The 56,703-nt window shown below is 71.0% G+C and carries 50 protein-coding genes (2 of these 50 running past the window's edge); 32 read left to right on the forward strand and 18 right to left on the reverse strand.

Annotation, left to right across the window (positions count from 1 at the left end; genetic code table 11):
- The 5 genes in view from AABA78_RS17015 to AABA78_RS17035 are tightly spaced (at most 13 nt apart) and all read right to left on the reverse strand, a layout consistent with a single transcriptional unit that may run on beyond the window.
- Nucleotides 1-1,209: the 5' portion of a GMC oxidoreductase gene (locus AABA78_RS17015; RefSeq protein WP_171413331.1), read on the reverse strand. 591 nt of this gene lie to the left of the window's left edge; only the first 1,209 of its 1,800 coding nucleotides appear in the window; it begins with the start codon at nt 1,207-1,209; its stop codon lies off the left edge, out of view.
- Entirely contained in the window at nt 1,193-3,337 is a 2,145-nt protein-coding gene (locus AABA78_RS17020) for a patatin-like phospholipase family protein (protein WP_338264090.1), read from the reverse strand. The genes AABA78_RS17015 and AABA78_RS17020 overlap by 17 nt, the downstream gene beginning before the upstream one ends.
- On the reverse strand, nt 3,334-3,876 hold the full coding sequence (locus AABA78_RS17025) for a hypothetical protein (RefSeq protein ID WP_338264091.1): 543 nt from the start codon (nt 3,874-3,876) through the stop codon (nt 3,334-3,336). The genes AABA78_RS17020 and AABA78_RS17025 overlap by 4 nt, the downstream gene beginning before the upstream one ends.
- Nucleotides 3,873-4,814, reverse strand: a complete 942-nt coding sequence (locus tag AABA78_RS17030) for an acetoacetate decarboxylase family protein (protein WP_338264092.1) — start codon at nt 4,812-4,814, stop codon at nt 3,873-3,875. Before AABA78_RS17030 ends, AABA78_RS17025 begins: the two co-directional genes overlap by 4 nt.
- Nucleotides 4,815-4,827: 13 nt before the next feature.
- A complete protein-coding gene (locus AABA78_RS17035; protein WP_338264093.1) occupies nt 4,828-5,886 on the reverse strand; it encodes an esterase/lipase family protein in 1,059 nt (352 codons plus the stop codon).
- Nucleotides 5,887-6,035: 149 nt separating this feature from the next.
- Here AABA78_RS17035 and AABA78_RS17040 point away from each other — a divergent pair, with 149 nt between their 5' ends.
- The 4 genes from AABA78_RS17040 (at nt 6,036) to AABA78_RS17055 (ending at nt 9,777) form a co-directional block, all read left to right on the forward strand.
- A complete protein-coding gene (locus AABA78_RS17040; protein WP_338264094.1) occupies nt 6,036-6,383 on the forward strand; it encodes a hypothetical protein in 348 nt (115 codons plus the stop codon).
- A gap of 133 nt (nt 6,384-6,516) precedes the next feature.
- Nucleotides 6,517-7,494, forward strand: coding sequence for a dioxygenase family protein (locus AABA78_RS17045; RefSeq protein ID WP_338264095.1), 978 nt, complete (start codon nt 6,517-6,519; stop codon nt 7,492-7,494).
- 64 nt (nt 7,495-7,558) lie between these two features.
- Nucleotides 7,559-8,233: a response regulator transcription factor gene (locus AABA78_RS17050; protein WP_338264096.1), complete on the forward strand. Its 675-nt coding sequence runs from the start codon at nt 7,559-7,561 to the stop codon at nt 8,231-8,233.
- Complete coding sequence (locus tag AABA78_RS17055) at nt 8,230-9,777, forward strand: ATP-binding protein (protein WP_338264097.1); 1,548 nt, start codon at nt 8,230-8,232, stop codon at nt 9,775-9,777. Before AABA78_RS17050 ends, AABA78_RS17055 begins: the two co-directional genes overlap by 4 nt.
- On the opposite strand, the gene AABA78_RS17060 is transcribed toward AABA78_RS17055, so the two are convergent.
- Nucleotides 9,746-10,555: a hypothetical protein gene (locus tag AABA78_RS17060; RefSeq protein ID WP_338264098.1), complete on the reverse strand. Its 810-nt coding sequence runs from the start codon at nt 10,553-10,555 to the stop codon at nt 9,746-9,748. The genes AABA78_RS17055 and AABA78_RS17060 overlap by 32 nt on opposite strands.
- 306 nt (nt 10,556-10,861) lie before the next feature.
- On the opposite strand from AABA78_RS17060, the gene AABA78_RS17065 reads away from it, so the two are divergent.
- Nucleotides 10,862-12,034 (forward strand): FadR/GntR family transcriptional regulator, encoded by a 1,173-nt coding sequence (locus AABA78_RS17065; protein ID WP_338264301.1) that lies wholly within the window; start codon nt 10,862-10,864, stop codon nt 12,032-12,034.
- A 16-nt stretch (nt 12,035-12,050) separates the two neighbouring features.
- Here the strand turns inward: AABA78_RS17065 and AABA78_RS17070 are convergent, their stop codons facing one another.
- The 3 genes from AABA78_RS17070 to AABA78_RS17080 form a co-directional block, all read right to left on the reverse strand.
- The gene (locus tag AABA78_RS17070) at nt 12,051-13,328 is read right to left on the reverse strand and encodes an APC family permease (protein WP_338264099.1); all 1,278 of its coding nucleotides are present in this window, start codon (nt 13,326-13,328) and stop codon (nt 12,051-12,053) included.
- A gap of 207 nt (nt 13,329-13,535) precedes the next feature.
- Complete coding sequence (locus AABA78_RS17075; protein ID WP_171418879.1) at nt 13,536-14,150, reverse strand: hypothetical protein; 615 nt, start codon at nt 14,148-14,150, stop codon at nt 13,536-13,538.
- Between the two features lie 127 nt (nt 14,151-14,277).
- Entirely contained in the window at nt 14,278-14,883 is a 606-nt protein-coding gene (locus AABA78_RS17080) for a sigma-70 family RNA polymerase sigma factor (RefSeq protein ID WP_338264100.1), read from the reverse strand.
- A 212-nt stretch (nt 14,884-15,095) separates the two neighbouring features.
- Here AABA78_RS17080 and AABA78_RS17085 point away from each other — a divergent pair, with 212 nt between their 5' ends.
- Genes AABA78_RS17085 through AABA78_RS17105 form a run of 5 tightly spaced genes read left to right on the forward strand, consistent with a single transcriptional unit; the run spans nt 15,096 to nt 23,288 of the window.
- Nucleotides 15,096-17,090: an alpha-1,4-glucan--maltose-1-phosphate maltosyltransferase gene (locus AABA78_RS17085; protein WP_338264101.1), complete on the forward strand. Its 1,995-nt coding sequence runs from the start codon at nt 15,096-15,098 to the stop codon at nt 17,088-17,090.
- A 17-nt stretch (nt 17,091-17,107) separates the two neighbouring features.
- Entirely contained in the window at nt 17,108-18,757 is a 1,650-nt protein-coding gene (gene treS, locus AABA78_RS17090; RefSeq protein ID WP_338264102.1) for a maltose alpha-D-glucosyltransferase, read from the forward strand.
- 5 nt (nt 18,758-18,762) lie between these two features.
- Nucleotides 18,763-20,097: a phosphotransferase gene (locus AABA78_RS17095; RefSeq protein WP_338264103.1), complete on the forward strand. Its 1,335-nt coding sequence runs from the start codon at nt 18,763-18,765 to the stop codon at nt 20,095-20,097.
- Nucleotides 20,094-22,298, forward strand: coding sequence for a 1,4-alpha-glucan branching protein GlgB (gene glgB, locus AABA78_RS17100; RefSeq protein WP_171418890.1), 2,205 nt, complete (start codon nt 20,094-20,096; stop codon nt 22,296-22,298). The genes AABA78_RS17095 and glgB overlap by 4 nt, the downstream gene beginning before the upstream one ends.
- A gap of 30 nt (nt 22,299-22,328) precedes the next feature.
- A complete protein-coding gene (locus AABA78_RS17105) occupies nt 22,329-23,288 on the forward strand; it encodes an aldo/keto reductase (RefSeq protein WP_338264104.1) in 960 nt (319 codons plus the stop codon).
- Here AABA78_RS17105 and AABA78_RS17110 read toward each other — a convergent pair.
- From AABA78_RS17110 to AABA78_RS17120, 3 genes are all read right to left on the reverse strand, one after another.
- Nucleotides 23,272-23,610 (reverse strand): PilZ domain-containing protein, encoded by a 339-nt coding sequence (locus tag AABA78_RS17110; RefSeq protein ID WP_338264302.1) that lies wholly within the window; start codon nt 23,608-23,610, stop codon nt 23,272-23,274. The genes AABA78_RS17105 and AABA78_RS17110 overlap by 17 nt on opposite strands.
- 116 nt (nt 23,611-23,726) lie before the next feature.
- Entirely contained in the window at nt 23,727-24,509 is a 783-nt protein-coding gene (locus AABA78_RS17115; RefSeq protein WP_338264105.1) for a biliverdin-producing heme oxygenase, read from the reverse strand.
- Nucleotides 24,506-24,766, reverse strand: a complete 261-nt coding sequence (locus AABA78_RS17120) for a hypothetical protein (RefSeq protein WP_338264106.1) — start codon at nt 24,764-24,766, stop codon at nt 24,506-24,508. The genes AABA78_RS17115 and AABA78_RS17120 overlap by 4 nt, the downstream gene beginning before the upstream one ends.
- A gap of 389 nt (nt 24,767-25,155) precedes the next feature.
- On the opposite strand from AABA78_RS17120, the gene AABA78_RS17125 reads away from it, so the two are divergent.
- Nucleotides 25,156-26,553 (forward strand): PQQ-dependent sugar dehydrogenase, encoded by a 1,398-nt coding sequence (locus AABA78_RS17125; RefSeq protein ID WP_338264107.1) that lies wholly within the window; start codon nt 25,156-25,158, stop codon nt 26,551-26,553.
- 4 nt (nt 26,554-26,557) lie between these two features.
- On the opposite strand, the gene AABA78_RS17130 is transcribed toward AABA78_RS17125, so the two are convergent.
- Genes AABA78_RS17130 through AABA78_RS17140 form a run of 3 tightly spaced genes read right to left on the reverse strand, consistent with a single transcriptional unit; the run spans nt 26,558 to nt 28,696 of the window.
- Nucleotides 26,558-27,085 carry a gamma-glutamylcyclotransferase family protein gene (locus tag AABA78_RS17130; RefSeq protein WP_338264108.1) on the reverse strand — a complete coding sequence of 176 codons (528 nt, stop codon included), beginning with the start codon at nt 27,083-27,085 and terminating at the stop codon, nt 26,558-26,560.
- A 19-nt stretch (nt 27,086-27,104) separates the two neighbouring features.
- Entirely contained in the window at nt 27,105-27,701 is a 597-nt protein-coding gene (locus AABA78_RS17135; protein WP_171418905.1) for a GbsR/MarR family transcriptional regulator, read from the reverse strand.
- Entirely contained in the window at nt 27,698-28,696 is a 999-nt protein-coding gene (locus AABA78_RS17140) for a polyprenyl synthetase family protein (protein WP_171418907.1), read from the reverse strand. The genes AABA78_RS17135 and AABA78_RS17140 overlap by 4 nt, the downstream gene beginning before the upstream one ends.
- A gap of 166 nt (nt 28,697-28,862) precedes the next feature.
- Between AABA78_RS17140 and AABA78_RS17145 the strand changes: the two genes are divergently transcribed.
- Nucleotides 28,863-30,389, forward strand: coding sequence for an MFS transporter (locus AABA78_RS17145; RefSeq protein WP_338264109.1), 1,527 nt, complete (start codon nt 28,863-28,865; stop codon nt 30,387-30,389).
- Here AABA78_RS17145 and AABA78_RS17150 read toward each other — a convergent pair.
- The 3 genes from AABA78_RS17150 to AABA78_RS17160 all read right to left on the reverse strand — a co-directional run bounded on the left by AABA78_RS17150 (nt 30,337) and on the right by AABA78_RS17160 (nt 34,709).
- Nucleotides 30,337-31,869, reverse strand: coding sequence for a methyl-accepting chemotaxis protein (locus AABA78_RS17150; RefSeq protein WP_338264110.1), 1,533 nt, complete (start codon nt 31,867-31,869; stop codon nt 30,337-30,339). The two genes, AABA78_RS17145 and AABA78_RS17150, sit on opposite strands and share 53 nt — an antisense overlap.
- 188 nt (nt 31,870-32,057) lie before the next feature.
- A complete protein-coding gene (locus tag AABA78_RS17155; RefSeq protein ID WP_253895113.1) occupies nt 32,058-33,242 on the reverse strand; it encodes an alpha/beta fold hydrolase in 1,185 nt (394 codons plus the stop codon).
- Between the two features lie 201 nt (nt 33,243-33,443).
- A complete protein-coding gene (locus AABA78_RS17160; RefSeq protein ID WP_338264111.1) occupies nt 33,444-34,709 on the reverse strand; it encodes a hybrid sensor histidine kinase/response regulator in 1,266 nt (421 codons plus the stop codon).
- A 214-nt stretch (nt 34,710-34,923) separates the two neighbouring features.
- Between AABA78_RS17160 and AABA78_RS17165 the strand changes: the two genes are divergently transcribed.
- The 20 genes from AABA78_RS17165 to AABA78_RS17260 form a co-directional block, all read left to right on the forward strand.
- On the forward strand, nt 34,924-36,027 hold the full coding sequence (locus AABA78_RS17165; protein WP_338264112.1) for an ornithine cyclodeaminase family protein: 1,104 nt from the start codon (nt 34,924-34,926) through the stop codon (nt 36,025-36,027).
- Between the two features lie 73 nt (nt 36,028-36,100).
- Complete coding sequence (locus AABA78_RS17170; RefSeq protein ID WP_338264113.1) at nt 36,101-37,321, forward strand: tetratricopeptide repeat protein; 1,221 nt, start codon at nt 36,101-36,103, stop codon at nt 37,319-37,321.
- Entirely contained in the window at nt 37,318-38,445 is a 1,128-nt protein-coding gene (locus tag AABA78_RS17175; protein ID WP_338264114.1) for a HupE/UreJ family protein, read from the forward strand. Before AABA78_RS17170 ends, AABA78_RS17175 begins: the two co-directional genes overlap by 4 nt.
- Before the next feature lie 148 nt (nt 38,446-38,593).
- Nucleotides 38,594-40,111 carry a DUF4331 domain-containing protein gene (locus tag AABA78_RS17180; protein ID WP_338264115.1) on the forward strand — a complete coding sequence of 506 codons (1,518 nt, stop codon included), beginning with the start codon at nt 38,594-38,596 and terminating at the stop codon, nt 40,109-40,111.
- Between the two features lie 4 nt (nt 40,112-40,115).
- Nucleotides 40,116-40,412, forward strand: a complete 297-nt coding sequence (locus AABA78_RS17185; protein WP_171414083.1) for a hypothetical protein — start codon at nt 40,116-40,118, stop codon at nt 40,410-40,412.
- A gap of 148 nt (nt 40,413-40,560) precedes the next feature.
- Nucleotides 40,561-41,430, forward strand: coding sequence for a peptidoglycan recognition protein family protein (locus tag AABA78_RS17190; RefSeq protein ID WP_338264116.1), 870 nt, complete (start codon nt 40,561-40,563; stop codon nt 41,428-41,430).
- Between the two features lie 75 nt (nt 41,431-41,505).
- Nucleotides 41,506-41,823, forward strand: a complete 318-nt coding sequence (locus AABA78_RS17195) for a hypothetical protein (RefSeq protein ID WP_171414092.1) — start codon at nt 41,506-41,508, stop codon at nt 41,821-41,823.
- A 105-nt stretch (nt 41,824-41,928) separates the two neighbouring features.
- Nucleotides 41,929-43,158: a TolC family protein gene (locus AABA78_RS17200; RefSeq protein WP_338264117.1), complete on the forward strand. Its 1,230-nt coding sequence runs from the start codon at nt 41,929-41,931 to the stop codon at nt 43,156-43,158.
- Entirely contained in the window at nt 43,155-44,345 is a 1,191-nt protein-coding gene (locus AABA78_RS17205; RefSeq protein ID WP_338264118.1) for an efflux RND transporter periplasmic adaptor subunit, read from the forward strand. Before AABA78_RS17200 ends, AABA78_RS17205 begins: the two co-directional genes overlap by 4 nt.
- A complete protein-coding gene (locus AABA78_RS17210) occupies nt 44,335-47,463 on the forward strand; it encodes an efflux RND transporter permease subunit (protein ID WP_338264119.1) in 3,129 nt (1,042 codons plus the stop codon). Before AABA78_RS17205 ends, AABA78_RS17210 begins: the two co-directional genes overlap by 11 nt.
- Nucleotides 47,460-48,005: an RNA polymerase sigma factor gene (locus AABA78_RS17215; protein WP_338264120.1), complete on the forward strand. Its 546-nt coding sequence runs from the start codon at nt 47,460-47,462 to the stop codon at nt 48,003-48,005. Before AABA78_RS17210 ends, AABA78_RS17215 begins: the two co-directional genes overlap by 4 nt.
- A 65-nt stretch (nt 48,006-48,070) precedes the next feature.
- Nucleotides 48,071-48,724 carry a methyltransferase family protein gene (locus tag AABA78_RS17220; RefSeq protein WP_338264121.1) on the forward strand — a complete coding sequence of 218 codons (654 nt, stop codon included), beginning with the start codon at nt 48,071-48,073 and terminating at the stop codon, nt 48,722-48,724.
- Nucleotides 48,725-48,884: 160 nt separating this feature from the next.
- Nucleotides 48,885-50,321 (forward strand): TolC family protein, encoded by a 1,437-nt coding sequence (locus tag AABA78_RS17225; RefSeq protein ID WP_338264122.1) that lies wholly within the window; start codon nt 48,885-48,887, stop codon nt 50,319-50,321.
- A complete protein-coding gene (locus AABA78_RS17230; protein ID WP_338264123.1) occupies nt 50,299-51,729 on the forward strand; it encodes a multicopper oxidase family protein in 1,431 nt (476 codons plus the stop codon). The genes AABA78_RS17225 and AABA78_RS17230 overlap by 23 nt, the downstream gene beginning before the upstream one ends.
- 198 nt (nt 51,730-51,927) lie before the next feature.
- A complete protein-coding gene (locus tag AABA78_RS17235; protein WP_338264124.1) occupies nt 51,928-53,619 on the forward strand; it encodes a sensor histidine kinase in 1,692 nt (563 codons plus the stop codon).
- A 33-nt stretch (nt 53,620-53,652) separates the two neighbouring features.
- On the forward strand, nt 53,653-54,459 hold the full coding sequence (locus tag AABA78_RS17240) for an acyl-CoA desaturase (RefSeq protein WP_338264125.1): 807 nt from the start codon (nt 53,653-53,655) through the stop codon (nt 54,457-54,459).
- Nucleotides 54,460-54,479: 20 nt separating this feature from the next.
- The gene (locus AABA78_RS17245; RefSeq protein WP_338264126.1) at nt 54,480-54,779 is read left to right on the forward strand and encodes a PRC-barrel domain containing protein; all 300 of its coding nucleotides are present in this window, start codon (nt 54,480-54,482) and stop codon (nt 54,777-54,779) included.
- Nucleotides 54,780-54,822: 43 nt separating this feature from the next.
- Nucleotides 54,823-55,515, forward strand: coding sequence for a VOC family protein (locus AABA78_RS17250; protein ID WP_338264127.1), 693 nt, complete (start codon nt 54,823-54,825; stop codon nt 55,513-55,515).
- Nucleotides 55,516-55,569: 54 nt separating this feature from the next.
- Nucleotides 55,570-56,055, forward strand: coding sequence for a PH domain-containing protein (locus AABA78_RS17255; protein WP_338264128.1), 486 nt, complete (start codon nt 55,570-55,572; stop codon nt 56,053-56,055).
- On the forward strand, nt 56,045-56,703 hold the 5' portion of the coding sequence (locus AABA78_RS17260) for a PH domain-containing protein (protein ID WP_338264129.1). 916 nt of this gene lie beyond the right edge of the window; the window shows 659 of its 1,575 coding nt (coding positions 1-659); the start codon lies at nt 56,045-56,047; its stop codon lies off the right edge, out of view. Before AABA78_RS17255 ends, AABA78_RS17260 begins: the two co-directional genes overlap by 11 nt.

The following is a 56,703-nucleotide window of genomic DNA, read 5'->3' on the forward strand; positions in this document are numbered from 1 at the left end:
CGCCAGCTTGAGGCCGCGCTCCAGCAGCGGCACCTGGTGCGCGCCCTCGTAGAGCCAGTTGACGAACTCCGGGTAGCCCGCGTCCTCCAGGTAGTAGCCCCGGCCCGTGCCGCCCTCCTCCTGGCTCCGGAAGTGCAGCGCGCTGGTGATGACCGGGCCGTGCCCGCCCTCCAGGATGCGCGGCAGCTGCTTGCCGGTGCTCGAGTCGTGGCACTGGCGCATGAAGCCCAGCAGGTCGCCGTTGCCGCAGAAGCGCGTGCCCAGCTGTCCGCTCAGCCCGGGGAAGTGCCGCCGGTTCTTCAGGAGCAGGAACGGGGTGCCGAACGTGCCCGCCGCCAGCACCAGCCGGTCCGCCGTCACCGTGGTGCGCGGCTGCATGGACTTGGGGCCCTCACGCGGCACGTCCTCCGGCGTGTCCGTGTGGTCCAGGTACTGCACCACGTAGCCGCCGCCCTCCGCGGGCCACAGCTCCGTCACCTCCGCGAGCGTGCGCAGCTCCGCCCCGGCGCGCTTCGCCGCGGACAGGTACGTGTAATCGAGCGTGTTCTTGCTGCCCGTGTTGCAGCCGATGTCGCACTCCCCACACAGGTGACAGGTGGTGCGCGTGCGGCCGTGGAGGTTGGGGTGCTCCTCGCGGATGGGCTCGCCGGGCACGGGCACTTCGCCCGGGTTGCCGAACGTCACCGCCAATGGCGGCAGCTGCCAGTCTCCCGCGCGGCCCAGGCGCTCGGCCGCCAGCTTCATGGCCAGCGTCTTCGCCGTCGTCGAGTAGGGCGCGTGCTCCAGCGGGTAGCGCTGCGCGTGCATCATCCGCTCCACGGCGTCGTAGTGCGCTTCCAGATCCGCGCGGGTGACGGGCCAGTCCTCGTAGCCGCCGCCGTGGAGGTCCTCGTGGATGAAGGTCTTCGCGTCCTTGCGCAACAGCACGTTGGCGTAGATGAGCGACCCGCCGCCCAGCCCCGCGGACACCACGCCGCCCAGCCCCTGGAAGGACCAGAGGTTGAAGAGGCCGTGCATCCCCTTGCTCGGGTCCCAGAAGTTGCGGCGCATGTCGTGCGGGCTGCGCGGGAAGGAGCCCGGCGGATACGCCTTGCCGCGCTCCAGCACGCACACCCGCAGGCCCGCGTCCGCCAGCCGCCACGCCATCACCGAACCGCCGAAGCCCGAACCCACGATGACGACGTCGAAGTGCTCAGCCCTCGTGGCCATGCGTGGCCTCCCCTTCCCGCTCACGCACCGGCGCCTCCGGCGCGTAGAGGTCCCAGAGCGCGCCCAGGAACAGGCGGCCGAAGCGGGCCACCATGCCCGCGCCCTCCACGCCCCCGCGCGTCGAGTGCATGCTGGCGACCAGGTGGAGCAGCTCCCGCATGCCCAGCACCAGCACGCCCGCGCCCACCACCGGGCCGCGCGCGTCCGGGCCTTCGTGCAGGTAGCTGTAGAGGCGCGTGGTGTCGCGCCAGAGGTCGGGCCCCGGGTCGTCGTGCAGCGTCTTCGTGCCGTCCAGGTAGTAGTCCTGGCCGTGGGCCTGGAAGCGCAGGCCGTAGGTCATGATCTTCGTGCGCGGATCATCCGTGGCGCGGAAGAGGTTGAAGCTCCCGTCGCGCACGGGCAGGTCCATGCCCAGTGGCTTGAACTGCACGTGCGCCACCAGCCGCGCCGCGTGGTTGGCGTCGCGGATGAACGCCTCCATGTCGTCGATGGTGATGGTGCAGTGCATGGTGAAGGGCGTGGAGCGCCCGTCATGGGCGCCGGCCTCGGGGTCGGTGGTGCCCATCGCGAGGGGGCCGGACATCGTCTCTCGGAAGGACAGGTCATAGGAGGGTTCGGTCATCTGCGTGATCTCCGGGGTGAGGGGCAGCCCCTGGGCGAGCGCCACGGACAGGTAGCGCCAGGCGTCCGAGTAGCCCTGGTCGATGAGGGTCGCGGCCGTGACGTGGCCCGCGTAGAAGTCCGGGTCCAGCGGCAGCGGGTGCTCCGGCTTGATGAGGTGCACGGTGATGGGCCGCGCGTGTCCCGCCACGTGCTCGCCCGCGAGGATGCGCGCGTTGAGCTCGCGCACCTGCTCCAGCTCCGCGAAGAGCGCGCCGTTCGCGCTCAGCTCGATCATGTGGACGTACTGTCGGAAGAAGCCGTCGTGGTACTGGGGCGTGTTGCCGATGCACCAGACGACCCACACCTCGTCCGCGCCCCGGCGCACGGCCTCCATCACGTTGGCGTCCTGGATCCACACCGAGTCCAGGTAGAGGTGGCCGTCCCTGGCCACGGGGGGCATGAAGAGCGGCAGGGAGATGCCCGCCACCAGCAGGTCGCGGTCCACGTCCGTGTGCGGGATGGCCTCGTTCGTCTTCCGGGCGAAGTCACAGACGTTGAAGGTGCCCGTGCGGTCGCGGTTCGCGCGGATGGCGTCCACGTCCACGCCCAGGTGCGGGAAGACGCGCTGGATGATGCCGTCCGCGTCCCCCAGCGCGTGCAGCTTCCAGGGCCGCGCGTAGTCGTCCAGCGGCATCAGCGACACGAAGTCCTTCACGTCCAGCGTCCGCCACCGCTCGCACATCTCCGCGGGGGTCTGGCCGGACAGCCACATCGCCAGGGTGATGATGCCGCCCGACGTGCCGTCCGCGTGGTTGAAGGACAGCCGCGCGTCCGTCAGCGCGCGCAGCACGCCGGCCTGCCATGCGACGCGCATGCCGCCGCCCGCGAGCACCAGCGAGCGCCGGGGCGCCTCCGCCGACGACGCCTGGACGCCCGGATCATCCCCGAGCGCCCGCAGAGGCCTCCCCAGCGGTCTGGGCTCGCGGGTCGCATCCGCCACGCGCAGCGTGCTGACGGAGGGGCTGGTCGCCTCCCGGGTGGGCTCCGGCTCCGGCGCCTCCTCCTCCTCCGCCACCTGGGGCTTGAGCACGGAGATGATCTGCTCGCGCTGGCGCAGTGACGCGTAGAACCCCAGCACCAGCACGGCGCTCAGCGCGTCGAACGCCGCCACCCCCAGCGCCAGCGGCGACAGCAGGCCGCGCCCCACGCCAATCGCCACCATCCCGCAGGCCCCCACCTTCTGGAGGCCCGTCCACAGGAAGGCGGCCGGGTTCGCGCGGGGCTCGTGCAGGCCGTGCAGCAGCAGGCCGCCGAACAGCACCATGAACATGCCCACGATGCGGAAGAAGTGCGCGGGCGCTGCGGACGCATCCGCGCGCAGCACGCGCAGCTCCACCCCCGGCAGGAGCATCTGCGCCGCGCCGGTCACCAGGGTGATCCACCCGATGGCCGCCAGGGCCCAGCGCCACGGACGCCCGTTGACGCGGGCCTGGCGCTCCAGCCATCGCGACGCGGCCGGGCTCATGCGTGGACCTCCTGGCGCGGTGGCACGGGCAGCCCGAAGCCCCATCGCGCCCTGGCCGGGTGCTCCGCGCGCAGCACCCGGTGCACGAAGTAGCCCAGCGTCAACAGCCACTGCAGCGACCACAACCCCACGCGGATGCGGTTCATCCGCATCCACGCGCCCAGCACCTCCTTCAGCCGTTCAGGCGACGTGATGCCGGCCGCCATCTCGTCGTTGTACGGGAAGATGAAGATGCGCGTGAGCAGCGTGGCCACCACCACCGCCAGCAGCACGCCCAGCGGGTACCAGCGCAGGGCCGTCCTGCGCTCGCGCCACGCCAGCCCCCCGGACGACAGCAGCATCACCGCCGTCATCCAGGTGAAGAACCGCGTGGCCGCCTGCACCTGCGGCACGAACTGCAGGTAGTAGTTGTCCACCGTGAGCCGGGGCGCGATGGGGAACGTGAAGAGGATCAGCGACCAGCCCGTGCCCAGGTACATGGACGTGCACAGGAACAGCAGGCACGCGTTCGCCAGGTCGAAGGGGCCGCCGCGCTTCATCGCCGCGCTTCCTCGCGCGAACGCGCGTCGTGGAGCGGCACGACCTCCTGGAGCACCCGCGGCGGCTCCCCGTCCGGCTCCGGAGGCGGCATCGGCGTCTGGTCCTGGCCCAGGTCCACCACGCTCTCCAGGCCCTCCGGGTACGTCGCGTCGGGGAGCGTGGGCTGCGTGAGGAACCACGCCTCGGAGTGGTCATCCAGCACGCCGCTGGACGACGGGAAGAACCCGGTGAAGAAGGCGCGCGGGGAGATGCCCAGGTCGCGCAGCGCCTTGACGCGCGGATGATCTCCCAGCTCCAGCGTCCCCCACGCGTGCTTTCCCAACCGGAAGCCGAACCGGCCCCGGAAGTAGATGGTGGACTTCATCAACATGCCCCGGAAGGCGCAGTAGTTCACCGCCGCCATCCGCACCGGCAGCCACGGGAACCTCGGGCGCTCGATGCGCACGCGCACCGCCTGCCGGCCGCCCTCCTCGTAGCGGCTGCTCACGGAGCCGTCCTCCATCCGGAAGTCCAGCCGGGCCAGGTGCTTGGGCATGCCCCAGATGCCCTTGCCGCCCTTCACGGACACCTCCGTGTTCACCGGCAGGTCCACCACGTACTGCCCCACGCCGAAGTGCTTCTGGAACAGCAGCGGCAACAGCGGCGGCGCGGGCCTGCGCCCGTGCGTGCAGCCCAGCGCGATGCTGAACTCGATGTACGCGCCGATGTCCGTCTGCTTGTAGTCGATGACGGAGATGAGCAGCACGGCCCGGTCGCGCGACACGCGCAGCGGGTGCAGTTCGTTGCCGGGCAGCAGGCTGGCCGCGCGGCGTGCGTCCACCGTGAAGGCGGCCATCAGCGCCGGTGCGCCCTTCGAATCCACGGGCAGCGCGTACGGGATGTCGTCCACGCGCGAGTAGCGGCCGGACTGTCTCTGGATGCGTCGGGGGAGGAACATGGCGGACCTTTCGTCAGTGGCTCAGGGAGCGGTCCAGCTCGGAGAGGATGAGGGGGAAGACGTCCTGGGACGCGCGCTTGCCCATGAAGACGTCCAGGTGGCCGTAGCCCGGCAGCAGGTGCAGCGCGTGCCGGCCCGGGTGGAAGTGCTCCAGGTGTTCGAAGCTGCGGCGCTGGCTCTCCGCGAGGAAGCAGCGGTTCTCCTCGCCCGCGAAGAAGACGAAACGCGCGTCCGTCTGGGGCTCGCGCTCGCCCAGGTCCTCCGGCAGCGCGCGGAAGCCCTCCACCGGCACCAGGTGGCCCGCGCGCACGCACTCCTCCATCTGGCGGAAGAAGCTGAAGGGCACCGGGCCGAACTCGTGCTGGAGCCAGTCGTGCGTCTGGGCGTTGAGGTTCTCGTGCCGCCACAGCACCGGGAAGCCCGTGCCGTAGGTGAAGCTCGTCCAGCGGCAGACCAGATTCTCGCACTCGTGATGCGTCGCCTGCACCACGCGCGTCAGCACGCGCGCCGTGCGCGTGGGGCCGCCGTAGGCCCACTGCGGATCCAGGTACGGCGTGAAGCTCGAGACGAGCGGGACGGCGTAGCGCAGCTTCAGCTTCGCGGTCGCCGGCACCACGGGGTGCAGGGACACGGCGTTGGTGAGGATGAGGTCCACCTGCGGCAGCAGCCCCGCCACCGCGGCCATGGTGAAGCTGGTGGAGCCCTGGCAGTGGATGAGGGCCTTGACCTTGTCCGCCCCCGTCCTCTCCACCACGGTGCGGATGGCGTGCGGGTGGTCCAGGACGGCGGCCTGGTCCAACGTCCACTCGCCCGGCTCCACGTCGATGCTGGCGCGCCAGTTCTCCAGCCACACGTCGTAGCCGTCGTCGATCAGCGCATCCACCACCGTCTGCCGCACCGGCGCGCGGAAGATGTTCCCGCGCACGCCAGCGCCGTGCACCAGCACCACCGGCCCCTTGTCCGGCTTCTCGACGCCGCGCAGGTGCACCAGGTGCAGCGCGCGGCCGTCGCCCGCGAGGAAGGGCACGATCTCCTCGGAGTAGCGCGGCGCATGGATGGTTTCCGCGGACATGACGACGTCCCCCCACACGGCAAACGTTGGTCGGTGTGGAAGGGGCGACAACCGGCGTGCCGCCCCGCCTGACAGGGGCAGCGGGCAACGGCGCGGCGCCTCCCTGTCACTCCGCCCGCGTCAGCCCCTGGGGTGCTATGCGTGAGCGCATGGACGCGAACACGGGCTGGAGCGACTACGAGGGCGGCGCGACGCTCGGGGGCATGGGCAGCCAGGGCGGGACCGTCGTACGGGACGAGGGCATCCGCGACCTCTTGCGCCTCACCTACGAAGCGGACGACTCGCGCTCCTTCCACGTCGTCACCTGCGGCGTGTCCGGCTGGCTGTCGCATCCGCGCTTCTTCGACAACGCGGCGGAGGCGCTCCACGCCTTCGAGTCCATGAAGCCCGCGCTGGAGGAACTGGGCGCGGCGCTCCCGGAGGGCGGACCGAGGTCCACCGCGGACGGCCGGGCAGCGGGTCCACTGCTCGCCGCCTTCCGCGTGCGCTTCTCCTGAGTCGCGGCCCGTCCGCGCAAGGATTGCTTAAGGTTCGCCCGCGATAACCCGGTTCACCGTCCGGTCAGCCCCGGACGGTCCTCGAGCGGCCCCCCCGCCACTCCTGGCTCCCGAGCTCCCGGAGGAACCCCGGATGAAGAGCGAATCCCCCCAGGACCCGTCCCCCAAGGTCATCACGCGCCGGAGCATCCTGCGCGGCATTGGCCTGTCGCTGGCCGCGGTTCCCGTGGCGAAGCTGCTCGTCGCCTGCGGTGGCGACGACACGACCGGCGGCGACACCCACACCGGCGCGGATGCAGGCACGGACGCGGACTCCGGCGTGGTGGACCCGAGCGTCTGGGCCACGGGGGGCACCGCGGCGATGACGGCCGCCGCCGCGTACCCGGATCCGTTCGCCTCCGGCATCGGCACCGTGTGCAACCTCACCTGCGAGGCCACGCTGGGCCCCTGCTACGCGACCACGGTGGACCGCAAGGACATCAGCGAGGGCCATGACGGCCTGCCGGTGCGCCTGGCCTTCCTCATCGTCAACGAGTCCTGCGCGCCCATCCCGAACGCCACGGTGGACATCTGGCACGCCGCGCCGGAAGGCCTGTACTCCGGCGAGGACGCGAGCGACTTCTGCACCTCCGGTGACGCGACGGCGCGCGCGGCGCGGTGGTTCCGGGGCGTGCAGACCACGGACGCCAACGGGCGCGTGGACTTCGACACGTGCTTCCCCGGTTGGTACAGCAGCCGCACCATCCACATCCACTTCACGGTGCGGGTGAACGGCCAGGGGTTCGTCACGTCGCAGCTGTTCTTCGACGACACGACGAGCGACGACATCGTCAACAACCAGCCGCTCTACAACGCGCGCGGCGCACGCGACACGACCAACTCCAACGACACGGTCATCTCCGCGGACTCCGTGGGGGACTACCTCTTCGCCACCCAGCGCATGGCGGACGGCGCGATGCTGGCATCCAAGACGCTGGTCATCCGCTCCTCGCTGGACAGCGCGTCGTGCGCGGTGCCGGAAGGCAGCGGTGGTGGCGGCGGGGGTCCCCCGCCCGGCTGGGATGGTGGCATGGGGCCTCCGCCGCCTGGCTTCGACGGGGGCATGCCCTGAACTAGGGTGGGCCGGGCCCTCCCGGAGTCCTCCGGGGCGGCGTGTCCGAAGGGAGGCATGGCGCATGGGCGACCGCATCCTGCTGGTGGAGGATGACGACCCGCTCGGGTCCCAGATTGTCGGGCACCTGCGGGGCGCGGGCTTCGAGCCCGTGTGGTGGCGCGAGGGCCGCCTGCTGGTGTCCGGCGAGCTGCCGGACGTGAGCCTCGTGGTGCTGGACCTGATGCTGCCCGGCACCTACGGCCTGGACATGCTCAAGGCGCTGCGGACCTTCTCGGAGGTCCCGGTGCTCATCCTGAGCGCGCGCAACGACACGCTGGACAAGGTCCGCGCGCTGAAGCTGGGCGCGGACGACTACATGACCAAGCCCTTCTGGCCGGAGGAGCTGGTGGAGCGAGTGCGCGCGCGCCTGCGCCGCCCCACCCTGCAGAAGGAGCAGGCGGTGGTGGAGGTGGGCCCGCTGCGCATCGACCTGCAGGGGCACACCGTGCAGGTGCGGAGCCGCCCGGTGGAGCTCACGCGGGTGGAGTTCGAACTGCTCGCGGCGCTGGCGCGCAGGCCGCAAGAGGCGGTGACACGGCAGTGGCTGGTGGAGCACGTGTTGGATCCGGAGCGTGAGGGCACGGAGCGCACGCTGGACGTCCACGTGTCGCGGCTGCGGCGCAAGCTGGGGCCGGTGAAGTGCGTGGAGACGGTCTGGGGTGTGGGCTACCGGCTGGTGCCCGGGGAGGATGCGTGAAGCTGCGGCTGCGTCTGGCGCTCACTGCGGTGGCGGTGACGGTGCCCGCGGTGTTCGCGCTGGTGCAGGTGGAGCACTCGGTGCGCCGCCGCACGACAGACGAAGTCATCATCGAGTCCACGCTGTCGCAGATGCAGTCCGGGGGCCGCGAGCGATGCGAGGCCGCGCCCGAGACCTGGATGGTCCGCTCCCGTTCCCAACGTCCGCCGTGGGAGCGGGAGGGCCTGCCCGACGGCAGCAGCGGTCCGCCCTCGGGCAGCGTCGCGCCGGACGGGCCACCGGAAAGAGGCCCCGCTTCGGGAGGCCCGAGCCCCGGGAACGAGGGCCCACCCCGCTCCGGAGGCCGGGGGCCCCTGGGCCGGCGGCTGCCGCCGGTGAGCCTCTACCCCTTCGACGGACGGTTCGTTTCGCGCAACCCGCAGGCCCCCGCGCTGGACGACGGGCTGCGCCAGGGCGTGCGGGATGACGGCGTGGGCGTGCGCCGCTACTCCAAGGACGACGGCGCGCTGGTGCAGGACCTGCTGTTGCGCATGCCCTGGGAGGGAGGGCCCTGCGAGTACGTGCTCGCGCGCCGCGTGGAGCCCGCGGAGTCGCCGGAGGTGGGCCTGCCGCCGCTGTCCATCTGGGGCGTGCCCACGCTGATCCTCCTGTCCGCGATGGTGGTGGCGCTGGGCCCCGTGGTGCAGCGCCTGCGCCGGCTGACGGAGGAGGTGCGCGCGTCGTCGGGAAGCGGCTACGAGCAACCCGTCACGGTGAACGGCAGCGACGAGATCGCGGAGCTGGCCAGGGCCTTCCAGCAGGCGCGAGCGGAGATTCAAGCGCGGATGGCGCACCAGCAAGCGCGCGAGCAGACGCTGCGGGACTTCCTGGCGAACACGACGCACGACGTGATGACGCCGCTCACGGTGTTGCAGGGCCACCTGGCCGCGATGCAGCAGCGGATGCGAGCGGGAGAGCCGCTGGAGTCGGGCCTGATGTTGTCCGCGATGAGCGAGGCGCACTACATGGCCTCGCTGGTCCACAACCTGGGAGCGGCCGCGAGGCTGGAGGCCGGAGCGCCGCAGGTGCAGCACGCGCCCGTGGACCTGAACGCGCTGGTGTCACGGGTGCTGGGCCGGCACCAGCCCATCGCGAGGCCGCAGCGCATCGCCCTGGAGAGCGGAGTACCGGCGACGCCCACCTGGGTGAGGGGCGACGAGACGCTGCTGGAGCAGGCGGTGAGCAACGTGGTGCTCAACGGCATCCGCTACGGCCGCGAGGACGGCCACGTGGCCGTGGTGCTGGAGACGACGCGCCAGCAGTCCTTCAACCTGCGAGTCATCGACGACGGGCCGGGCATCTCCGAAGAGGAGCGGTCGAGGATCCTGGAGCGCCGCTTCCGGGGCAACGCGGCCCGGACCCGGGAGCCGCAAGGCCAGGGCCTGGGCCTGCACATCGTGCACAACGTGGTGGAGCTGCACGGTTGGAAGATGACCCTGGCGCCGTCGGAATACGGAGGCCTGGAGGTCGCCTTCACCGGCCCACTGACGCCTCCTCCGGAGTGACGGCGGACAGCGAAAGAGGTGCTGCGGCGTGCTTCACCACATGGTCCACGAACTCCGGCCACGCAGCCTGAAGTGAGTCCTGTGACGCCTCACCGAACAACGCGATGGCATCCACCGGCCTCCGCTCTCCCGTGAGCTGCTCGACGCACCAGGCCTCCAGCGCGTTCCGCAGACCGCGCAGCGGGCCGGTGAGATTCTCCAGTGAGGCATCTCCGAGCAGCGCGCGAGCCTCCGCCCAGCGCCCCTCCCGGCACGCCACCACCGCCGAAGCGAGCGGTGCGAGCCCCAGGGGAAAGTCCACCTGGGACTTCGCCTCCGCCAGCCGGGACTCCACCCGCGCCAGCCGCCCCTCGAGCGCGTCCACCAGCGCGAGCGCCGTGGACAACACCGCGCGGAACTGCGGCGTGAGGTCCTTGCGCGACTCCAGGCTCGACAGCTCCCGCCCCGCCGTCGGCAACCGCCAGAGCTGGAGCTGGGTGATGCCGATGTTGTACGTGGGAACAACCTGGACCTTCGCCAACGGACGCGCGGCCTCGAACCGATCGAGCGCGGCGGCCACCCTCCCCTCCGACAGCAGCTGAAGTCCCTCGTCCGTCAGCTTCTTGCTCCGGCGGTATCGCGGAAGGAAGTAGAGGGCCGCCGGTACCAGCAGGACGAGCAGGACGACGGGAAACATCATCTGCACCTGCCGCGGGTCGGGAATGAAGTGGTGCAGAACCCTGGGCACGCCCAAGAGCACCAGCATCATCACCACCGCGTACGGCCAGGATTTCCGCATGGGGCGGCTTCTAACCGGGTCGTCAGACGCTCGTCAGCAAATCCCGCGCCCTGAAGCTCTCCGCCAGGACGCGCGTCACGCGGAGCGCAGTAGTGGGCCGCGACGTCGTGCAAGCGCGGGCGGCACCGCGGAGTCATGGGCAGGGGCGCCCGTCGGGTGCCGTCTTCCGTAAACCTGTCCGACAGTCGGACAGGTTCGCGGCGCGGGGCTCGCCGGGCTGGAAGGCCCCGAGGACAGCGGGCCCACCAGTCCATGTCAGACCCCTCTGGTTGGATGGGCGTGGCTTGGGCGAGGAGGGCGACGGTGATGGTGCGGGTGGGACTCGTGGCGTACGTGGAGGAGCAACTCGAGCGCGCGATTGCGCTGGGGATGCTGCCGAGGGGGCAGTTCGGCTCGGAAGAGAAGCTGGCGCGTGAGTTCGGGTGCTGCCGGGGCACCGTGCGGGAGGCGCTGCGGCGGCTGGCGGCGCGAGGCCTGGTGGTGCAGCGCTCCGGACGCAAGACCCGCGCGGTGGCGCTCGATGAGTCGTTGACGCTGGAGAACCTGGGCCTGGCTCTGCATGACGAGCGCTCGGAGGAGTGCCGGCGGCTCCTGGAGGGCTACTTCAGCCTCAAGCGGCAGGTGCTGGTGGACCTGCTGGCCGACTGCTGCACAAGTGCCTCCGAGGCGCAGGTGAGCCAGTTGGAGGCCACCTGCTACGCGCTCTGGGAAGCGGCGCGCTGGGAGCCGGGGGCACGCTGCGCGCAGTTGGAATTCGAGTTGCTACGATTGGCGGCCCAAGCGGCGGCCCGTCCCGGACACCTGCTCCTCATCCAGTCGCTACAGCGGGCCATGAGGGGCAACGCGGCCCGACTGCAGTTCCTCATGGGCGGCGAGTCGCTGCGCGAATGGGCCATCTACGCGATGCACGCCCTGGGCGATCGCGACGTACGGGCGCTGACGCACGAACTGCCGGCGCTGCTGAAGGCATACGATGAGGGCGTGCTCGAACGGTTCGCGCCTGCCCTCCAGGAGCATGCTTCACACGAAGCCCCTCACGCAGAGGAGCGCCTCCTCGACCTTTCCACACCCGCTATCGGGCAGGACTCCGCGCTGGATGCACGCAGCTGCATGGAGGAGCAGGGCCTCGGCGCCCTCGCACCCACTGGCGCGGAACACCCAGCGGTTGGGGTTGCCCCCCTTCCTCATGCGGAGGCCTTCTCCGTGGAGTCGGGCAGCAATGCTCTGTTGATTCCAGCCGCCTTGAGCGCATCCCCTGACGAAGCCGGCGGTGAGTGCGCCGCAGGGAACGTGCCGGACGCGACCTTGAGTAGCCAGCTCGACTGTCGGACTGATCAGAGCGGCTTGTCAGCGAAGGAAGACCTTAAGCCCGAACATCCACCCTCCGGAGCCCGCGGGTCCCCCCGCGAAGTGGTGCGCGAAGAGGACGAGCCGCCTCATGGTCCCCCGGGCACTCTCACCACCTCGCCATTGGACTGATCATCGTCCCGCTGCGCTATCCGAGCGCCGCCTTCCCGTCCGGCTTGCGCTGGAACCTGTAGAGCACGAAGCCCACCGCGAGCGCGACGGCCCCGGCGATGAGGTTCTCGCGCTCCGCGCTCAGCGCGAAGACGACGCACAGCGCCGCGGCGGCCAGGGGAATCACGGGCCCACCCGGGATGCGGAACGCGTTCTCGGGCGCCTGGAGCTTGCGGCGCAGCACGGGCACCGCCAGGGCCGTGCCGAAGTACGTGGCGAGCCGGGCCACCACGGAGAGCGTGGCGAGCACCTCGAACGAGCCGGAGAACGCCAGGGGCAGCGCGATGGCCGTCTGCGTGAGGATGGCGACCGCCGGTGTGCGGTAGCGCGGATGCAGTGAGGCGAGCGCGGCGGGGCCAAAGCCGTCCTGGGCCAGCGCATACAGGTAGCGCGGCCCGGCGAGCACGGTGTTGCTGTTGGTCCCCAGGATGGACAGCACCCCGCCCACCGTCATGAGGAGCCCACCCCATCCCCCGAGGAACCGCGCGGCCGCGTTGGCGAGCGGCGTCTGCGCGTCCGCGACCCCGGGCAACGTGCCCAGCGCCACCCACTGCACCGCCGTGTAGATGAGCGTGACCACGCCTATCTGCACGAAGAGCGCGAAGGGCACGTCGCGGCGTGGGTTCTTGAACTCACCCGCCGGCGCCGCCGTGTTCTCGAAGCCGGCATAGGCGAACAGCAGCAGCAGCACCGCGGACCCCAGGTTGCCTCCCTCCCTGGGCGCAACCGACGTCGCCAGCGGCACGGACACGAAGAAGAGGCCCACGGCGATGAACACCAGCAGGGGCACCGTCTTGGTGACGGCGAGGAACACCGCGGTGCGAGCGCCGCCCTTCACGCCCACGACGTTGACGGCGGTGAGCGCGAGCAGGGGCACGGCGATGGCCAGGCCCTGCCCCAGGCCCGAGTTCGCCGCGGGCCACAGGAAGCCCAGGGCGCGCGAGAAGCCGACGGACAACGAGGCCACGGACGAGACGCGCGCCAGCCACGTCATCCAGCCGACCTGGAACCCCACCCGTTCTCCAAAGGCTTCACGCGTGTAGAGATAGGCGCTGCCGGGCTTGTCGAAGTAGCTGGCCGCCTCCGCGAAGCAGAGCACGAGCAGCAACACCGCCAGCCCCGCGAGCACGACGGCGCCCGTGCTGGCAGAGCCCAGGTTCGCGGCGGCCGCCGCGGGCAGCAGGTAGACCCCGCTGCCGATGACGTCGTTGATGGAGAATCCGACGATCTCCCAGCGCGATACCGCGCGCCGCATGCCCAGCTCATGAGGAGGCGAATGGCTTCCGGTGGTCATGGACGGAAAGGAGCACAAATGCGGCGAATCCGCGAATTCGTGAGAGGCCGTGCTTCAGCACGAGCCCCACCGTGCCCGCCCCGGCGCGGGGCGGACGCGGTCCAGCTCCCCTCCCCCTCGCCGGACCACGAGCTGGACGCGCCCCGGCTTCCCTGCCCCCGAAACCCGCTACCGCGTCGTCGCGGCCCGGCGCGTCGGCGTCCGCGCCTTCGCGGTCCGGTGCGTCCGCGTCTTCATGGCCGACACGCGACGGGGCTTGTGCGCCCGCGCCTTCACCGGCCCCCGGCGCGCGTAGCCCGCGGGCCGCATCGCCTTCTTCGCCGTCACCGCCTTCGCCGTCACCGCCTTCTTGCGCGGCGCCGTGGCGCGGGCTGCCGGCCGCATCGCCTTCTTCGCCACGGGACGCTTGCGCATCGCGGGCCTCGCCTTGCGCATCGCGGGCCTCGCCTTGCGCATCGCGGGTCTCACCTTGCGCGCCGGTGCCTTCTCCATCCGGCCCAGCCGCGACTCGAAGCGCGTCAGCGCCGTGCGGAACAGCGCCGCCTTGCGCCGCGTATTCATGCTCCCGCCCATCACGCGGCTCCCCATGGGGACGCGCATGGCCTCGCGGCGCAGCCGGTGCGCCAGCTTCTCGTACTGGACCACCATGCCGCGCGCGCGCCGCACCATCCCCATCAGCTCGCGCCGCGACAGCTCCATCAGGTTGCGCGGCGCGCTGGCCAGCACCAGCCGCATCTCCCCCGCGTTCATCAACGCCGACCCCGTCTCCCGCATCTTGCGCATGTCCGCCCCTCCCTCGGGTTCGCCAAACAGTCGCAAGGTTTGGGGCCCCACCGGGTGACGGCAAGGCGGACACGGCCCGGGCCTGCTCCACCGCCCGTCCCCGCGGAACAGGTCCACTGTCCTGCACTCAGCCGGAGGCGCTCGCGGGCCGCGCATCCAGCAGCACCGCCAGCTTCTCCAACGCCAGCCGCGCGCGCGTCTTCACCGTGCCCAGCGGCTGGCCTGTCTTCTGGGCAATCTCACTCTGGGAGAGCCCGTCGAAGTACGCGAGCAGCACCACCTCGCGCTGCTCCGGCGGCAGTTGCTCCATCGCCGCGCGCACCCGCGCCTGGTCCTGCGCCGCGGACGCGGAGTCGTCCGGCGATGGCGGCGTCGCGCTCACCGGCGGCGGCTGCTGGGACACCCCCTCCACCATCCGCGACGCCGTGCCCAGCGAACGCAGCCGGTCGATGGCCCGCGTGCGCGCGATGGTCGTGACCCACGTCTCCAGTCCGCCGCGCGCCGGGTCGAACTCGCGCGCGCGCCGCCACACGTCCAGGAAGGTCTCCTGCAGCACCTCCTCCGCGTCCGCGCGCGTGGGCAACAGCCGCACCGCGATGGCGAACGCCCGCGCCGAACACCGCGCGTAGACACCCCGCATGGCCGCCGCGCTGCCGAGCGCCACCTGCTTCAGCAGGTCGCGGTCGGCCGACAGGTCACTCGCTTGCTGAGCAGCGGAGTCGGTAGGCGCCATGTTCGTCCCGGATACCGCAACCGGCGGGGCGGATCCCAGCTTCAACTATCGGAAGCCATCCACCCAGCACCTCGGGGTGGGCGGCCGCTCCCTCCGTTCCTAACGTTGACAGGCCAACGCGACCCGGCGGCCGCCATCCTCAATCCACCAGACCCGCACGATTGCCGCCTGGAGCCACTGACTCAGAGTCCTATAAGGGGCCGCCAGCCGATATGACCGAACGACTCGGAAGCGTGTTCATCGAGAACGTCCAGCCGGAGCTGGACGCGGGGCGCTACGCCATCAAGCGCGTCGCCGGAGAGAGCCTCACCGTCCGGGCGGACATCTTCAAGGAGGGCCACGACGTCCTCGTGGCCGTCGCCCGCTGGCGCCAGGTCACCCCCGCCGCCCAGAAGACGGACTGGGCGGAGGTCCCCCTCACCTTCAAGAACAACGACGCCTGGGAAGGCTCCATCCCCCTGGCGAACAACGGCCGCTACGAATTCACGATTGAAGCCTGGCCGGACCTCTTCCGCACCTGGGCGCACGAACTGAAGCGCAAGGTGGACGCCGGCCGCGACGTGAAGAGCGAGCTGCTGGAGGGCGCCGCGCTGCTGGAGGGCGCCGCCGCGCGCGCGAAGGGCAAGGCCGCGGAGGACCACCGGGTGCTCGCCGAGGCCGGGGCCCGCCTGCGCACGCCGCCCACGCCGGATCACCTCCTCGTCGCGCTGTCCCCCGACCTGGCGGACGCAGCGTCACGCCATCCGGACCGCTCGCTCGCTCGCAAGTACGACAAGGTGCTGGAGGTGTTCGCGGACCGGGAGAAGGCGCGCAACGCCGCCTGGTATGAATTCTTCCCGCGCTCGGCGAAGCGCGATGGCAAGACGCACGGCACCTTCAAGGACGCGCAGGGCTGGCTGCCCTACGTCCAGAAGCTCGGCTTCGACACCGTCTACCTGCCGCCCATCCACCCCATTGGCCGCACCGCGCGCAAGGGCAGGAACAACAGCCTGCGCGCGGAGCCCGGTGACGTGGGCAGCCCGTGGGCCATTGGCGCCGCGGAGGGCGGCCACAAGGCCGTGCACCCGGAGCTGGGCACGCTGGCGGACTTCCGCGCGTTCGTGGACGCGGCGAAGGCGCACGGCATCGAAGTGGCGCTGGACCTGGCCTTCCAGTGCTCGCCGGACCACCCGTACGTGAAGGAGCATCCGGAGTGGTTCCAGCACCGCCCGGACGGCACCATCAAGACGGCGGAGAACCCGCCCAAGCGCTACGAGGACATCGTCAACTTCGACTGGATGGGCCCCGCGCGGGACGCCCTCTGGAAGGAGCTCAAGTCCGTCGTGCTGCACTGGGTGGACAACGGCGTGCGGACCTTCCGCGTGGACAACCCGCACACCAAGCCCATGCAGTTCTGGCACTGGCTCATCCGCGAGGTGCAGGACCTGCACCCGGACGTGCTCTTCCTGTCGGAGGCCTTCACCCGCCCCAAGGTGATGAAGGCCCTGGGCAAGGTGGGCTTCACCCAGTCGTACACGTACTTCACCTGGCGCCTCTTCAAGGACGAGCTGCGCTCGTACCTGGAGGAGATCACCAGCCCGCCCGTGTCGGACTACTTCCGCGGCAACCTCTGGCCCAACACGCCGGACATCCTCCCGGAGAACCTCCAGAACGCGGGCCCCGGCGCCTTCCGCCTGCGCGTCGCGCTGGCCGCCACGCTGTCGTCGGTCTGGGGCATGTACTCCGGCTACGAGCTGTGCGAGGGCCGTCCGGTGCCGGGCAAGGAGGAGTACCTGGACTCGGAGAAGTACCAGCTGGTCGCGTGGGACTGGGACCGGCCGGGCAACATCTCCGAGTGGATTGGCAAGCTCAACGCCGTCCGCAAGGCGCACCCCGCGCTCCAGCAGTACCAGGGCCTGCGCTTCTTCGAGTCCGACAACGACCGCGTCATCTTCTACGGCAAGCGTTCACCGGATGGCCTCAGCACGGTGCTGGTGGCGGTGAGCCTGGATCCGTACGCGCCGCAGGAAGCGCTGCTCCACGTGCCCATGCAGTGGCTGGGCGTCAACGCGGAGGAGACCTATCAGGTGCATGAGCTGATGGCCGACCAGCGCTCGCTGTGGCAGGGCCCGGACGTGCAGGTGCGCCTGACGCCTGAACAGCCCGCGGCCATCTGGGCCGTGTACCGCTACCGCCGCACCGAACACGCGTTCGACTACTTCGAGTGACCCCATCCGAGAGGCGTATGGACCTGGATCCGCTTTGGTACAAAAAAGCGCTCATCTACGAGCTGCACATCCGCGCATTCCACGACTCCAACGGGGACGGCCACGGGGACATCCCGGGCCTGATTGAGAAGCTGCCGTACCTCCAGGACCTGGGCGTGGACTGCCTGTGGCTCCTGCCGCACTACCCGTCGCCGCTGCGCGACGACGGCTATGACATCGCGGACTACTACGGCATCCACCCGGACTACGGCACGCTGGCGGACTTCCAGCGGCTGGTGGAGGAGGCGCACAAGCGCGGGCTGCGCATCATCATCGAGTTGGTCGTCAACCACACCAGCGACCAGCACCCCTGGTTCCAGGAGGCGCGCCGGGACCCCAAGAGCCCCAAGCGCAACTGGTACGTCTGGAGCGACACGGACGAGTCCTACAAGGGCGCGCGCATCATCTTCACGGACACGGAGCGCTCCAACTGGACGTGGGATCCGGTGGCCAAGCAGTACTTCTGGCACCGCTTCTTCAGCCACCAGCCGGACCTGAACTACGACAACCCCGAAGTGCAGGAGGCCATGCTGGACGTCATGCGCTTCTGGCTCAACATGGGCGTGGACGGGTTCCGCTGCGACGCCGTGCCCTACCTCTTCGAGCGCGAGGGCACCAACTGCGAGAACCTCCCGGAGACGCACGCGTTCTTGAAGCGCCTGCGAAAGACCATCGACTCCGAGTACCAGGGCAAGGTGCTGCTCGCGGAGGCCAACCAGTGGCCCGCCGACGTGCGCGTGTACTTCGGCGAGGGCGACGAGTTCCACATGGGCTTCCACTTCCCGGTGATGCCCCGCCTGTTCATGGCGGTGCGCCGCGAGGACCGCACGCCCATCGTGGAAATCATGCAGCAGACGCCGGACATCCCGGAGTCCTGCCAGTGGGCCATCTTCCTGCGCAACCACGATGAACTGACGCTGGAGATGGTGACGGACGAGGACCGGGACTACATGTACCGGGAGTACGCCACCGACCCGCGCATGCGCATCAACCTGGGCATCCGCCGCCGGCTGGCGCCGCTGATGGACAACGGCCGCCGGCGCATCGAGCTGATGCACAGCCTGCTGTTCACCCTGCCCGGCACGCCGGTCCTCTACTACGGGGACGAGATTGGCATGGGCGACAACATCTACCTGGGCGACCGCAACGGCGTGCGCACGCCCATGCAGTGGACCGGCGACCGCAACGCGGGCTTCAGCCGCGCGGACTACGCGCGCCTCTTCGCGCCCGTCATCGCGGACCCCGTCTACGGCTACCAGTCCATCAACGTGGAGGCCCAGGACCGGCAGAAGTCCAGCCTGCTCCAGTGGGTGAAGCGGATGATCCGCATCCGCCAGCGCTACCCCGTGTTCGCCATGGGGACGCTGAAGTTCCTCGCCACGGAGAACCGCAAGGTGCTGGCCTTCGTGCGCGAATGGGAAGGCCAGACGGTGCTCGTCGTGTGCAACCTGTCGCGCTTCGCGCAGCCGGGCGTGCTGGACCTGCGCGAGTTCGCGGGCAGCATCCCCGTGGAATTGATTGGAGAGACCGCGTTCCCCCGCATCAGCGACCTGCCCTATCAGCTGTCGATGGGGCCCTACATGTTCCTGTGGTTCCGGTTGGACAAGCCGCTGCAGGCGAAGGAGTAACCCGCGTGACGCCCCTGGACCTGACCAAGCTGCCAGACTTCCTCAGAGCCCAACGTTGGTTCGCCGGCAAGGCGTGGCCCATCAAGAGCGTCAGCGTGGCGGACCACGTGACCATGGAGCTGGGCACGTGTTCCTTCACCCTGGCCATCATCGAAGTCGCCTATGAGCTGGGCCAGCCAGAGCGCTACCAGCTCCAGGCCCGGCAGACGCCGGACGGGCTGGTCAGCGCCCTGGAGGACGACGACTGCGTGCGCGCCGTCTTCAACCTGGCCCGCGAGGGCCGGGTGGTGTCGTCCGGCTCCGGCCGCGTCGTGGGGGAGTGGATCGCCTCCACCGACAGCGGCGTGGCGCTGCCGGAGCCGCTCAGCGTGCGCCGGCTCAACGTGGAGCAGAGCAACACGTCGCTGGTGCTGGGCGAGCGGGTCATCATCAAGGTCATCCGCAAGCTGGAGGCCGGCGTGAACCCCGAGTACGAGGTGGGCCGCTTCCTCGCGACGAAGACGGACTTCCGCGCGACGCCGCAGCTGGTGGGCGCGCTGAACCTGGAGGGGCCCGCGGGCGCGACGCTCGCGGTGGCGCACCGCTTCGTGCCGGACGCCGTGGACGGCTGGAAGTACACGCTGGAGCGGCTGCGCCAGGAGAAGGCGCTGAGCGAGCGCTTCCTCGGGGAGATGCGGGAGCTGGGCGCGCGCCTGGGAGAACTGCACAAGGCCTTCGCCTCCGCGGGGCCGGACGACCTGGCGTTCTCCCCGGAGCCGCTGCTCCAGGAGGACCTGCAGCGCTGGAGCGCGTCCATCGTGGGCGAACTGGGCGTGACGCTGGCGGACGCCGGGCGGCTGCACGCGGACCTGGAGGGCCGGCGCGAGGGGCTCATCGCGTACGCGAAGCGGCTGGCGCACGTGGCGCCCTCCGGCCAGAAGATCCGCATCCACGGCGACCTGCACCTGGGCCAGGTGCTGCGCTCGCAGGACCAGTGGCTCTTCTTCGACTTCGAGGGCGAGCCGTCCCGCTCCTTCACCGCGCGCCGGGAGAAGTACAGCGCGCTGCGCGACGTGGCGGGGATGATCCGCTCCTTCGACTACGCGGAGGCCACGGTGGCGCTGGAGGGCGGCCAGCCGCGCGGGCGCGTGGGCCCCACCCGCGACGCGTTCCTGGAGGGCTACCGCCAGGCGACGCGCGGGGCGCCCTTCCTGCCCGACAGTGACGAAGCCTTCGACGTGATGCTGCGCGCCTTCGAGCTGGAGAAGTTGTTGTACGAGGTGCGCTACGAACTCGCCAACCGGCCGGACTGGGTGCGCATCCCCGTCGAGGCCCTGTTGCGGATGGAGGATGCCCAGTGAGGAAGCCGGCGGACAGAGCACAGGTGGACGCGGAGCTGCAACGCGTGGTGGAGCTGCGCCACCCGGAACCCCACTCCATGCTGGGCGTGCATCCGGACGGCGACGCGGTGGTGGTGCGTGCCTACCGCCCGGAGGCCGTGGCCATCCACGTCCTGCCGGAGTTCGGGGGCAAGGTGCCCATGGTGCACCGCACCGGCGGCGTCTTCGAGGCGCGCATCAACGGCCGCACGGAGCCCTTCGGCTACCTGCTGGAGGTGGAGTACCCGGGCAAGAAGGTCTTCACGCTGCGCGACCCGTACAGCTTCCTGCCCACCATCGGGGAGATGGACCTGTACTTCGCCGGCGAGGGCCGCCACGAGCGGCTCTGGGAGCGCATGGGCGCGCACCTCATCCACCACAACGGCGTGAAGGGCACGTCGTTCGCGGTGTGGGCCCCCACCGCCCGGGGCGTGTCCGTGGTGGGCGACTTCAACGGCTGGGACGGGCGCCTGCACGCCATGCGGCGCATGGGCTCCTCCGGCATCTGGGAGCTGTTCGTCCCGGAGGTCGGCGAGGGCACGCGCTACAAGTTCGAGATCCGCCCCGGCCACGGCGGGGGCGCGCTGCTCAAGGCGGACCCCTTCGCCTTCCGCACGGAGACGCCGCCCGCCACCGCGTCGGTGGTGCATGACCTGCAGCGCTACGCGTGGGGCGACAGCGCGTGGTTGGAGGCGCGCGAGAAGCATGTGGACGCGGCCCACCACCCGTGGAGCGTCTACGAGGTGCACCTGGGCAGCTGGCGCCGCGTGGTGGAGGACGGCGACCGGCCCATGACGTATCGCGAGCTGGCGCCGGAGCTGTCGCGCTACGTGAAGGAGACGGGCTTCACGCACGTGGAGCTCTTGCCCGTGTCGGAGCACCCCTACGGCGGCTCCTGGGGCTACCAGGTGGGCGGCTACTACGCGCCCACGTCGCGCTTCGGGCACCCGGACGACTTCCGCTACCTGGTGGACTACCTGCACCAGGAGGGCATCGGCATCATCGTGGACTGGGTGCCGGGCCACTTCCCGCGCGACAGCCACGCGCTGGGCAACTTCGACGGCACGTCCCTCTACGAGCACGCGGACCCGCGCAAGGGCGCGCAGCCGGACTGGGGCACGCTCGTCTTCAACTTCGGCCGCAACGAGGTGCGCAACTTCCTCATCGCCAACGCGCTGTTCTGGCTGGAGGAGTACCACATCGACGGGCTGCGCGTGGACGCCGTGGCCTCCATGCTCTACCTGGACTACAGCCGCAAGCAGGGCGAGTGGATCCCCAACCGCTGGGGCGGCCGCGAGAACGAGGAGGCCATCCAGTTCCTGCGCGAGCTCAACGACACCATCCGCCGCAAGCACCCGGGCGTGGTGGTCATCGCGGAGGAGTCCACCGCGTGGCCCAAGGTGAGCCAGCCCGTCAGCGAGGGCGGCCTGGGCTTCCACTTCAAGTGGAACATGGGCTGGATGCACGACACGCTGTCGTACTTCTCCAAGGACGCCGTCTACCGGCAGTACCACCACAACCAGCTCACCTTCGGCCTGCTGTACGCGTTCAGCGAGCACTTCATGCTGCCGCTCAGCCACGACGAGGTGGTGCACGGCAAGGGCAGCCTCTACGGGCGCATGCCGGGCGATGAATGGCAGAAGCGGGCCAACCTGCGCGCGCTGTTCGCGTGGATGTGGGCCCACCCGGGCAAGAAGCTGCTCTTCATGGGCGGCGAGTTCGGCCAGCCGGCGGAGTGGAACCACGACAAGAGCCTGGACTGGCACCTGCTCCACGACCCGGGCCACAAGGGCATCCAGAAGCTGGTGGGCGACCTCAACCGCATCTACCGCGACCTGCCCGCGCTCTACGACTCCGACAGCGAGCCGGTGGGCTTCCAGTGGCTGCAGCCGGACGCCTCCGCGGCGAACGTGCTGGCCTTCGTGCGCCGCTCGCGCACGCCCGGCCGTCACGTCGTGTGCGTGGCCAACCTGTCGCCGGTGCCGCGCGAGGACTATCGCGTGGGCTTCCCGCTCCACGGCCGTTACGTGGAGCTGGTCAACACCGACGCCGGGGAGTACGGCGGCAGCGGCCTGGGCAACCGGGGCCAGGTGCACACGGAGGCGACGGGCTGGGACGGCCAGCCGGCGTCCGCGGTGCTCACCCTGCCCCCGCTGTCGGTGGTGTGGTTCACGCCGGGGTAGCGCCCCGGCCTCACCGGAAGGACCTCGGGCATGGCGGCGAAGCGGAAGCTGGGAGCGACGGGGCTGGAGGTGTTCCCGCTGTGTCTGGGCGGGAACGTCTTCGGCTGGACGGCGGACGAGGCGACCTCGTTCGCCGTGCTCGACGCCTTCGTGGAGGGCGGCGGCGACTTCGTGGACACCGCGGACGTGTACTCGCGGTGGGTCCCCGGCCACGTGGGTGGCGAGTCGGAGACGGTGCTGGGGAAGTGGATCGCCTCGCGCAAGGCGAAGGACCGCCTGGTGGTGGCCACGAAGGTCGGCGCGGAGACGGCGCTGGGCAAGGGCCTCACGCGCGAGCACATCGAGAAGAGCGTGGACGCGTCCCTGCGCCGCCTGGGCGTGGAGCGCATCGACCTGTACTACTCGCACTACGACGACCCGAACACGCCCCTGGAGGAGACGCTCCGCGCCTTCGACGCGCTGGTGAAGGCGGGCAAGGTGAAGGCGCTGGGCCTGAGCAACCACTCGGCGCAGCGCGCGCAGGAGGCGCTGGACACGCAGCAGCGGTTGGGGCTCAAGCGCTACCAGGTGCTTCAACCGGAGTACAACCTGGTGGAGCGCTCGAAGTTCGAGGGCGCGCTTCAGCAGGTGTGTGAGCGCGAGGGCCTCGCCGTGGCGCCCTACTTCGGACTGGCCGCGGGCTTCCTCACCGGCAAGTACCAGGAGGGGCAGCCGGCGCCGGCCTCACCGCGCGCGGGCAACGTGCTCAAGAAGTACGGCAACGCGAAGGGCTGGGGCGTCGTCGCCGCGCTGAAGAAGGTGGCGGAGCGCCGGGGGGCCACGCCGTCTCAGGTGGCGCTCGCGTGGCTTGCGACGCGGCCCACGGTGGCGGCCCCCATCGCCAGCGCCACGTCCGTCACGCAGGTGAAGGAGCTGCTCGGGGCCTTCTCCCTGAAGCTGGAGGCGGACGACCTGCGTGAGCTGGACAGCGCGTCTATGTTTCATCCGTGACGAGCACGGTCTTCAGCTGCGCCAGGATGGGCTCCGGCACGTCGATGAAGGACAGGCCGACCTCGAAGCGGGCCACGGCGTCCTTGGGGAGCTTGATGGCCCAGACGATGCGCGCCGTGCATTCCAGCGAGCTGCCGTCAGGGAGGAACAACTCCAGATCCAACCGCGAGCCCACGTCCTGCGGCTCGTCGGAGTAGATGCGCGCGCCCCCGAGGCTGACGTCGAGCACCTGCTTCTTGTCGCCCACCTTCATTCGCGCGGGACGCGAGTAGAGGGGCGCGTGAATCCTTGGGAAGGCGCGGCGATCAATGTGAGAGGTCATCTGGAGTGTCACGATCTGCCATCCTAGCGTGACTGTCACGAAAGGGCATATCGCCCTCCCAGGCGAGGAGGAGACCCGTGGGGTCGGACCACCTCCTCCGTGGGTTCAGGTCCACCCTACCCTTGAGGGCCGCCTGGCACCTCGAGCCCCGGCGCATCCCGCGCCAGCTCGTCGCAGATGAGCGCCTGGATGCGGAAGGCCAGCCGTGCCTCCTGGACCACCTCCTGGGCCTCGCCCTCCGTCAGCGGCACCTCGTCCAGGCGGGCCGTCAGCCGCGCCTGGAAGGCGGGCAGTTCTCCGGCGGACACCGCGTTGTAGAAGGCCATGCCCCGGCCGTTCTCCAGCTCGAACGCGCGAGCGATGAGCCCGGAGCGCTGGGGCGCGGTGAAGAGGTCCTGCACGCAGCGCGACCAGGCATGGGCGATGAGCAGGTGCGGGGCCTCCGCCGCCACCTCGCGGATGCGCTCGGCGTGCAGCCGCGTCTCCGCGCAGGCGAAGGGCTTCGTGCGCGTGTCGCCGCAGAACCCGTCCAGGTCCGCCACCAGCGCGGAGGCCCGCCGCAGCTCCGGCAGCCGCAGCACCCGGGTGAGCGGGCCGTCCTTCAGCGCCGGCAGCACGGACTCCAGCGCCTCGTAGACGACGTGCAGCTGGCGCAGGTGGTTCACGTAGTGTCGGGCCCGCACGAACTGGCCGTAGACGCCGCCGTTCCACGAGCCGTGGAAGAGCGCCTCCAGGAAGGGGGACTGCTCCACCTGGCGCCGCGCCATCCCCGTCCCCTCCTCCAGCCGCGACGACAGCCGCTGCGTGGACGGAAGGTCCCCGGTGGCCGCGGACGGCAGGCGCCGATCCCTCGCGGAGCGCTCGAAGCCACCCCAGCGGAGGGTTCCCCGGAGGCTCACTGCTTCCACCCGCCGCCAGGCGCCCCGTGGGCGGCGGTGGGGGCCTGCGGCTCGGACGCGTCTGCCTCGTGCGCGGGCGGCGCCTCCAACTGCTGGATGGCCTCCACCAGGGTGTGGCCCAGCGCGCGCAGGACGTCCTCCTCCAGACGAAGCGTGACCGGCCCCACCGCCAGGTGGATGTGCCCACAGCTGCACCGCGTCACCTCCGCGCACGGGCCTCGCGCCAGCACCGCCCTGCAGCATCCCTGACCGAGCATCGCGATCTCCATTTGATTTTGATTATCGAAATCAAATTCATGAGGCCACAACACCCGTCCGCCGTCAAGCCCGGTCCACGCCGTTCTGTTCCGGAGCCCCAAACACAGACATGAAGCATCAAATAAACACAAACAACATCAATTACATATCAATGACTGCCTTTGACTGTTTCAATGTTTCACGCCCTGCCAATCCACTGTCTTTCCGTTCATGTAGGCATGAGGCCTTGCTCGCCCGGCGAAACTGGCTGAAGGTTTGTTCAGGTCCGTTCAGGGGCTTGTGGGGCCTCGGAAAAACTGGCTGAAGGTTTGTTCAGGTTCCGTTCAGTGGATTCAGGGTCGGCATCCCGTCGCCTTCCATCTGAGTCCCCGGTTAGGAAAATAGGACCATGCGGCTACCACTCGTGCTGACGACCCTCCTGGGGCTGGCGACCTTGCAGTCGGGCTGCCGTACCGACTCTCCCGTCCCCTTCCCCACTCCCCAGGACGCGGGCGTGGTGGACGCGGGCATCACCGACGCGGGCCTGGCCACCGACGCCGGCCAGCCTCCCGAGTGGCCGCTCCAAAGCACGGAGGTCCAGGTTGCGGAGGGCATGCGGGGCGCGCCGTTCGACGTGCCGCACTTCCTGAACATCCCATCAGGCATGTCCGTGTCGGTCTGGGCGCGAGTGCCAGGGGCGCGGTTCCTCGCGTTCTCGCCCGAGGGGACCCTGCTCGTCTCCGTGCCCGGCCAGGGCAAGGTGATGCAGGTGCGTCCCCGCTCAGGCCAGGCGCCGGAGGTGACGCAGTGGGCGGGCGGCCTGGGCCGGCCCCACGACATCGTCTTCCATGAGCGCGACGGGCAGGTGTGGGTCTTCCTGTCGGAGAAGGACCGCGTCACGCGCTCGCGCTGGACGGCCGGTGAGACGACGCGCGGCGCGGCGGAGACCGTCGTCTCCGGGCTGCCGGACGCGTCCCTGCCGGAGCTGCACGGCACCTACGGCCACGAGCTCAAGAACCTCGCGGTGGACTCCCAGCACCGCGTGTACGTGGCCATCGCGTCCACCTGCAACGTGTGCCTGAGCGACACCACCAGCGACCCGCTGCGCGGCGCCATCTACCGGTGGGACTGGAACGGCGGCTCGCGCGAGCTGTTCGCGCGGGGCCTTCGCAACGCGGAGGGCCTGGCGTGGGAGCCGGGCACCGACACGCTGTGGGTCGCGGTCAACAACCGCGACAACACGCCCTACCCGTTCGATGACGGCACCGGCCAGTACGGCAAGGTGATTCCGGGGTACGTGGACAACCACCCGCCGGAGGCCCTCACCTCCGTGCGCCAGGGCGGCCACTACGGCTGGCCCTTCTGCAACCCCAACCCGGACACGGCCAGCGGCCTGAAGCACATGCCCCTGGACCGTGACTACGACATGAACCGGGACGGCTCCAACGCGGACTGCGCGGCGTTGGACAGGACGGACCAGGGCATCCAGGCGCACTCGGCGCCCCTGGGCCTGACGTTCTTCGACAACGGGGAGCTCAACCCGGCCTGGAAGCGCGGGGCGCTCGTCGCCTATCACGGCTCGTGGAACCGCACCGTGCGGACCGGCTACAAGGTCACCGTCTTCCCGTGGGACCTGGCCACGCACCAGCCCACGGGCGAGGTGGACGTCGTCACGGGCTTCGTGAACCCGGATCAGAGCGTGTGGGGCCGTCCGGTGGACGTGGCCCTGGCCCCGGGCCAGGCGTTCATCGTCAGCGACGACCAGGCCGGGGCGCTCTACCGCATCGCGCCCCTCACCCTGCCGTAGGCCGTCAGCGCGTCTCGCCGCGCGCCAGCCGCTCCACGTAGTCCGCGGGCAGCCCGGCGCTCCTCGCGCCGCGCACCAGCGCCTCCACGAAGCGCGGGCTCACCGGCCCGTCCGACGACGCGCGGCGCGGGTTGGTCACGAACGCGGTGGCCTCCACCTCCTGGCCCTCCACGCGCACGCGCACCGTGCGCTCCACGCACATGCTGGTGACGAAGCCCTCCTTGTGCTGGACGATGGGCCAGTCCTTGCCGGGAATCTCGAAGAGCCGGCCGTACACCCGCGCGCCCGGCGCGTCCGTCAGGCCCGCCACCCGGCCGCCCCACCAGCGCGAGGGGAAGTCGTAGACGAGGTCCACGTCCAGCGCCTCGGCGAGCCGGCCTTCCGGCAGCTCGAAGAAGCCGTAGCTGTGCTGGTGCTTCCACTCGTCGAAGGCGGCCCGGTCCAGGATGGTCGAGTACGCGAAGTAGCGCCGGGGGGCGCTCGCGTCCGCCTGCTCGCGCGCCTTCATCACCTGGTCGTAGTGCGAATCCATGCGTGTGCCCTCGTCTTGCCTACCGCTCGCCCTTGCGCGCGAGGGCGCCGTCGCGGAACGCGCCGAGCACCCCTCCCACGTCCAGGCGGGACGTCTTGATGAACAACCGCAGCGCGCGCTCCACGTGCTCGGCCAGGACGGCCATGCGCTCCAGCTTCCGCAGCTTCTCCGGCTGCACGCCGCCCGCGACCTCCGCCAGCCGGCGCGCCTCGGACAGGTCCGCGCGGATGCGGGTGACGAAGGCCGCCTCGCGCTCCTCCACCACGTGCGTCACCATCCGCACCAGGTCCGTCTCCGCCGCGTAGCGCCACACCGTGTCCTGCGGCACGCGCACCCGCTGGACGACGCCCCAGTGCTCCAGGTCGCGCAGCAGCATGGACACGCCGCCCTTGGACAGCTCCAGCTCGCGCTCAATCTCACCGGCGGTCAGCGGCTCACCGCGCAGGTACAGCAGGCCCCACACCCGGCCCTGGTTGCGCTTGAAGCCCCAGAACTCGATGACGTTGCCCACCGCCTCCACCGCGATGGCCTCCCATGGCGCCAGCCGTCCGTGCTCCGGCGGCGCGAGGGTCTTCTGGCTCCCGGGATCCCCCCCCGTCCACAGGTAGCCCTTCATGCAGCGCGCCCTTTCACCTGCTGCGCGATGCCCTCCGACAGCCGGTGCGCCCAGCTCATCAGCTCCGCGCCCGCGGCGTCGTTGGCGAAGGGCCCCAGCTTGTCGAGCGCCGCGCCGATTTCGGCGTTCATCATCTCCATGGACGCCTCCACCGCGCCGGTGGCCTCGATGGCGGCGCCAATCTCCCGGGTGCGCTCCGGGGTGATGACGGAGAACGCCCACGCGTCCTTGAGCTTGCGGCGCAGGGACTCATCCCGCGACACCGCCAGCAGGATGGGCAAGGACGGCGTGCGCGAGTGCACGTCCGCGTACCGGGGCTTGCCCACGTCCGTGCCCAGGATGTCGCGGATGTCGTCGGCGATCTGGAACGCCACGCCCAGGTGCCGGCCGAAGGCGTCGAAGCGCTCCATCGCCTCCGGCTGGTCCGCCAGCGTCGCGGCCGCCTTGCCGCACCAGCCGAACAGCGACCCCGTCTTGCCCTCGGCGATGTAGCGCAGCCGCGTGAGCGGCAGGTTCATGTCGCCTCTCGCCTCCACCTCCGCGATGGCCGCGCGGGTCATCTCCGTGACGATGGCCAGGCCGCTCTGCACCAGGCGCGCGTCCAGCATGGACAGCCGCGAGAGCGCCGTGGACAGGATGAGGTCGCCGCTCATCACCGCGACGATGTTGCCCCAGCGCGCGTTCACCGTCGGGCGGCCCCGGCGGAACATGCCCGCGTCCACCACGTCGTCATGCAGCAGGCTGGCCGAGTGGATCATCTCCGCCGCCACGCCCACGTCCACCAGCCGCGCGGCCGGCACGCCCACCACACCGCCGAACAGGCGGACGAGCATGGGGCGAGCCCGCTTGCCCCCGGCACCCAGGCACAGGTGGCGGGCCGCGTCCATCAGCGTGTCGCCCTTCACGTCCGGGCCGACGTCGCCATCCGCGAGCAATTCGGTCAGACGCTGCTCTACCTGCCCCAGAAACTCCGTCAGCTCGTGAGCGACATCCATGTGCGCGGTCTCCTTCCGGGTCGTTCATATAGTTCAAGACCGCGTGAACTGCACCTGAATCCCTCCTGCCCACCAGGCAGGCGGACAGTGCGTCGAACGCAGGGAATAAGCCCGGTTGGTGGGCGGCCGTGCGCGAGCGACTGCTTGGGGGTCCGATTGAGGGGGAATGCGAGGCCATGGGAAACGAATCCCAGTGTCCGCCGCCCTCCGTCGCCGCCTCGTCCAGAGCTTCGCTTCCCTCGCCACCGGCGTCCCCCTCTTCCGCCCTGGCGCCTCGCTGCCCGGCTCGTCCGCGCCCCTGCTGGGGGCCCCTCCGCCCCCGGACGGCCGCCAGGGCGTGCCCCTGCACCGGCGCCTCCGCGCGTCGCTGAAGGTGTCCATCGTGGAGGGGATGTTCGCGGAGGTGTTCACCGCGTGCGCGGGCCCCACCGTGCTCACCGCGTGGGCCATCGCGCTGAAGCTGGGGCCCTTCCTGGTGGGTGTGATGACGGCGCTGCCGTTCTTCGCGCAGTTCGTGCAGTTCCCCGCCGCGTGGCTCACCCTCTGCTTCGGCCACCGGCGGGTGGCGCTGACGGCGGTGTGCCTGTCCCGGCTCGCCCTGCTGCCCATGGCGTTGATGCCGTGGCTGGGCCTGTCCCTGGAGGGACAGCAGCACCTGCTGCTGGCCGTGGCGGGGGCCTCCGCGGTGCTGGCCGTGGTGGGCAACAACGCCTGGGTGGCGTGGATGGGGGAGCTGGTCCCCAGCGCCGTGCGGGGCCGCTTCTTCGGCAAGCGCACCGCGCTCACCACGCTGATGGGCACCGCCGCGTCGCTCACCGCGGGCCTGCTGATGGACCGGCTGAAGGGGCTGGACGGGGTGGGCCTGGCGCTGCCGCTGCTGGCGCTCGCCGCGTGCGTCATGGGCGTCGTCACCACGCTGATGATGGCCGCGCAGCATGACCCCGCGCCCCCGGGCACCGCGCCCAAGCTGGAGCTCAAGGCGGCGCTGCTGCCCTGGAAGGACGACGGCGCGCGGCGGGTGCTGGTGTACCAGGTGGCGTGGAACGCGGCGGTGGGCGTGTCCGCGCCCTTCTTCGCGCTGCACAGCCTGCAGAACCTCAAGATGACCTTCGTCATCATGGCGCTGCACGCGGCGGCGGTGGCCGGGGTGCGCGTGCTGACGGCGCCCCTGTGGGGCCGCGCCATCGACCGGCTGGGCGCGCAGCCGGTGCTGATGTGCTGCTCGCTGGGCATCAGCGCCATCCCCATGCTGTGGCTGCTGCCCACGGCGGGGACGCTCTGGCCGCTGCTGTTCGACGTGCTCCTGGCGGGCTCGCTGTGGAGCGGCCACGGCCTGGCCATCTTCGCGTTGCCCCTCACGGTGGCGCCGCGCCGGGGCCGGCCCTTCTACCTGGCGGCGTTCGCCACCGCGGGCGGGCTGGCCTACGCGGCGGCGGCGGCCCTGGGCGGGGCGCTGGCGGCGCGGGTGCCCCAGCAGTTCATGCTGGGCGGCCACCTGTGGGTGAACCTGCACGTCCTCTTCGTCGTGTCGTCGGTGGCCCGGCTGGGCGCCGCCTTCCTCGCGGCCCGGGTGAACGAACCCGGCGCCGCCACCACGCGCACCGTGGCCCAGGTGGTGGAGCGCTTCCTGCCCCGCCCCGCTACAGCCGGTAGTCGCGCACCATCGCCGCCACGCGCTCCGACAGGAGCTTGAGCGACACGGCGGACTCGCTGGTGGTGGAGATGCGCTTCACCGTGTCGCCCATCACCGTGTTGAGCTCGTTGACGGCGGTGAAGATCTGCTCGATGCCGGTGGCCTGCTGGTTCACCGTATTCGAAATCTGACGGGCGGACACCACGCTGTCGCGCACGATGGAGGACAGCTGGCGCAGCGTGTCCCCGGACGTGCGCACCTGGGCCAGGCCCGTCTCCATGCGCTGCGTGCCCGCGGCGGTGATTTCGACCGTGGCGAAGATGGCGGTGCTGATGTCCGCCAGGATGCCGCGCACCTGGTTCGTCGCGCGGATGGACTGGTCCGCGAGGCCGCGGATCTCCCGCGCCACCACCGCGAAGCCCTTGCCGTGCTCCCCGGAGCGCGCCGCCTCGATGGCCGCGTTCACCGCCAGCAGGTGGGACTGGTCCGCCAGGTCCTTCACCGTCTCCGTGATGCCGGAGATCTGCTCGGTGCGCTCGCCCAGCGCCATGATGCGCTCGGCGATCTGCTCCACCTGGGCGCGCAGGGCCACCATGCCCTCGATGCTCTCCGTGATGGCGATCTCGCCCGTCTTGCCCAGCACCTCCGCGCGCTCCGCCACGTCGATGACCGTCTCCGCCGCGCGCGACGCCACCACCGACGTCTGGCGGATCTCCTGCGCCGTCACCTGCGTCTCCTGCAGCGCGGCGGCGTGGCGCGACACCATCTCGTTCTGCCGGCCCGCGGAGTCGTTCAGGTGGTCCACCGAACCGCGCAGCAGGTCCGACGACGCCTGCAGCTGCTGCAGCAGGTCCTTCACCTTCGACGTCATCAGCGAGAAGGCCTTCGCCAGCTGGGCCACCTCGTCCGAGCCCTCCACGCGGACCGTCTCACGCAGGTCGCCGTGCTCCGCGATGCGCTGCGCGGCCTCCGTCAGCTGCACCAGCGGCGCCGCCACCCGGCGCGCCAGCACGATGCCCACCGCCACGAACGCCGCCAGCGCCAGCAGCATCACCACGCTCACACCCGTGGTGATGGCCTTGACCTGCGCGCGCGCCGCCGTGCGGTTGAAGCCCACGTGCACGCTGCCCGCCCCGTTCGCGAAGCGCGAGCTCACGTCCAGAAGCTCCGCGTCCCGCACGTAGAACGTCGCCTCACCCTGCGCGCGGCCCAGCCGGTCGCGCAGCTCGCGCATGGCCGGGGCGTACTCGCCCGCCACCGCGCGCAGCTGCCCGGACCCGTCGAAGACGGCCAGGTAGGCCACCTGGTGGTGGCGCGCCACCTGCTCCAGCACCGCCTGGAGCGACTCCGTCTGGCCCCCCGGCATCGCCGCCGGCAGCGTGGCCGCCAGCGCCGTGGGCAGCGCCCCCCCGACGTCCCGCCCCTGCGCCTCGAAGGCGGCGCTGACGCGCGGGATGAGGTAGCCGAAGAAGAGGGCCGTGAAGAACAGCGCCACCAGCAGCGGCGCCAACGTGAGCTTCTGGGACAGGGAGAGTCGCATCCGGGAGCGGCGCCAAATCCAGAGGAAATCTGGGAAACGAAGCCCCTCTGGACCATCCAGTGAGGTGCCGCATTGTGGACATCCCGGAGGAGCCGGCGCAATGGCTCCGCGCGTCCCAGGCCGTGAAAGTCAGACAGACACCGCGCCCTGGGTAGACACGACCCCGGGGCGCGGGCGTCACTCCGGCGTCAGCCGGCCTTGAGGTTGGAGGGCGCGCTCTCGTCCCACTTCCCCATCAAGGTGTTGGACGGGAGGGTCTCATCCAGGAGCTTGCGCGCGGCCTCTCCGCCGGTGACGGGCAGGCCCTTGCGGTCGATGAGGCCCAGCTGCACCAGCACCGACGCCTGATCCCAGTAGATGTGCTCGTGGTAGAGCTTGTCGCCGCGGAAGTTCACCACCGCCACGAAGGCCGCCTCCACGTACTTGCCGGTGGGCGGGATGCCCGGGAGCATCCAGTCCATCTCGATGTCGTGGGTGAAGCTGAAGATGAACTCGTCCACCACGCGGTCCGCGCCCACGGTGCGCGACAGCAGGGTCATCTTCGTGTCCTTGGGGTTCGCGTGCACGAAGTGGTTCGCGTAGAAGCGGTGCAGGTACTCCGCGCCCACGCCGCCCGTCATCACCGGCACGCTGTTGACGTACGGGTGCGCCACCATGGTCTTCATGGTCGCGTCCGCGTCCCGGGCGGCGAACTCCAGCTCCGTGTGCTTGTCCCACAGCGCGGCCAGGTCGTAGCGCGGCCCCATCACGCGCTTGAGCAGCGCCAGGGTGCGCGTGTGCGCTGTCATCTGCGAGGGCCGGTGGTAGGCCGGGGACCCCTCGCGGAAGAAGCCGTGGCGCACGCCCTGGTACAGGTACAGCTCCACGTCGACGGCGACGTGCTGCTTCACCCGCGCCACGGCGGCCGGAGGCACGAAGCCGTCCCACTCCGCGTAGTGGAGCACGATGGGGGCCGTGTTCTCCCCGCCCTGCGAGAGCACGTCCTCCATCCCCGGCGCGCAGTAGGCCACCGCGCAGTCCACGTGCGCATGCGCTGCCAGCTGCGCGGCCAGCGTCCCGCCCAGGCCGTAGCCCAGCGCGCCGACCTGCTTCTTGCCCCGCAGGCCCACCACCTCCGGCAGCGCGCGCGTCCAGGCCACCACCGGCTTCAGGTCCATCTCCTCCGGCTCTCCGCGCGAGGCGAGGTCCGGCACCACCACCACGTAGCCCTCTTCACTGAAGCGCTCGGCCATCAGCTTCAGGTGGGCGTTGCCCTCGAACGCCTCCACCATCAGCAGCAGCAGGCCCGGACCCGTCCCGGAGGCGGGGCGTCGCACCCACGCACGAATCGGGTCGCTTCCATCCACGGGAATCCACGTCGAGTTGTCGTTCATTTGTCGCGCACCCTCCCCAAAGCGGACACATTTCACGCCCGGACGGATCGCCTCCCGGACGTCTGGCATTGTAGCAAACCCTCCACATGTCTGCCTCATGTAATGAGAGGTTTTGATGCGGACGGATTGTTGTATGGCTTTCAGGTGGAGGAATCAGCCATCACTGCAATGCCTTGCTCGTGACGCGACAGGCCTTGTGTTTCAAGCCGTCATCGGTGCAGCGACGCTCGCACAGGGAGAATGCGCGCGTCCGTCCGCCAAAGCCTGACGTGGCAGGCAGAGGGAGAAGACGGTACCCACCTCCGGGGTGGATTCCACCCGGAGGGCGCCGCCGTGGGCCTCCACGATGCTGCGCGCGATGTAGAGCCCCAGGCCCAGGCTCTCGCGCTGGTCCGGGCCGTCGCCGCGGCGGAAGGGCTGGAAGAGCGTGGGCAGGAGGTCCGCGGGGATGGGGGCCCCGGCGTTCTGGACCTCCAGGTAGACGGTGTCCAGGCCCTGCTCGTAGGTGCGCAGGCGCACGGGGGTGTCGCTCGGGCTGTACTTGAGCGCGTTGTCCAGCAGGTTGGCCACCACCTGCGCCAGCCGGTCCAGGTCCCACACGCCCGGGAGGCTGTCGTGGGCGAACTCGCAGAGGATGGAGCGCTCGGGCCTCGCCGCGCGCAGCTCGTCCGTGACCTTGCGGCACAGCTCGTTCAGGTCGCCCGCGCCGGGCACCACCGGGATGCCTCCGCCCACGCGCGCGCGGGTGAAGTCCAGCAGCTGGTCCACGATGCGCTGGATGCGCTCGCCGCCCCGGGCCACGCGCTCGAACGCCTTGCGCTGGGCGGCCGGCAGCGGCTCGCGGGACAGCTGGGCCCGGGCGGTGGTGAGGATGGCCGCCAGCGGCGTGCGGATGTCGTGTCCCACGATTCCCACCAGCTGCTGCTCCAGCTCCGCCGCGCGCTGAAGCTCCTCCTCCACGCGCCGGCGCTCCGCCAGCTCCAGCGCCTGCTGCCGCAGCTTCTCCCCGCGCAGGTACAGCTCCACGAACACCGACACCTTGGCGCGCAGGATGTCCGGGTCCACGGGCTTGAGCAGGTAGTCCACCGCGCCGTTCTCGTAGCCTCGGGTGACGTAGGCCGCCTCGCGGCTGAGCGCGGTGATGAAGAGGATGGGCAGGTGCTTCGTGCGCTCGCGGGTGCGGATGAGGCGCGCCGTCTCCAGGCCGTCCAGCCCCGGCATCTGCACGTCCATCAGCACGCACGCGTACTCATCCAGCAGCAGCGCCTTCAGCGCCTCGTCTCCAGAGCGCACGGCCACCAGGTGCTGGCCGAGCGGCTCCAGGATGCCCTCCAGCGCGAGCAGGTTCGCGGGCACGTCGTCCACCAGCAGGACCCGGGCGTGCGGCTCGTCAGCGAGAGGAGTGCTGGGGGACTCGTCGGAGACGGCGGTGAGCACGGGCGTCCTGGGAACGGAGGAGGGCTTCAAGGTGGCGTTCACTCGGGCGTTGGGGTGGAACGGCTCGGGTGGCGGGCAGGCAGCCGGGCGTTCGCAGGTCCGGCGGACGTTTGGCGCCTGCTTCCAACACGGCCCGCGCTTCGCGTTGTTCCCTGCACCTGTATTCAAAAGGCACAGCGAGACAGGAATTCGTGTTCAAAACTGACCCATTGCAATTCCTGTCAGGGGCGTAGACTCCGCGTACATGACTCACCCGGCTCCTCGCACCCTCCTGCTCGGCCCTCCTGACCTGCGCGCGCTCGTGGAGGGCGTGGGGCTGGACGTCCTGATGGACGAACTCATCCAGGCGCTCACCGTGGCGTTGCGGGAGCTGGACGAATCCATCCTGCAGGTTCCCAAGCGGGAGGGCTTCCAGGTGGTGAGCCAGCCGCGCCCGTCCGGGGTGATTGGCTGGATGCCCGCCCTGCGGCGCGGGGACAGCCTGACGGTGCGGGTGTCGTCCTCCCTCCCCACCAACCGGGGGGACGCGGGGCTGCCCACGCTGGTCGCGACCCACAGCGTCTACGACGTGAAGACGGGCCACCTGGCGGCGGTGATGGACGGCGTGTTCGCCACGGCGCTGCGCACGGGGGCCGCGTCTGCGGTGGCCAGCCGCTACCTGGCGTCTCCGGACAGCCGGGTGCTGGGGCTGGTGGGGTGCGGCGCGCAGGCCGTGTCGCAGCTGCACGCGCTCAGCCGCGTGTTCCGGCTGGAGCAGGTGCTGGTGCACGACATCGACGCGGACGCGGCGCGCTCCTTCGTGCGGCGCGTCGCGTTCCTGGGGCTGGACGTGCGGCCCACGCTCCTGCCGGACCTGGAGCTGCGCGCGGACATCCTCTGCACCGCCACCACCGTCGCCCCGGGCGCCGGGCCGGTCATCTCCGGCCACGCGCTCCAGCCGCACGCGCACGTCAACGCGGTGGGCGCGGATCAACCCGGCAAGGCGGAGCTGCCCCTGGCGCTCTTGCGCCGCAGCCTCGTCGTGCCGGACTTCCCGGCCCAGGCGCGCCTGGAGGGCGAGTGCCAGCAGCTCCACCCGGATCAGATTGGCCCGGACCTGGCCACCGTGGTGCAGCAGCCGGAGGAGTTCCAGGGCTGGCGCGAGCGCAACACGGTGTTCGACTCCACCGGCCACGCGCTGGAGGACCACGTGGTGACGCGCCTGCTGCTGGACCACGCGCGGCGCATGGGCCTGGGCACCCTGGTGGCGCTGGAGTCGCTGGGCGGGGATCCGCTGGATCCATACGGCCTGGTGCGGGGGGACGCGGACGGACGCACCGAGTCGCCGCGCCGCGCCACCGGCACCTGAGGTCGTCCCGGGGGACGGTCATTCCGTCCGCGAGACATCCATTCGCGCGTGGGCTGCGTATTGCCGCACACGCATGCACGCGCTCCTATTTCCTTCGCTCCGGCGACTCGCGCTCGGGCTCACCCTGACGGTGGCGCCGCTGCTGGCCGGCTGCGGCCAGTCGCCCGCGGCGGAGCGCGTGCCCTTCACGCCCGCCACCGACAGCGCCGTGCTGGAGCACGTGCCGGCGACGGCGACGGACGCGAAGGCCCGTGAGCGTGCCGCGCTGCGACGGGCGCTGGCCGCTCGCGCGGACCAACTGGACCTGGCGCTGCGGCTGGCGCGGCTGGACATCGAGGAGGGCCGGGCCTCCGGGGACCCGCGCTACCTGGGCCGGGCGCAGGCGGCGCTCGAGCCCTGGTGGGGCGCGGAGCAGCCGCCTCCGGGCGTGCGCCTGCTGCGGGCCACCATCCTCCAGGGTCGCCATGAGTTCCCCGCCGCCCTCGCGGACCTGGATGCGCTGGTGCGTGAGACACCCGACGACGCGCAGGCGTGGCTCACGCGCGCGGTCGTCCTGGGCGTGAGGGGCGAGCACGCGGAGGCACAGCGGAGCTGCGCGGTGCTGGCGCCCCTCGCGGGCGCGGTGGCCGGCGCCGTGTGTCAGGCGCAGGTGATGAGCCTCGCGGGCCGGTCCAGGGACGCGTACGCGCGGCTCTCCGCCGCGCTGGCGCGGGGCAGCCACGGGGCGGATGAACAGGCCTGGGCGCTCTCCACGCTCGCGGAAGCAGCCGCGCGCGCGGGGGACACCGAGCGCGCCACGAAGCTCTTCGCCCGGGTGCTCGCGATGGATCCATCCGATGCCTACACGCGCGCCGCCTACGCGGACCTGCTGCTGGACCTGGGCCGTCCGAGCGACGTCATCGCGCTGACGAAGGACCACGGCCAGGACGACAACCAGCTCCTGCGCCGCGTGCTCGCGGAGGCGGCCCTGGGCACGCCGGAGGCTCCGGCGCTCGCGGCCGAGCTGGCTTCGCGTCACGCGGCCAGCCACCTGCGCGGGGATTCGCTGCATGCGCGCGAGGAGGCCCGCTTCGCGCTCCATGTCGAGAAGGACGCCGCGAAGGCGCTCACGCTGGCCCGGGCGAACTGGGAGGTGCAGCACGAGCCGTGGGATGCGCGCATCCTCCTGGAGGCCGCGCTCGCCCACGGCACGCCCGCCGACGCCGCCCCCGTCCTGCGGTTCCTGGAGGCCAGCGGCGCGGACGACCCGGCTCCCCTGGCGCTCGCGGAGCGCGTGCGAAAGGCCCTCCCGTGAAGGCCCTGGCCCTGGCGGCGCTTCTGCTCCCCCTCGTGGCGCTGGCCCACAAGCCGAGCGACAGCTACCTGCACCTGGACCGCGCGGGTGATGGCTTCACCGGCCGCTGGGACGTGGCCCTGCGCGACCTGGAGGAAGTGCTCGTCCTCGACGCGGACGGCGACGGCTCCATCACCTGGAGCGAACTGCGCGCTCGGCAATCCGACGTCGCGGGCTATGCGCTCGCCCGCTTGAAGCTGTCGGCGGAAAGCGCTCCGTGCCCGCTGACCCCGGCCTCCGCGCTCCGCGTGGTGCGTCACTCGGACGGGGCCTATGCCGTCGTGGACTTCACCGCCGCGTGCCCGGCCACGCCCCGCGCGCTGGAGGTGGACTACACGCTGCTCTTCGACCGCGACCCGCAGCACCGGGGCATCGTGCGCGTGGGCAGCGACGGCGCTGGCGAGCCCCTGGTCCTCTCCGCCACGCGCCACACCGCGCGGGTGTCCCTGGAGGGGCTGTCGCCGTGGCGGCGCTTCGGGCAGATGGTCCACTCCGGTATCGAACACATCTGGGCGGGCGTGGATCACCTGCTCTTCCTGCTGGCGCTGCTCCTGCCGTCCGTCCTGCGGCGCGACCGGGGCTCGGGCCGCTGGGTGCCGGTGGGGGACTTCGGCTCCGCGATGAAGGACGTGGTGAAGGTGGTGTCCGCCTTCACGCTCGCGCACTCGCTCACGTTGAGCGCCGCGTCGCTGGGTTGGGTGGCCCTGCCCTCGCGGCTGGTGGAGTCCGCCATCGCGGCGAGCGTCATCGTCGCCGCGCTCAACAACGTCTTCCCCTTGATGGACCGCACCCGGTGGCTGGCGGCGTTCGCGCTGGGGCTCCTGCACGGCTTCGGCTTCGCGTCCGTGCTCGCGGACCTGGAGCTCCCCGCGGGCAGCCTCGCGGTGACGCTGTTCGGCTTCAACGTGGGCGTGGAGCTGGGACAGCTCGCGTGCGTCGCCGTGTTCCTGCCCGTGGCGTTCCTGCTGCGTGACACGCGCGTGTATCGCCAGGCGTTGCTCGTGGGCGGCTCCGCGGTCATCGCGCTGCTGGCGTGCGCCTGGCTCTGGGAGCGCGCGTTCGGTGTGGTGCTGAACTTCACGTGAAACAATTGCCCCGTGGGGCAGGGTTTCGTCCGATCTGAAAATCCGCGCGAAACCACGCAGCGTATTGGCTGTACCCGGAAGCAGGTCGCGCGCTCGCACGACACCCGGGTGAGCCACAGCCCGTACCCATACATCCGAGGAGCAACACATGAGAGCGAAGAAGCTCGCGGCGGTCTTCACCGTCGCGACCACGCTGGGCGCCACCGGTGCCCTGGCGTCGAGTCACCGTGAAGCCCCCTTCATCACGAAGTCCCCCAAGGTCGACGCGACCGACTTCTACATGTTCCGCAGCTACGAGGCGGGACGCGCGGACTTCGTGACGTTCATCGCCGACTACATCCCCTTCCAGGAGCCGTACGGCGGTCCGAACTACTTCACGATGGATCCGGACGCCCTCTACGAGATCCACGTCGACAACGACGGGAACGCGCAGGAGGACCTCACCTTCCAGTTCCGCTTCACCAACACGCTGGCCAACGCCAACAACGGCGCGGCGCTGACCATCGGCACCGGGGCGCAGGCCAAGAGCGTCCCGGTGCCGCTCTTCAACGTGGGGCCCATCACCACGGCGAACCAGGCGAACCTGAACGTGCAGGAGTCCTTCACGCTCAAGGTCGTCCGGGGCAACCGCCGCACCGGCACCGCCAAGGACGTGACCAACGCGGTGGGCGGCTCGGCCACCTTCCGCAAGCCCACGGACTACATCGGCACCAAGTCGCTGGGCAACGCGGCCGCGTACGAGGCCTATGCGCGCGAGCACGTGTACTCGGTGAACATCCCGGACTGCGCCACGCCGGGCAAGGTGTTCGTCGGCCAGCGCAAGGAGCCCTTCGCGGTCAACCTGGGGCCCATCTTCGACCTGGTGAACGCGGATCCGACCATCATCACGGACGCCACCAAGCGCGGCGCGGTGGCCAACCCGCTGGCGAAGAACAACATCACCACCCTGGCCCTGGAGGTCCCCATCGCCTGCCTCCAGGCCGGCACCCAGACCGTCATCGGCGGGTGGACCACCGCGAGCGTGCGCCAGGCGCGCGCCCTCAACCCCTCGCCCACGTTCGCGAAGCCCTCGCGTGACGGCGGCGCGTGGCAGCAGGTCAGCCGCCTGGGCATGCCGCTGGTGAACGAGATCGTCATCGGCCTGCCGGACAAGGACAAGTTCAACTCAAGCCAGCCCAAGGACGACGGCCAGTTCGCCACCTACGTGACGAACCCCACCCTGCCCGCGCTGCTGGAGGCCCTCTTCGGCACGAAGGCGCCCACCGTCTTCCCGCGCACGGACCTGGTGACGGCGTTCCTCACCGGCGTTCCCAACGTCAACGCCAACGGCTCCACGGCGGAGATGCAGCGCCTGAACATGGCGCTGCCGGCCACGGACAAGGCGACCCAGAACAACCTGGGCGCCGCGGGCTGCTTCTTGAACGGCAAGCTGGACACGACGCTCAAGGGCTGTGACCCGGCGGGCTTCCCCAACGGCCGCCGCCCCGGCGACGACGTGGTGGACATCGAGCTGCGCGTGGCCATGGGATACCTGTTCGAGAACGACACCCAGGCCCCCTCGCGCAACATCCCGTTCCACGACGCCGTGCTGCAGGACGCCTCGCAGTTCGACGCCGTGTTCCCCTACCTGAAGGCCCCCAACGCGGGCGCTGGCGACGGGACGTGATGCCATGCGCAACCTGAGAGCACTGGCCTGCCTCCTCGCGCTGGGCGCCGCCGTGGGCTTCAGCGGGTGCAGCGACGACGACGATGATCCGAAGCCGGACGGCGGCACCACCAAGCCGGACTCCGGCACCCCGGACTCCGGCACGCCGGACGCCGGCCCCACGGGCACCGAGTTCACCGCATTCGTGAAGGACCTCATCGAGAACCAGACCAACGACACGGGCAGCCCCGTGACGCTCGATGACAAGAACCTGGTCGACTCCGAGCCCGCGGACGCGTTCCCGCCCGCCTTCTTCCAGTAGTTCGCCCGACGAAGTCCCCGCCCCGATGCCCGGTCTCACCACCGGACGTCGGGGCGATTTCGTTTCACGCCCGACACACAACTTCCGGGAAAGCCCGGCCGATAATCGCGAAAGCAACGGCTGTCCACTAATCCTGGGATTTTCCACCATGACTGTCCGCACCACGGCCCCCCGCGCCACCTCCTCCGCGCCCGCGACCACCGCCAAGGCGCCCAGCGCCAACGCCGTCGCACCGCGCGCGGCGGCCGCGTCCACCGCGCTCACGGCGCCGCCCGCGGGCCTGGGCAAGGGCGACTCGGGGGCCAAGGTGAAGCAGCTGCAGCAGGGGCTGGTGAAGCTGGGCTACCTGACGCAGGCGCAGATGAACACGGGCGTGGGCAGCTTCGGGCCGGCGACCGAGGCGGCGGTGAAGAAGTTCCAGGGCGACCACAAGGTGCCCACCACCGGCTACTACGGGGAGCAGACGGCGGCGGCGCTGAAGAAGGCGCTCGCGAAGGCGACGACGCCTCCGCCCACGCAGCCGGGGAAGTTCACCAAGCCCGCGGTCATCAGCGCGCCCTCGCCCAACAACGACTCGCGCAACGGCGCGGACATCGACGCCATCGTGCTGCACCACACCGGCTCCAACAACGGCGCCGGGGACATGGCGTGGATGCGCAACCCGGCCAGCAAGGTGTCCGCGCACTACATGCTGGACCGCGACGGGAAGATCTACCAGCTGGTGGGTGACTCGAAGCGCGCCTGGCACGCGGGCAAGTCGGAGCTGCACGGCGTGCCCACGGACGTGAACGCGCGCTCCATCGGCATCGAGATCGTCAACGACGGCAGCGGCAAGACGGCCTTCACCGACGCGCAGTACAAGGCGCTGACGCAGCTCGTGGGCTACCTGAAGCAGGAGTACAAGGTGCCGGCGAACAACATCGTCGGGCACAAGGACGTGGCCGTGCCCAAGGGCCGCAAGGACGACCCGGCGTCCAACTTCGACTGGGCCCGGCTGCGCAAGGGCATCGGCGGCTGAGCAGCGCTCCCCGCGCCGCTCGCCCCACCCTCTTGAGGTGTGGACTTCCGCCGGGCGTGCTAGAAGACCGCTCCGGTGCTCCGACTCTGGCTCTTCATCTGCCTGATGCTGCTCGCTCCCATCGGGGGCGGGCTCGCGCATGCCTTCGGGCCGGCGCAGCAGGCGGAGACGTGCCTCACGGGCTGCGCGGATGACGACGCGCAGGGCCAGTGCGCACCCACCTGCGTGGACTGCACCTGCTGCACGCACGCGAAGCCCCTGGCCGTCGCCGTGCCGCTGCCGGGCCTCGCGGACTCGCCGTTCCGGGCTCCCCCCATCCCGCTCGACGCCTCCGAGCCGTCGTCCGCCGACGCGGATGACATCCTGCACGTCCCCATAGCTCCTCTCGTCTAGGCCCGCGTCCGCCGTCGTTCGCACGCGCCCCGCCACCGGTGTGCCCTGGCTGTCGTCCAGGTGCATGGGTGCGCGCGGCCGCCTTTTCCGAAGAGGTCTTCCTCCGTGCCCATCCGTTCCGCGACGGCCGCCCTCGGGCTGGCCGCCGCCCTGCTCTGTCCGCGCCCGGGTGGCGCGGAGCCTGCTCGCATCACCCTCCAGGACGCCTTCGCCCTGGCCCGCCAGCACGCCCCGGCGCTGGTGGAGGCCCGCGCGCGCGTGAAGGCCGCCCAGGGCCCCGTGGCGAGCGCCGCGCCGCTCTTGCGCGAGAACCCCCAGCTGGACTTCCAGATCGGGCCGCGTCGGCTTTCCAATGGAGACCCCGGGGTGGACGTCGCCGTGGGGCTGGCGCAGCCCTTCGAACTCGGAGGCAAGCAGGGCCTGCGCCGGGAGGCGGCGCGCGCCGGCCTGTCCATGGAGGAGGCCCGCCTGCGCGACGCGGAGCGGCGGGTGCTGGGGGACGTCGCCGCGGCCTACCTGCGCCTGCTGGAGGCCCGGGAGCACCTGAAGCTGGTGAACGCCGCGACGGAGGCGACGGCGCGCACGGTCCAGGCCACGGAGCGGCGCTACGAGGCGGGTGACGTGCCGGCGGTGGACGTCAACGTGGCGAAGGTGGCCCATGCCCGGGCCCGCGCGGAGGCCCAGGTCGCGGAGGGAGAGGTCTCCGCGCTGCGAGCGGAGCTCGAGGGGCGCCTGGGCCAACGCGCGGGGAGTCCCGTCACCTACGACGATGATCTGCGGAGCCTCGCGCGGGCAGCGCCTCGCGCGGCGCCGGAGGGCGGCGGGCCGCGCGCGGACCTGGTGGCCCTGGAGCAGGAACAGGCGCGGGCGAAGGCCGCCGCGACGCTGGGCCGGCGGCAGGTGCTGCCGGACGTGACGCTGGGCGCGCGCTACCAGAAGGAGGCGGACGAGACGGTGTTCCTGGGAACGCTCAGCGTGCCCCTGCCCTTCTTCGCCCGCGGACAGGAAGCGCGCCTCGTGGGTGAAGCGGACGCCAGCCGCGCGGAAGGCGAGCTTCGCGCCGCGCGCATCGTCGTGCCCGCCCAGGTCCAGGCCGCGACCGACCGCTACCGCGCGAGCCGCGATGCGCTCGGGGCCCTGGAAGAGATCCTGCCGCTGCTGGACGACAACGAAGCGCTGGCGCAGCGCTCCTACGACGCCGGCGAGATGGACCTCGCCGCCTTCCTCCTCATCCGCCGCGACACGCTGGAGGCGCGGGCCGCGTGGCTCGACGGCCTCCTGCGCGTGGCGCTCGCCCGAGTGCAGCTCGAAGTCGAAACCGGAGCCCTGCCATGAAGCCCACCCTGCTGCTGCTCGCCGCCCTCGTGGGCCTCACCGCCTGCAAGTCCTCCAAGGCGGAGCACGAAGACGCTCACGAAGCCGGGCACGACGAGGCCGCCCCGGAGAAGCTCCACGTCGAGTCCGGGGACGTCATCCACGTGCACGTCCCACCGGAGATGCTCCGGGACCTGCGCGTCACCACCGCGAAGGTGGAGGCCCGCCCGGGCGGAGAGAGCGTCACCGCGCTGGGAGAGCTGACCTTCAGTGAAGACGCCTACGCGGAGGTGGCCTCGCCCGTCGCCGCGCGCGTGGCCTCCGTCGCCGTGACGACGGGCCAGGCGGTGAAGCAGGGCCAGCGGCTGGCGGAACTCCAGAGTCCGGAGCTGGGCCGGGCCCGCGCGGACCTCCAGGCCACGCAGGCCCGCGCCACCGCCGCCCGGCAGGCCGCGGACCGCAAGCGCACGCTGGCCGAGGAGCGCATCGTCGCGCGCAAGGACGTGCAGGCAGCGGAAGCGGACGCCGCCGCGGCGGACGCGGAGGTCGCCGCCGCGAAGGCCGCGCTGATGGCCCTGGGCGCGGGCGGCGCCGGGGGCGAGGGTACGTCGGGCTTCGTGCTCAAGTCGCCCATCGACGGCACCGTCGTGGAGCGCACCGCGCGGCTGGGGCAGATGGCGGACCCGTCGCAGGCGCTGTTCCGGATCGGCGACCTGTCGTCGCTGTGGCTCGTCGTCCACGCGTTCGAACGGGACGCCGTGCGCCTGAAGTCCGGGGCGGAGGCGCGCGTCACCTTCGCCGCGTTCCCGGGCCAGGAGTTCGCGGCGAAGGTGGGCCACGTGGGCCAGCGGGTGGATCCGCGCAGCCGGACCATCCCCGTGCGCCTGGAGCTGGACAACGGCAAGGGGCTCCTGCGGCCGGGCATGTCCGCGTCCGCCTCCATCCCCCTGGGAGATCCAGGCGCCACGCTCACCGCGGTGCCGGCGGCGGCGCTCCAGCGGCTGGAGAACGGCTGGGTGGTGTTCCTGCCCACGGCGGAGGCCGGCGTCTTCGAGCAGCGCGAGGTGGGCCGGGGCCGCAGCCTGGGCACGCAGGTGGAGGTGCTCTCGGGGCTCGTGGTGGGTGACGAGGTGGTGGTGGAGGGCGCGTTCCTGCTCAAGGCCGAGGTGGAGAAGTCCGAGGGCGGAGGTGAAGAACATGGCCACTGAACCTCGCGTGACGCTGCCGGGGCGCATCCTCCGCGCGTCCTTTGCCCGGCCCGGGCTGACGGTGCTCATCGTCCTGGCGCTGGCGGCCTTCGGCGCGGTGTCGCTGCGCAACCTGCGCCAGGACGTGTTCCCGGACCTGTCCGCGCCCATCTTCAACGTCATCGTGCAGAACCCGGCCATGGGCGCCGAGGAGCTGGAGACGGCGGTGGCCATCCCCATGGAAGTGGCGCTCGCGGGCCTGCCCCAGGTGCGCCGCATCCGCTCCACCTCGCAGCTGGGCGTCACACAGGTGACGGTGGAGTTCGAACCGGACGCGGACTACTTCCGCAGCCGGCAGTACGTGGCGGAGCACGTGGCGCAGGTGGAGGGCGAGCTGCCGCCCGGCACCGACGCGCCGCTCGTGTCCAGCCTCACCGGCCGGCTCAACGAGGTCTTCGAGTTCACGCTGGAGGCGGAGCCCGGCAGCGCGGACCTGATGGCGCTGCGCGACCTGGCGGACTTCGACATCAAGAACCGGCTGCTCGCGGTGCCCGGCGTCGCGGGCGTGGAGCGGCTGGGCGGCTACCTGCGCCAGTTCCAGGTGCTGCTGGATCCGGATCAACTGGTGGCGCGAGGCATCACGCTGGACGAGGTCCAGCACGGCCTGGAGGGCGCCAGCGTCAACGCGTCCGGCGGCTTCGTCACGCAGGGCCCCATGGAGTGGGCCGTGCGCGCGGTGGGCCGGGCGGAGACGGTGGAGGACCTGAACAACACCGTGGTCGCGCTGCGGGACGGGACGCCGGTGCTGCTGGGGGACGTGGCGGACGTGCGCGAGGCCCCCGCGCCGCGCCGGGGCATGGCGCACCGGCTCCAGGGCGAGGTGGTGAGCTGCCGCGTGAGCAAGCAGTTCGGCGCGGACACCGTGCGGGTGGCCGAAGGCGTGCGCGCGGCCATCGAGGAGCTGCGCCGCTCGCTGCCGCCGGGCGTGCAGCTGCGCGTCGTCTACGACCAATCCGAGCTGGTGGGCTCCGCGCTGGGAGGCGTGGGCCGGGCCATCCTGCTGGGCGCGTTCCTGGTGGTGGGCGTGCTCTTCCTGCTGCTGGGGGACTGGCGCGCGGCGCTCATCGTCACGCTCACCCTGCCCCTGTCGCTGGCGCTGGCGGGCCTCCTGCTCAAGGCGGCGGGCATCGGGTTGAACACGATGACGCTGGGAGGGCTGGCCATCGCGGTGGGCCTGCTCGTGGACGCGGCCATCATCGTCGTGGAGAACGTCATCCACGACCTGCGCGAGGGCAAGGGCCGCCGCTCGGTGCGCGACGAGGCGCTGGCGGCGGCGCTGGAGGTGGGCCGTCCCATCGCCTTCGCCACGCTCATCGTCGTCGCGGTGTTCATCCCGCTGTTCTCCATGACGGGCATCGAGGGCCGCATGTACCAGCCGCTCGCGGCGGCGGTGGTGGCGTGCCTGGCCGCGTCGCTGGCGCTGGCGCTCACGCTGGTGCCGGTGGTGTCGGGGCTCCTCTTGCGCGCGCCGCGCGAGGACTCGCCGGAGGACGTGTGGATCATCCGCAAGGTGAAGGCCGCGTACGCGCCGCTGCTGGACAGGTGCATGCGTCACGCGGGGCTGGTGCGCGTGGTGGCGCTGGCCATCACCGTGCCGGCGCTGGGCCTGGCCTTCATGGTGGGCAGCGACTTCATGCCCCGGCTGGACGAAGGCGCGTTCCTGCTCCAGACGGTGCTGCCGCCGGAGGCGTCGCTGGACGAGGTGGACCGCCTCAACCACCGCGTGGAGGACGTGCTGCGCGAGTTCCCGGAGGTGGAGGACGTGGTGCGCCGCACCGGCCGCGCCGAGCGCACCGAGGACCCCATGCCCCACACGCTGTCCGACGTGCTGGTGGTCCTCAAGAAGGACACGGTCGGCGGCCGCGAGGCGCTGGAGTCGCGGATGCGCGAGGCGGTGGGGAAGGTGCCCGGCGTGTCGGTGCTCTTCACCACGCCGCTGGGCATGCGCATCGACGAGGGGCTGGGAGGCAGCCCCGCGGACCTCTCCGTGCGCATCTTCGGGCCGGACCTGGACACGCTGGCCGGGCTCGCGGAGCGCACGCGCGCGCTGATGGCGAAGGTGGACGGCGTGGAGGACCTGCGGGTGGAGCAACTGAGCGGCCTGCCCCAGCTGCGCGTCGCGGTGAACCGCGCGGCGGTGGCGCGCGTGGGCCTGACGCCCGGGGACGTCATCAAGGCCGTCCGCATCGGGCTGGTGGGTGACGAGGCCGCGCAGATCTGGCGGGGCCAGCGCCGCTACGACCTGGTGCTCCGGCTGGCGGACCACCGCCGGGGCGACGTGAACGCCCTGCGCAACCTGCTGGTGGACGGGCACGACGGCACGCGCATCCCCTTGAGCCAGCTGGCCACCATCGAGGAGACCACCGGCGCGGGGAGCGTGCGCCGGGAGGCGGGCAGCCGGCGCATCGCGGTGGAGGCGGGCGTGTCCGGCCGCGACCTGGGCGGCACGGCGGCGGAGGTGCGGGAGGTGCTGGCCACGCAGCTGAAGCTGCCCACGGGCTACTTCGTGGACGTGGGCGGCAAGGTGGAGAGCCAGGAGCGCGCGGCGCAGGCGCTGACGGTGGCCATCGCCGTGGCGCTGCTCGCGGTGTTCGTCCTGCTCTACCTCGCGCTGGACTCGGTGGCGGAGGCGCTGGTCATCCTGGCCACCTTGCCGGACGCGTTCGTGGGCGGCATCCTCGCGCTGCTGATTGCAGGAGAGACGTGGAACGTGTCCAGCCTGGTGGGGCTCATCGGCCTGTTCGGCATCGCGGTGCAGAACGGCCTGGTGCTCGTGGCGCAGACGAAGGACCTGATGGCCCGGGGCAGGCCCTTCGCGGAGGCCGTGCGCGAGGCGAGCCTCGGTCGCGTGCGCCCCAAGCTGATGACCGCGGGCACGGCCATCCTTGGCCTGTTGCCCCTGCTGGTGCTGCCGCTGCACGGGACGGAAATCGAGCGGCCGCTGGCGGTGGTGATGGTGGGCGGGCTCGTCACGTCCACCCTGTTCACGCTGCTGGCCCTGCCCACGTTCTACGCGCTGGTGCACGGCTTCCAGGAGCGCATCGCCGCGCGCAGGGCGGAGCGGAAGGCCCCGGCATGATCCTGTCCCCGGAGGCGCTGGACGCGCTGCTGCGCCATCACCACGCGTTCCTCGCGTTCCTCACGCCGCGCGTGGGGAGCCAGGAGGCGGCGCGCGAGGTGCTCCAGGCCGCGTTCGTGAAGGGCATGGAGCAGGGGGGGGCCCTGCGCGAGGACCAGAGCGCGGTGGCCTGGTTCTACCGGCTCCTGCGCAACGCGCTGGTGGACCGCCACCGCCGGGGCCAGCGCGAGGTCACCGCGCTGGAGTCGCTGGCCCACGAACAGCCGCTGTCCACCGAGGACGCCTCCGGGTTGGAAGCGACGGTGTGCGGCTGCGTGGCGGGGCTCGCGGGGACGCTCAAGCCCGAATACGCGGAGGCCGTGCGCCGCGTGGACCTGGAGGGGCTGAGCGTGGCCGCGTACGCGAAGGAGGCGGGCCTCTCCGCCAACAACGCCGCCGTGCGGCTGCACCGCGCGCGGCAGGCCCTGGGCCGCCAGCTGGTGGAGCTGTGCGGCCACTGCTGCGCGCAGGGCTGCGTGGACTGTGCCTGCGCGCCCGCTTGAAAATGCGGGTGTAAGAGCGCGCGGGGCCGGGCGTCAGCGTGGGGGAACGCAGCTGGAGGTCTCCCATGGACGTCGCCACCTTCACCCGGCCGGCCCTGCCCGCCGCCACCCTCGCCTTCCTCCTCTTCGCCATGGTGCTGCCGTCGGTGCGCCTGCGCCGCCGCACGGGCCGCCCGGCGCTGGTGCTGCATCGCTCCGGGCCGCCGCTCCAGCGGGTCATCGGCTTGGGCATGGCGCTGTTCATGGGCGCCATCGTGCTCTGGAGCGCGGCGCACCTGGCCTTCGGTGAGCCGGCGCTGGGCGTGTGGCACGTCCCCCCGGCGCTCCGGTGGAGCGGCTGGGCCCTGGTCGCCGCCGGGTTCGCCCTCACGGTGCGGGCCCAGGTGGAGATGGGCGCGTCGTGGCGCATCGGCATCGACTCGGAGCGGACGGAGCTGGTGACGGGCGGCCTCTTCGGCGTCGTGCGCAACCCCATCTTCAGCGGGATGCTCGTCGTGGTGACGGGCCTCACGCTCGCGACCCCGAGCGCGTGGACGGTGATGGGCTGGCTCGACTACCTGCTCCTGGTGTCGCTCCAGGTGCGGTTGGAAGAGGATCACCTGCTGCGCCTCCACGGCGGCGTGTATCAGCGCTACGCGGCGCGCGTGGGCCGCTTCATCCCGGGCGTGGGGCGGCTCGACCCGGTGGGCCTGGACGCCGCTCCGCGCATCACAGTGTGACGTTGGCGGTCACACCTCACCCGAAGTGCCCATGGGAACGTGCTCCGCTGGACGCCGTCATTCCATGGGGTTGCGTTACCGGACGTCATGGCCCGGGCCTTGCTCGACAGCCGCCGGTGTCCTGGCTGCCGTACGGGCACGCCCTTTTTCGAGGTCTCGTGTGCACTGGAAATCCCCCTGGCTCCTCTCCGTTCTGCTGCTCGGTGGCTGCGCGTCCGTCCAGAAGGAGCGCGGCCACCTGGAAGTGGCGGCGCTCGTGGAGGAGCGGACAGGCTTGAATACGCGTTGGAACCAGGGCACGCCCGAGGACGCCCAGGTGCGGCAACACCTGGACGCCCTGCTGGCCGGCGACCTCACGTCGGATCACGCGGTGGAGGTGGCGCTGCTCAACAACCCCGCGCTCCAGGGGACGTACGAGGAGCTGGGCGTGTCCCAGGCGGACATGGTGCAGGCCGGGCTGCTCACCAATCCGTCCTTCGACGGGAGCATCGGCTTCCCGCTGACCTCGGACGGCGGCATGGAGCACGAGTTCTCCATCGTCCAGAGCTTCGTGGACATCTTCACGCTGCCCCTGCGCAAGCGCGTGGCGAACGAGCAGTTCCTGGCGGACACGCTGCGCGTCGCGCACGAGGCGCTGGTCACCACGGCGGAGGTGCGCCAGACGTTCACGGAGGTGCAGGCCCGGCAGCAGCTGGTCGCGCTGCGCCGCGAGGTGCTCCAGGCCGCGGACGCGGCGGCGGACCTGTCCGGCCGGCTGCGCGCCGCGGGAAACGTCACGGCGCTGGCCCTGGCCACCGAACAGGCCGCGCTGGAGCAGGCGCGGCTGGAGCTGGCGCAGGACGAGCTGGCGCTGTTCGAAGCGCGCGAACACCTCAACCGCCTGATGGGCCTGTTCGGTCCGAGGGTCCAGTGGACGTTGGCCCAGAAGCTGCCGGAGGTCCCCGCCGCCGAGGCGTCGCTGGAGCACCTGGAGACGCTGGCCATCCGGCAGCGGCTGGACATCGACGCGGCCCGCAAGCAGGTGTCGCTGCTGTGGAACGCGCTGGAGCTGGCGCGCAGCACGCGCTTCTTCGGCCGCGTGGACGTGGGCGTGCACACGCACCGCGACGCGAACGGGCCGCGCCTGCTGGGGCCCACGCTGTCGCTGGAGCTGCCCATCTTCGATCAGCGGCAGGCGCTCATCGCGAAGCTGGAAGCACAGCACCGCCAGGGCGAAGACCGGCTGACGGAGCTGTCCGTCAACGCCCGCTCGGAGGTGCGCGCCGCCAGGGCCCGGCTGGTGACGCTGCGGAACATGGCGGAGCGCTACCAGAAGGTCGTGCTCCCGCTGCGCACCACCATCCTCGAGGAGTCACAGCGCCAGTACAACGCCATGCAGATCGGCCTCCCCGCCCTCCTCATCGCCAGACGCGACCAGGTGGAGGCCTGGAGGGCCTACCTGGAGACGGTCCGCGACTACTGGATGGCGCGGGCCGACCTGGAGCGCCTCGTGGGCGGACGCCTGCCCGTGCCCACCGCTCCCGCGCCCACTCCTGAGCCCACTTCCGCTCCGTCCCCTTCCCCCGAGCCCACCCATGAGCACCATGAAGCCCACTGACGAAACCCCAGGGCCCTCCGAGGACACGACGTCCGAGGTCACCGATACGACTCCCGCGCTCACGCGCCGCACCCTGCTCGCGCGCACCGGCGCCACGCTGGCGACGGGCGCCCTGCTGATGCACGGCCGCGCCCAGGCCCAATCCAGCGTGCCCGGCGCGAACGCCCCGCGCGCAGGCTCCGCCGCGGACACGGGCGGCAAGGTCGCCCGGCAATCGCACCTGCCGCCCGGAAAGGCGGGCCGCGACTACCGGCCCGTCGTCGTGCCCAACGGCGCGAAGCTGCCGTGGAAGGACGTGGGCGGCGTGAAGGTGTTCCACATGGTGGCCGAGGAGGTGGAGCACGAGTTCGCGCCCGGCCTCAAGGCCACGTGCTGGGGCTACAACGGCCACGTGCACGGGCCCACCATCGAGGTGGTGGAGGGCGACCGCGTGCGCTTCTACGTCACGAACCGGCTGCCCGCGTCCACCACCGTGCACTGGCACGGCATCCTGCTCCCCAGCGGCATGGACGGCGTGGGCGGGCTGAACCAGAAGGCCATCGCGCCGGGGGAGACGTACCGCTACGAGTTCACGGTGCGCCAGTCGGGGACGGGGATGTACCACTCGCACCACGACGAGATGACGCAGATGGCGCTGGGCATGGTGGGCCTGTTCATCATCCACCCGCGCAGGCCGGTGGGGCCGCGCGTGGACCGGGACTTCGCCATCATGCTGCACGAGTGGCGCATCGACCCGGGCACGCGGCGTCCGGACCCCAACGAGATGACGGACTTCAACGTGCTGACGATGAACGCGAAGGCGTTCCCCGGCACGGAGCCGCTGGTCGTGCGCAAGGGCGAGCGGGTGCGGATCCGCTTCGGAAACCTGAGCGCGATGGACCACCACCCCATCCACCTGCACGGCTACCAGTTCCGCATCACGGAGACGGACGGCGGCCGCATCCCGGAGAGCGCGCAGTGGCCGGAGACGACGGTGCTGGTGCCCACGGGCAGCACGCGCACCATCGAGTTCGTGGCGGACGAGCCCGGCGACTGGGCCATGCACTGCCACATGACCCACCACGTGATGAACCAGATGGGCCACGACGTGCCGAACATGGTCGGCGTGAAGCCCCAGGGCCTGGACGCGAAGGTACGGCCGCTCCTGCCCGGCTACATGACCATGGGGCAGACCGGCATGGGGGACATGGCGGGCATGCACCACATGCCCATGCCCGCGAACTCCATCCCCATGGTGGGCGGCAAGGGCCCCTACGACGACATCACCATGGGAGGCATGTTCACCCTCCTCAAGGTGCGCGACCACCTGGACGGCGAAGGAGACCCGGGCTGGTACACCCCGCCGCAGGGAACGCAGGCAAGGCCCGCGCAGGAGGACGAGCTGCGGCGGGACGGAATCATCGTCTGAGGCGCACCCCGGGGGCACGGCTGCCTGCATGCCGTGGAAGCACGCCTCCCCCTACGGCCCCGGCCATTGCACCCGGGGCCGCCGCCAACCAATTTTCCCATCTGTTCAGCACCTTTCGCCAGTGGCCGTTCCGCTCGCTTCCCGAATCCGTCAGTGCTTGCGTGACTCCTCGGCGGTCTGGTGACGGGGGGACGTGCCATGGCGAGCATCGCGGAGATCATCCGGAGCAACCACGGGGAGATCGTACGGTGCTGGATGGAGGAGGCGACCCGGGCCGCGTCGGCCCGAGGCCTGGACAAGCCCGAGTTCAGGAACATCATGCCTACCTATCTCGCGTCCCTCGCGGAAGCGCGGGCCTCGGGCGGTGACGGCGATGACATGCAGCGCCAGCACGTCGAAAGCCATGTGTCCGCGCGGCTTCGCCAGGGCTTCCATGTCGCGGAGGTGGTCGAGGAGTTCGCCATCCTGGGACGGTGCATCACCCAGATGTGGGCCCACACGCCCCCCGCGCTGCAGCCCGACGTCCATGACGTCGAGCGGCTCTACACCGAGCTGCACGTCGCCATGGAGAGCGTCACGGACCTCTTCGGCAAGCACCTGCTGGAGGAAGAACAGACGGAGAAGCGCTACCTGCGGCTCCTCCAGCAAGTGGCCAGCGAAGCCCTCCGGTTGGATGGACCCGCCAGCCGGAACCGGCTGAAGGAACTGCTGGAGGTCATCCTGGAGGCCATGGGCGCCCAGAGCGGCGCCCTGCTGCTGTATGAGCCAGCCGGCGAGCGCCTGGTCACAGCGGCCTCCACGGGAGCCGCCAACGAGCAGTTGGAACACTACGCGACCTCGTTGGACGCGAAGTCCTTTCCCGGGAGCATCGTGGCGGCGGGCGAGGAGACCTACTCCCTCTGGGATGCCATGACCACGACGCTCGAGGTGAGCGACACGCTCCGGCAGGGAGGGCTCCACTCCCTGCTCGGGGTCCGGCTGCCCGCCCACCGGGCCCTGATGGGGGTCCTCTACATCGGGCTGACCGACACCCGTGAGTTCACCAGCCGGGAGAAGCAGCGGCTCCAGACCCTGGGCCAGCACCTGAGCATCCACCTGGAGAACGCCCAGCTGTACGCGAACCTCCAGGACAAGGTCGAAGCGCTCCAGGCAGAGCGAAGCCTCCGCGAGCAGTTCGTCACCATCCTGGCCCATGACCTCCGGGGCCCCTTGTCCGCGGCGAGGCTGGGCGCCCACGCGCTCATCCGGGCGCCGGAGAAGCTGGACACGCGGCGCGACCTGGCGCTGAGGATCGACCGGAACATCGACCGGGCGGATCAGATGGTGAAGGACCTGCTCGACGCCAACCGCATCCAGGCGGGCCAACGGCTGCCGCTCCGGCTCGACACGTGCGACCTGGGAGGCATCGCCCACGACGTCGTCGAGGAGCTGTCGATGCTCCATGGCGAGCGCTTCGTGCTCAAGGCGGCGGAGCGCGTCCGGGGCATCTGGAGCGCGGAGGAGCTGCGCCGCGCCTTGTGGAACCTGGGCACCAACGCCATCAAGTACGGAGCGGACGCCCTCCCCATCACCTTCACCGTCACGTCGACGGAGACGGAAGCGCGAGCCTCCGTGCACAACCAGGGGCCGGCGATTGCTCGCGCCGACCAGGAGACCATCTTCAGGCCCTTCATCCGGACACGCTCCGCGCAGACGGGGAGTTCGCATGGCTGGGGGCTGGGCCTGTCGCTGGTGTGGGGGTGCGCCCAGGCGCACGGAGGAAGGGTCGAGCTGACGAGCGACGCCGACACCGGGACGACGTTCAGCCTGGTGCTGCCCTGGGACGCCCGCCCGTTCCAGGCGGACCTGGGCAAATCCGAGAATACCGGGCGGGTTTCGAGCGGTGCCTGACAGGAGGCTGACACGGCAGGGGGTTCCTCCCACATGCTCCCCTTCGTCTTCGCCTTCCATTGGTCCCTGAGCGTCCTCTTCCAGAGCCTCTTCCAGCACCGCTACGCCGCGCACCGCATGTTCACGATGGGGCCTCGCACCGAGCGAGCGCTCCACCTGTCGACGGCGCTGGTGCAGGGTTCGAGCTACCTCGACCCGCGCGCCTACGCCATCCTCCACCGCGAGCACCACGCGTACGCGGACACCGAGCGGGATCCGCACTCGCCCACGCAACAGAAGAACCCCCTGCGCATGATGCTCCACACGGCGCGCCGCTACGCGGGCCTGCTGACCGGGAGCAGCTCCTCCGAGCCGCGCTTCCTCGGGGGCTACCCGGAGTGGCCCGCGGTGGATCGCCTCTTCAGCCGCTGGCCCACGCGCATCGCCTTCGGCGCGCTCTACACGCTGTTCTACCGGCGGTTCGCGACGCGGCGGTGGCACTGGGCGCTCCTGCCCATGCACTTCGTGATGGGGCCGGTGCACGGCGCCATCGTCAACTGGTGCGGACACCGCTACGGCTACCGCAACTTCGCCAGCCGCGATGAATCGCGCAACACCCTCCCTGTCGACGTGCTGTGCATGGGTGAGCTGTTCCAGAACAACCACCACGCCCGGCCGGCGAGCCCTGACTTCGCCGCCCGCCGCTTCGAGCTGGATCCCACGTGGCAGGTGATGCGGTTGCTCGCCCGGATGAGGCTCATCCGCCTCGCGCCTGCTTCGAAGGGCGAGCATGCGAAGCACCAGCCTTCGCCCCTGCGTACGAACGGCGGCACGTTGCTCGCGGCGTCTCCATCTTTGTGATTGAGGAAAGGAGCAGCCAGATGCAATTCGCGGAAAGCATCTTCCACGGCCGCATGGTCGTCGCGGCGGGAGGCCAGACGCTCGGGAATGTGGAGACCCTGTCCATCGACAGCGAGACCTGGAAGGTCGACTCCCTCCAGGTGAAGTTGTCCTCGGAGGCCGCCGAGCTGTTCGGCGTCTACTGGAACTACTTCCACGCGGGGCGCATCTACGTGCCGACGCGCCTGGTGCATTCGGTGAGTGACACCGTGCTCCTCTCCGTCACCGTCGACGAGCTCCGGGAGTTCCTCTCCCAGGACGCCGCCAACGCCACCACCTGAGCACGGCTTTACTCCCCCGCGCCCGTCCACTACGAGAAGCCTGATGAAGAACGGCTTCTGCTGGTACGAGCTCAGGACCTCCCGGCCCGACGAGGCGCGGCGCTTCTATTCGAACGTGCTGGGAACGCCCTTCGTGGGGGAACTCTCCCTCCTGCCGGAGGCCGCCGCGACCCGGGGCGCGCCCAGTCATTGGCTGGGCCATATCGACGTTCCCGACCTGGAGTCCTCCGTGCAGCGCCTCATCGCGCAGCGCGCCGAGCGGCTGGGCCCGCCGCGCACGTCCGCCGAAGGCATCCCGTCGACCGTGCTGAGGGATCCGTTCGGCGCCGTGGTCGCGTTGACGTCACGGGCAGGGCATCCGACGCACGCGGAGCTGGCGTGGCATGAGCTGCATACGCGCGACCAGGAGCGCGCCATCGCGCTCTACCGCGGCTTGTTCGGCTGGCGGCCCACCGAAGCGCTCCAGCTGTCCCCCGAAGTCGGGACCTATCAGCAGTTCACCTGGCGCGAGGACATGCGAAGCGTGGGCGCGGCGTGCGGCACCGCGCGCCTCCCCCACATCCATCCGCACTGGCTCTTCTACTTCGCGGTCGACGACCTGGACCGCGCGCTCACGGCGGTCGAAGCCGGCGGAGGGCTCGTGGCCAACGGCACGCACGTCATGCCGGACGGCTCACGTGTCGCGGCCTGCGAGGATCCACAGCGGGCCGCGTTCGGCCTGCGCCAGCTCCCGTAGCGACGCCTCCCATGGACGAATGGGGTAGATTCGGGCTCCCCCCGGAGGCCTCCCATGACCGCCCCTCTGCCGACGCTGGAACGCCTTCCTCGCGGAGCGCTCACGCTGTTCCGCATCCGCGCGCTCCTGCGCATGGGCATCTACGGGGCGCTCACGTTCGCCGTGGCGCTGGGCCTGCGCTTCGCGGGCAACGAGCACTGGCCGTTCCTGCTGCCGTGCGCGGTGGTGCTGGGGCTGAGCGTGTTGACGGCGTGGTACCCGCAGCGAGCGCACGAGCGCTGGGGCTGGGCGCTGCGCGAGCACGACCTGGTCATCTCCCATGGCGTGCTCCTGCGGGAGGTGGTGTCCATCCCGGCGGGCCGCATCCAGCACGTGGACGTGCACCAGGGGCCCATCGAACGGTCGCTGGGGCTCGCGCGGCTTCAGATCTACACGGCGGCGGGCAGCGGCGCGGACGGGGAGATCCCGGGCCTGGCCCGGGAGACGGCGGATGCCCTGCGCGAGCGGTTGGTGCGGCGCGAGGCCGACGATGTCGTCTGAGCCGGTGGTGGCGCTGGCTTCCGCGGAGGAGGTCCCGTGGAAGCGGCTGAGCGCGAAGGCTCCGCTCGCGGCGCTGGTGCCCCTGTCGGGCACGATTGGCCGCATGCTGCTGGGCGCGCTGCTGCCCACGTACTTCGCCGGTGACCGCGGCCTGCCGGTGGTCCTCTGGGTGATCGTCCTGAGCATCGCGACGCTCATGCTCGCCGCCGGGCTCTACGAGGTGGCCACGCTGAGCTACCGCGTGGTGGGCGCCCAGCTTGAGATCCGCTCCGGCATCTTCACGCGCACCTCGCGCTTCATCGAAGCCGCGCGCGTGCAGAACACGGAGGTGGTGCAGCCCTTCGTGTCGAAGCTGTTGGGGCTGGTGGAGGTGAAGGTGGAGACGGCCTCCGGAGGCAAGGCGGACGGCCACCTGCGAGGCCTGACGCCGGAGGATGCGCAGGCGCTGATCCACACACTCCAGGCGGTGCGCCGAGAAGGCGCGGCGGCGGTGCTCCTGCCCGGCGAAGCCGCCCCGGAGGAGCGCGTGCTCTCCGAGGCCCACCTGGGAGGCCTGCTGCTCTACGGCGCGACCGCCCTGGGCCTGGGTGTGCTCGCGGTGGTGCTGGGCGCGTTGCATGAAATCACCGAGACCTTCCACAAGCTGCT

It is taken from the genome of Corallococcus caeni, assembly GCF_036245865.1.
Lineage (GTDB): Bacteria > Myxococcota > Myxococcia > Myxococcales > Myxococcaceae > Corallococcus > Corallococcus caeni.

Bases quoted from the DNA above. Each gene is read 5' to 3' on its own strand.
- AABA78_RS17045 (WP_338264095.1), top strand. From the start codon at position 6,517: ATGAAGAGCGAATCCCCCCAGGACCCGTCCCCCAAGGTCATCACGCGC.
- AABA78_RS17190 (WP_338264116.1), top strand. From the start codon at position 40,561: ATGACTGTCCGCACCACGGCCCCCCGCGCCACCTCCTCCGCGCCCGCG.
- AABA78_RS17205 (WP_338264118.1), top strand. From the start codon at position 43,155: ATGAAGCCCACCCTGCTGCTGCTCGCCGCCCTCGTGGGCCTCACCGCC.
- AABA78_RS17105 (WP_338264104.1), top strand. From the start codon at position 22,329: ATGGCGGCGAAGCGGAAGCTGGGAGCGACGGGGCTGGAGGTGTTCCCG.
- AABA78_RS17065 (WP_338264301.1), top strand. From the start codon at position 10,862: ATGGTGCGGGTGGGACTCGTGGCGTACGTGGAGGAGCAACTCGAGCGC.
- AABA78_RS17255 (WP_338264128.1), top strand. From the start codon at position 55,570: ATGACCGCCCCTCTGCCGACGCTGGAACGCCTTCCTCGCGGAGCGCTC.
- AABA78_RS17085 (WP_338264101.1), top strand. From the start codon at position 15,096: ATGACCGAACGACTCGGAAGCGTGTTCATCGAGAACGTCCAGCCGGAG.
- AABA78_RS17170 (WP_338264113.1), top strand. From the start codon at position 36,101: ATGCACGCGCTCCTATTTCCTTCGCTCCGGCGACTCGCGCTCGGGCTC.
- AABA78_RS17220 (WP_338264121.1), top strand. From the start codon at position 48,071: ATGGACGTCGCCACCTTCACCCGGCCGGCCCTGCCCGCCGCCACCCTC.
- AABA78_RS17180 (WP_338264115.1), top strand. From the start codon at position 38,594: ATGAGAGCGAAGAAGCTCGCGGCGGTCTTCACCGTCGCGACCACGCTG.
- AABA78_RS17040 (WP_338264094.1), top strand. From the start codon at position 6,036: ATGGACGCGAACACGGGCTGGAGCGACTACGAGGGCGGCGCGACGCTC.
- treS (WP_338264102.1), top strand. From the start codon at position 17,108: ATGGACCTGGATCCGCTTTGGTACAAAAAAGCGCTCATCTACGAGCTG.
- AABA78_RS17035 (WP_338264093.1), bottom strand. From the start codon at position 5,886: ATGTCCGCGGAAACCATCCATGCGCCGCGCTACTCCGAGGAGATCGTG.
- AABA78_RS17210 (WP_338264119.1), top strand. From the start codon at position 44,335: ATGGCCACTGAACCTCGCGTGACGCTGCCGGGGCGCATCCTCCGCGCG.
- AABA78_RS17050 (WP_338264096.1), top strand. From the start codon at position 7,559: ATGGGCGACCGCATCCTGCTGGTGGAGGATGACGACCCGCTCGGGTCC.
- AABA78_RS17250 (WP_338264127.1), top strand. From the start codon at position 54,823: ATGAAGAACGGCTTCTGCTGGTACGAGCTCAGGACCTCCCGGCCCGAC.
- AABA78_RS17060 (WP_338264098.1), bottom strand. From the start codon at position 10,555: ATGCGGAAATCCTGGCCGTACGCGGTGGTGATGATGCTGGTGCTCTTG.
- AABA78_RS17135 (WP_171418905.1), bottom strand. From the start codon at position 27,701: ATGAAGGGCTACCTGTGGACGGGGGGGGATCCCGGGAGCCAGAAGACC.
- AABA78_RS17240 (WP_338264125.1), top strand. From the start codon at position 53,653: ATGCTCCCCTTCGTCTTCGCCTTCCATTGGTCCCTGAGCGTCCTCTTC.
- AABA78_RS17185 (WP_171414083.1), top strand. From the start codon at position 40,116: ATGCGCAACCTGAGAGCACTGGCCTGCCTCCTCGCGCTGGGCGCCGCC.
- AABA78_RS17080 (WP_338264100.1), bottom strand. From the start codon at position 14,883: ATGGCGCCTACCGACTCCGCTGCTCAGCAAGCGAGTGACCTGTCGGCC.
- AABA78_RS17110 (WP_338264302.1), bottom strand. From the start codon at position 23,610: ATGACCTCTCACATTGATCGCCGCGCCTTCCCAAGGATTCACGCGCCC.
- AABA78_RS17030 (WP_338264092.1), bottom strand. From the start codon at position 4,814: ATGTTCCTCCCCCGACGCATCCAGAGACAGTCCGGCCGCTACTCGCGC.
- AABA78_RS17140 (WP_171418907.1), bottom strand. From the start codon at position 28,696: ATGGATGTCGCTCACGAGCTGACGGAGTTTCTGGGGCAGGTAGAGCAG.
- AABA78_RS17245 (WP_338264126.1), top strand. From the start codon at position 54,480: ATGCAATTCGCGGAAAGCATCTTCCACGGCCGCATGGTCGTCGCGGCG.
- AABA78_RS17020 (WP_338264090.1), bottom strand. From the start codon at position 3,337: ATGAGCCCGGCCGCGTCGCGATGGCTGGAGCGCCAGGCCCGCGTCAAC.
- AABA78_RS17130 (WP_338264108.1), bottom strand. From the start codon at position 27,085: ATGGATTCGCACTACGACCAGGTGATGAAGGCGCGCGAGCAGGCGGAC.
- AABA78_RS17070 (WP_338264099.1), bottom strand. From the start codon at position 13,328: ATGCGGCGCGCGGTATCGCGCTGGGAGATCGTCGGATTCTCCATCAAC.
- AABA78_RS17235 (WP_338264124.1), top strand. From the start codon at position 51,928: ATGGCGAGCATCGCGGAGATCATCCGGAGCAACCACGGGGAGATCGTA.
- AABA78_RS17075 (WP_171418879.1), bottom strand. From the start codon at position 14,150: ATGCGCAAGATGCGGGAGACGGGGTCGGCGTTGATGAACGCGGGGGAG.
- AABA78_RS17145 (WP_338264109.1), top strand. From the start codon at position 28,863: ATGCGAGGCCATGGGAAACGAATCCCAGTGTCCGCCGCCCTCCGTCGC.
- AABA78_RS17125 (WP_338264107.1), top strand. From the start codon at position 25,156: ATGCGGCTACCACTCGTGCTGACGACCCTCCTGGGGCTGGCGACCTTG.
- AABA78_RS17215 (WP_338264120.1), top strand. From the start codon at position 47,460: ATGATCCTGTCCCCGGAGGCGCTGGACGCGCTGCTGCGCCATCACCAC.
- AABA78_RS17120 (WP_338264106.1), bottom strand. From the start codon at position 24,766: ATGCTCGGTCAGGGATGCTGCAGGGCGGTGCTGGCGCGAGGCCCGTGC.
- AABA78_RS17025 (WP_338264091.1), bottom strand. From the start codon at position 3,876: ATGAAGCGCGGCGGCCCCTTCGACCTGGCGAACGCGTGCCTGCTGTTC.
- AABA78_RS17155 (WP_253895113.1), bottom strand. From the start codon at position 33,242: ATGAACGACAACTCGACGTGGATTCCCGTGGATGGAAGCGACCCGATT.
- AABA78_RS17230 (WP_338264123.1), top strand. From the start codon at position 50,299: ATGAGCACCATGAAGCCCACTGACGAAACCCCAGGGCCCTCCGAGGAC.
- AABA78_RS17165 (WP_338264112.1), top strand. From the start codon at position 34,924: ATGACTCACCCGGCTCCTCGCACCCTCCTGCTCGGCCCTCCTGACCTG.
- AABA78_RS17150 (WP_338264110.1), bottom strand. From the start codon at position 31,869: ATGCGACTCTCCCTGTCCCAGAAGCTCACGTTGGCGCCGCTGCTGGTG.